Origin of the sequence: Porphyrobacter sp. MBR-155 (assembly GCF_040547625.1) — a bacterium.
Classification (GTDB): Bacteria; Pseudomonadota; Alphaproteobacteria; order Sphingomonadales; family Sphingomonadaceae; genus Erythrobacter.
Genome location: NZ_JBEPQB010000005.1, coordinates 223920 through 280313, shown reverse-complemented (window position 1 = coordinate 280313; position 56394 = coordinate 223920). Strand labels below are relative to the sequence as shown.

At 61.7% G+C, this 56394-nt stretch carries 59 protein-coding genes and 1 tRNA gene (2 of these 60 running past the window's edge); 40 read left to right on the top strand and 20 right to left on the bottom strand.

What is annotated here, in order from left to right:
- The 3 genes from ribB to ABIE62_RS07775 form a co-directional block, all read left to right on the top strand.
- Window positions 1-675, top strand: the 3' portion of a protein-coding gene (gene ribB, locus ABIE62_RS07785) for a 3,4-dihydroxy-2-butanone-4-phosphate synthase (RefSeq protein ID WP_354324960.1). Its footprint begins 573 nt before the window's first position; 675 of the gene's 1248 nt are visible here — the last part of the coding sequence; its start codon lies beyond the left edge, outside the window; it ends in the stop codon at window positions 673-675.
- Window positions 676-681: 6 nt separating this feature from the next.
- Window positions 682-1104 carry a 6,7-dimethyl-8-ribityllumazine synthase gene (gene ribH, locus ABIE62_RS07780; RefSeq protein WP_354324958.1) on the top strand — a complete coding sequence of 141 codons (423 nt, stop codon included), beginning with the start codon at window positions 682-684 and terminating at the stop codon, window positions 1102-1104.
- A 514-nt stretch (window positions 1105-1618) separates the two neighbouring features.
- Window positions 1619-2146, top strand: a complete 528-nt coding sequence (locus tag ABIE62_RS07775; protein WP_354324956.1) for a MarR family winged helix-turn-helix transcriptional regulator — start codon at window positions 1619-1621, stop codon at window positions 2144-2146.
- A gap of 13 nt (window positions 2147-2159) precedes the next feature.
- Here the strand turns inward: ABIE62_RS07775 and eno are convergent, their stop codons facing one another.
- Window positions 2160-3446, bottom strand: coding sequence for a phosphopyruvate hydratase (gene eno / locus ABIE62_RS07770; protein WP_354324954.1), 1287 nt, complete (start codon window positions 3444-3446; stop codon window positions 2160-2162).
- A gap of 156 nt (window positions 3447-3602) precedes the next feature.
- Here eno and ABIE62_RS07765 point away from each other — a divergent pair, with 156 nt between their 5' ends.
- The 5 genes from ABIE62_RS07765 to ABIE62_RS07745 all read left to right on the top strand — a co-directional run bounded on the left by ABIE62_RS07765 (window position 3603) and on the right by ABIE62_RS07745 (window position 5921).
- On the top strand, window positions 3603-4238 hold the full coding sequence (locus ABIE62_RS07765) for a hypothetical protein (RefSeq protein ID WP_354324952.1): 636 nt from the start codon (window positions 3603-3605) through the stop codon (window positions 4236-4238).
- 29 nt (window positions 4239-4267) lie between these two features.
- Window positions 4268-4702, top strand: a complete 435-nt coding sequence (locus ABIE62_RS07760) for a phage holin family protein (protein ID WP_354324950.1) — start codon at window positions 4268-4270, stop codon at window positions 4700-4702.
- The gene (locus tag ABIE62_RS07755; RefSeq protein WP_354324948.1) at window positions 4699-5064 is read left to right on the top strand and encodes a hypothetical protein; all 366 of its coding nucleotides are present in this window, start codon (window positions 4699-4701) and stop codon (window positions 5062-5064) included. Before ABIE62_RS07760 ends, ABIE62_RS07755 begins: the two co-directional genes overlap by 4 nt.
- Window positions 5061-5606, top strand: coding sequence for a hypothetical protein (locus ABIE62_RS07750; protein WP_354324946.1), 546 nt, complete (start codon window positions 5061-5063; stop codon window positions 5604-5606). Before ABIE62_RS07755 ends, ABIE62_RS07750 begins: the two co-directional genes overlap by 4 nt.
- An 84-nt stretch (window positions 5607-5690) precedes the next feature.
- Window positions 5691-5921, top strand: a complete 231-nt coding sequence (locus ABIE62_RS07745) for a DUF4170 domain-containing protein (protein WP_354324944.1) — start codon at window positions 5691-5693, stop codon at window positions 5919-5921.
- Between the two features lie 138 nt (window positions 5922-6059).
- Here ABIE62_RS07745 and greA read toward each other — a convergent pair whose 3' ends face one another.
- From greA to carA, 5 genes are all read right to left on the bottom strand, one after another.
- Complete coding sequence (gene greA / locus ABIE62_RS07740) at window positions 6060-6536, bottom strand: transcription elongation factor GreA (protein ID WP_354324942.1); 477 nt, start codon at window positions 6534-6536, stop codon at window positions 6060-6062.
- Between the two features lie 116 nt (window positions 6537-6652).
- Window positions 6653-9979 (bottom strand): carbamoyl-phosphate synthase large subunit, encoded by a 3327-nt coding sequence (gene carB, locus ABIE62_RS07735; RefSeq protein WP_354324940.1) that lies wholly within the window; start codon window positions 9977-9979, stop codon window positions 6653-6655.
- Window positions 9979-10344: a hypothetical protein gene (locus ABIE62_RS07730; protein ID WP_354324938.1), complete on the bottom strand. Its 366-nt coding sequence runs from the start codon at window positions 10342-10344 to the stop codon at window positions 9979-9981. Before ABIE62_RS07730 ends, carB begins: the two co-directional genes overlap by 1 nt.
- Window positions 10341-10718, bottom strand: a complete 378-nt coding sequence (locus ABIE62_RS07725; RefSeq protein WP_354324937.1) for a hypothetical protein — start codon at window positions 10716-10718, stop codon at window positions 10341-10343. The genes ABIE62_RS07730 and ABIE62_RS07725 overlap by 4 nt, the downstream gene beginning before the upstream one ends.
- A gap of 32 nt (window positions 10719-10750) precedes the next feature.
- Window positions 10751-12034: a glutamine-hydrolyzing carbamoyl-phosphate synthase small subunit gene (carA, locus tag ABIE62_RS07720; RefSeq protein WP_354324936.1), complete on the bottom strand. Its 1284-nt coding sequence runs from the start codon at window positions 12032-12034 to the stop codon at window positions 10751-10753.
- Between the two features lie 143 nt (window positions 12035-12177).
- Here carA and ABIE62_RS07715 point away from each other — a divergent pair, with 143 nt between their 5' ends.
- The 10 genes from ABIE62_RS07715 (at window position 12178) to ABIE62_RS07670 (ending at window position 21488) form a co-directional block, all read left to right on the top strand.
- Window positions 12178-12630 (top strand): GatB/YqeY domain-containing protein, encoded by a 453-nt coding sequence (locus tag ABIE62_RS07715; RefSeq protein ID WP_354324935.1) that lies wholly within the window; start codon window positions 12178-12180, stop codon window positions 12628-12630.
- A gap of 181 nt (window positions 12631-12811) precedes the next feature.
- The gene (gene dnaG, locus ABIE62_RS07710) at window positions 12812-14671 is read left to right on the top strand and encodes a DNA primase (RefSeq protein ID WP_354324933.1); all 1860 of its coding nucleotides are present in this window, start codon (window positions 12812-12814) and stop codon (window positions 14669-14671) included.
- A gap of 79 nt (window positions 14672-14750) precedes the next feature.
- A complete protein-coding gene (rpoD, locus tag ABIE62_RS07705) occupies window positions 14751-16793 on the top strand; it encodes an RNA polymerase sigma factor RpoD (protein WP_354324931.1) in 2043 nt (680 codons plus the stop codon).
- A 115-nt stretch (window positions 16794-16908) separates the two neighbouring features.
- The gene (locus ABIE62_RS07700; protein ID WP_354324930.1) at window positions 16909-17388 is read left to right on the top strand and encodes an RpiB/LacA/LacB family sugar-phosphate isomerase; all 480 of its coding nucleotides are present in this window, start codon (window positions 16909-16911) and stop codon (window positions 17386-17388) included.
- Window positions 17385-18707, top strand: a complete 1323-nt coding sequence (gene glyA / locus ABIE62_RS07695) for a serine hydroxymethyltransferase (protein WP_354324928.1) — start codon at window positions 17385-17387, stop codon at window positions 18705-18707. Before ABIE62_RS07700 ends, glyA begins: the two co-directional genes overlap by 4 nt.
- Window positions 18708-18720: 13 nt before the next feature.
- Complete coding sequence (locus ABIE62_RS07690; RefSeq protein WP_354324927.1) at window positions 18721-18942, top strand: hypothetical protein; 222 nt, start codon at window positions 18721-18723, stop codon at window positions 18940-18942.
- Between the two features lie 8 nt (window positions 18943-18950).
- Complete coding sequence (gene nrdR / locus ABIE62_RS07685; RefSeq protein ID WP_354324925.1) at window positions 18951-19412, top strand: transcriptional regulator NrdR; 462 nt, start codon at window positions 18951-18953, stop codon at window positions 19410-19412.
- A 1-nt stretch (window position 19413) separates the two neighbouring features.
- Complete coding sequence (locus tag ABIE62_RS07680; protein WP_354324923.1) at window positions 19414-20178, top strand: RNA methyltransferase; 765 nt, start codon at window positions 19414-19416, stop codon at window positions 20176-20178.
- Window positions 20179-20352: 174 nt separating this feature from the next.
- Entirely contained in the window at window positions 20353-20967 is a 615-nt protein-coding gene (rpsD, locus tag ABIE62_RS07675) for a 30S ribosomal protein S4 (RefSeq protein ID WP_354324921.1), read from the top strand.
- Window positions 20968-21242: 275 nt separating this feature from the next.
- On the top strand, window positions 21243-21488 hold the full coding sequence (locus ABIE62_RS07670) for a hypothetical protein (protein ID WP_354324920.1): 246 nt from the start codon (window positions 21243-21245) through the stop codon (window positions 21486-21488).
- A 44-nt stretch (window positions 21489-21532) separates the two neighbouring features.
- Here ABIE62_RS07670 and ABIE62_RS07665 read toward each other — a convergent pair whose 3' ends face one another.
- From ABIE62_RS07665 to ABIE62_RS07625, 9 genes are all read right to left on the bottom strand, one after another.
- Window positions 21533-21844 carry a chorismate mutase gene (locus tag ABIE62_RS07665; RefSeq protein ID WP_354324919.1) on the bottom strand — a complete coding sequence of 104 codons (312 nt, stop codon included), beginning with the start codon at window positions 21842-21844 and terminating at the stop codon, window positions 21533-21535.
- 53 nt (window positions 21845-21897) lie between these two features.
- Entirely contained in the window at window positions 21898-23922 is a 2025-nt protein-coding gene (locus ABIE62_RS07660) for an alpha/beta hydrolase family protein (RefSeq protein ID WP_354324918.1), read from the bottom strand.
- Window positions 23923-23972: 50 nt separating this feature from the next.
- Window positions 23973-25109 carry a tRNA guanosine(34) transglycosylase Tgt gene (gene tgt, locus ABIE62_RS07655; RefSeq protein ID WP_354324917.1) on the bottom strand — a complete coding sequence of 379 codons (1137 nt, stop codon included), beginning with the start codon at window positions 25107-25109 and terminating at the stop codon, window positions 23973-23975.
- A gap of 118 nt (window positions 25110-25227) precedes the next feature.
- Window positions 25228-25755, bottom strand: coding sequence for an outer membrane beta-barrel protein (locus tag ABIE62_RS07650; protein WP_354324915.1), 528 nt, complete (start codon window positions 25753-25755; stop codon window positions 25228-25230).
- Between the two features lie 113 nt (window positions 25756-25868).
- A complete protein-coding gene (gene queA / locus ABIE62_RS07645; RefSeq protein WP_354324914.1) occupies window positions 25869-26933 on the bottom strand; it encodes a tRNA preQ1(34) S-adenosylmethionine ribosyltransferase-isomerase QueA in 1065 nt (354 codons plus the stop codon).
- Window positions 26934-27034: 101 nt separating this feature from the next.
- On the bottom strand, window positions 27035-27769 hold the full coding sequence (locus ABIE62_RS07640) for a peptidylprolyl isomerase (protein WP_354324912.1): 735 nt from the start codon (window positions 27767-27769) through the stop codon (window positions 27035-27037).
- Between the two features lie 93 nt (window positions 27770-27862).
- Window positions 27863-28375, bottom strand: coding sequence for a pantetheine-phosphate adenylyltransferase (gene coaD, locus ABIE62_RS07635; protein ID WP_354324911.1), 513 nt, complete (start codon window positions 28373-28375; stop codon window positions 27863-27865).
- A gap of 27 nt (window positions 28376-28402) precedes the next feature.
- Window positions 28403-29314, bottom strand: coding sequence for a polyprenyl synthetase family protein (locus tag ABIE62_RS07630; RefSeq protein ID WP_354324910.1), 912 nt, complete (start codon window positions 29312-29314; stop codon window positions 28403-28405).
- A gap of 4 nt (window positions 29315-29318) precedes the next feature.
- Window positions 29319-29612, bottom strand: a complete 294-nt coding sequence (locus ABIE62_RS07625) for an exodeoxyribonuclease VII small subunit (RefSeq protein ID WP_354324908.1) — start codon at window positions 29610-29612, stop codon at window positions 29319-29321.
- 84 nt (window positions 29613-29696) lie between these two features.
- Here ABIE62_RS07625 and ABIE62_RS07620 point away from each other — a divergent pair, with 84 nt between their 5' ends.
- From ABIE62_RS07620 to purL, 3 genes are read left to right on the top strand one after another with little or no spacing between them, the layout of a single operon-like run.
- Window positions 29697-30104 (top strand): DUF2177 family protein, encoded by a 408-nt coding sequence (locus tag ABIE62_RS07620; RefSeq protein WP_354324906.1) that lies wholly within the window; start codon window positions 29697-29699, stop codon window positions 30102-30104.
- A gap of 1 nt (window position 30105) precedes the next feature.
- A complete protein-coding gene (locus ABIE62_RS07615) occupies window positions 30106-30780 on the top strand; it encodes a hypothetical protein (protein ID WP_354324905.1) in 675 nt (224 codons plus the stop codon).
- Window positions 30781-30808: 28 nt separating this feature from the next.
- On the top strand, window positions 30809-33064 hold the full coding sequence (purL, locus tag ABIE62_RS07610; RefSeq protein ID WP_354324904.1) for a phosphoribosylformylglycinamidine synthase subunit PurL: 2256 nt from the start codon (window positions 30809-30811) through the stop codon (window positions 33062-33064).
- A gap of 42 nt (window positions 33065-33106) precedes the next feature.
- Here purL and ABIE62_RS07605 read toward each other — a convergent pair whose 3' ends face one another.
- A complete protein-coding gene (locus tag ABIE62_RS07605; protein ID WP_354324902.1) occupies window positions 33107-33943 on the bottom strand; it encodes a Coq4 family protein in 837 nt (278 codons plus the stop codon).
- Window positions 33944-34080: 137 nt separating this feature from the next.
- Complete coding sequence (gene serB / locus ABIE62_RS07600) at window positions 34081-34965, bottom strand: phosphoserine phosphatase SerB (RefSeq protein WP_354324900.1); 885 nt, start codon at window positions 34963-34965, stop codon at window positions 34081-34083.
- Between serB and miaA the strand changes: the two genes are divergently transcribed.
- From miaA to ABIE62_RS07540, 12 genes are all read left to right on the top strand, one after another.
- Window positions 34958-35914 (top strand): tRNA (adenosine(37)-N6)-dimethylallyltransferase MiaA, encoded by a 957-nt coding sequence (gene miaA / locus ABIE62_RS07595; protein ID WP_354324898.1) that lies wholly within the window; start codon window positions 34958-34960, stop codon window positions 35912-35914. The genes serB and miaA overlap by 8 nt on opposite strands.
- 133 nt (window positions 35915-36047) lie before the next feature.
- On the top strand, window positions 36048-37847 hold the full coding sequence (gene ilvB, locus ABIE62_RS07590) for a biosynthetic-type acetolactate synthase large subunit (protein WP_354324896.1): 1800 nt from the start codon (window positions 36048-36050) through the stop codon (window positions 37845-37847).
- A gap of 26 nt (window positions 37848-37873) precedes the next feature.
- On the top strand, window positions 37874-38389 hold the full coding sequence (gene ilvN / locus ABIE62_RS07585; protein ID WP_354324895.1) for an acetolactate synthase small subunit: 516 nt from the start codon (window positions 37874-37876) through the stop codon (window positions 38387-38389).
- Window positions 38390-38392: 3 nt separating this feature from the next.
- The gene (locus ABIE62_RS07580; RefSeq protein ID WP_354324894.1) at window positions 38393-38812 is read left to right on the top strand and encodes a hypothetical protein; all 420 of its coding nucleotides are present in this window, start codon (window positions 38393-38395) and stop codon (window positions 38810-38812) included.
- Window positions 38809-39828 (top strand): ketol-acid reductoisomerase, encoded by a 1020-nt coding sequence (ilvC, locus tag ABIE62_RS07575; RefSeq protein WP_354324892.1) that lies wholly within the window; start codon window positions 38809-38811, stop codon window positions 39826-39828. The genes ABIE62_RS07580 and ilvC overlap by 4 nt, the downstream gene beginning before the upstream one ends.
- Window positions 39829-39898: 70 nt before the next feature.
- Window positions 39899-40561 (top strand): YceI family protein, encoded by a 663-nt coding sequence (locus ABIE62_RS07570; RefSeq protein WP_354324891.1) that lies wholly within the window; start codon window positions 39899-39901, stop codon window positions 40559-40561.
- A 45-nt stretch (window positions 40562-40606) separates the two neighbouring features.
- Window positions 40607-41755: an alpha-hydroxy acid oxidase gene (locus ABIE62_RS07565; RefSeq protein ID WP_354324889.1), complete on the top strand. Its 1149-nt coding sequence runs from the start codon at window positions 40607-40609 to the stop codon at window positions 41753-41755.
- Between the two features lie 76 nt (window positions 41756-41831).
- Window positions 41832-42296, top strand: a complete 465-nt coding sequence (locus ABIE62_RS07560) for a hypothetical protein (protein WP_354324887.1) — start codon at window positions 41832-41834, stop codon at window positions 42294-42296.
- 194 nt (window positions 42297-42490) lie between these two features.
- Window positions 42491-44179, top strand: a complete 1689-nt coding sequence (leuA, locus tag ABIE62_RS07555; RefSeq protein ID WP_354324886.1) for a 2-isopropylmalate synthase — start codon at window positions 42491-42493, stop codon at window positions 44177-44179.
- 75 nt (window positions 44180-44254) lie between these two features.
- Entirely contained in the window at window positions 44255-45037 is a 783-nt protein-coding gene (locus tag ABIE62_RS07550; RefSeq protein ID WP_354324884.1) for a DUF2189 domain-containing protein, read from the top strand.
- A gap of 188 nt (window positions 45038-45225) precedes the next feature.
- Window positions 45226-46287, top strand: a complete 1062-nt coding sequence (locus ABIE62_RS07545) for an amidohydrolase family protein (RefSeq protein WP_354324883.1) — start codon at window positions 45226-45228, stop codon at window positions 46285-46287.
- 91 nt (window positions 46288-46378) lie between these two features.
- Window positions 46379-47383 (top strand): NAD(P)H-dependent flavin oxidoreductase, encoded by a 1005-nt coding sequence (locus ABIE62_RS07540; protein ID WP_354324881.1) that lies wholly within the window; start codon window positions 46379-46381, stop codon window positions 47381-47383.
- A gap of 4 nt (window positions 47384-47387) precedes the next feature.
- Here ABIE62_RS07540 and ABIE62_RS07535 read toward each other — a convergent pair whose 3' ends face one another.
- The 3 genes from ABIE62_RS07535 to ABIE62_RS07525 all read right to left on the bottom strand — a co-directional run bounded on the left by ABIE62_RS07535 (window position 47388) and on the right by ABIE62_RS07525 (window position 49300).
- On the bottom strand, window positions 47388-47906 hold the full coding sequence (locus ABIE62_RS07535; protein WP_354324880.1) for an AHH domain-containing protein: 519 nt from the start codon (window positions 47904-47906) through the stop codon (window positions 47388-47390).
- On the bottom strand, window positions 47907-48653 hold the full coding sequence (locus ABIE62_RS07530; RefSeq protein WP_354324878.1) for a hypothetical protein: 747 nt from the start codon (window positions 48651-48653) through the stop codon (window positions 47907-47909).
- A gap of 152 nt (window positions 48654-48805) precedes the next feature.
- A complete protein-coding gene (locus ABIE62_RS07525; RefSeq protein ID WP_354324876.1) occupies window positions 48806-49300 on the bottom strand; it encodes a flavodoxin family protein in 495 nt (164 codons plus the stop codon).
- 82 nt (window positions 49301-49382) lie between these two features.
- On the opposite strand from ABIE62_RS07525, the gene recJ reads away from it, so the two are divergent.
- From recJ to phoU, 7 genes are all read left to right on the top strand, one after another.
- Window positions 49383-51191 carry a single-stranded-DNA-specific exonuclease RecJ gene (recJ, locus tag ABIE62_RS07520; protein ID WP_354324874.1) on the top strand — a complete coding sequence of 603 codons (1809 nt, stop codon included), beginning with the start codon at window positions 49383-49385 and terminating at the stop codon, window positions 51189-51191.
- A 92-nt stretch (window positions 51192-51283) separates the two neighbouring features.
- Window positions 51284-51358: transfer RNA gene (locus ABIE62_RS07515), tRNA-Glu, on the top strand.
- A gap of 121 nt (window positions 51359-51479) precedes the next feature.
- Window positions 51480-52739 carry a sensor histidine kinase gene (locus tag ABIE62_RS07510; protein WP_354324872.1) on the top strand — a complete coding sequence of 420 codons (1260 nt, stop codon included), beginning with the start codon at window positions 51480-51482 and terminating at the stop codon, window positions 52737-52739.
- A 115-nt stretch (window positions 52740-52854) separates the two neighbouring features.
- Complete coding sequence (gene pstC, locus ABIE62_RS07505; protein ID WP_354324871.1) at window positions 52855-54240, top strand: phosphate ABC transporter permease subunit PstC; 1386 nt, start codon at window positions 52855-52857, stop codon at window positions 54238-54240.
- Window positions 54237-55520 carry a phosphate ABC transporter permease PstA gene (gene pstA, locus ABIE62_RS07500; protein ID WP_354324869.1) on the top strand — a complete coding sequence of 428 codons (1284 nt, stop codon included), beginning with the start codon at window positions 54237-54239 and terminating at the stop codon, window positions 55518-55520. Before pstC ends, pstA begins: the two co-directional genes overlap by 4 nt.
- A 17-nt stretch (window positions 55521-55537) precedes the next feature.
- On the top strand, window positions 55538-56305 hold the full coding sequence (gene pstB / locus ABIE62_RS07495; protein WP_354324867.1) for a phosphate ABC transporter ATP-binding protein PstB: 768 nt from the start codon (window positions 55538-55540) through the stop codon (window positions 56303-56305).
- On the top strand, window positions 56305-56394 hold the 5' portion of the coding sequence (phoU, locus tag ABIE62_RS07490; protein ID WP_354324866.1) for a phosphate signaling complex protein PhoU. The gene runs 579 nt beyond the window's last position; 90 of the gene's 669 nt are visible here — the first part of the coding sequence; its start codon is at window positions 56305-56307; its stop codon lies off the right edge, out of view. Before pstB ends, phoU begins: the two co-directional genes overlap by 1 nt.

The window sequence follows — 56394 nt, the reverse complement described above, 5'->3', positions numbered from 1 at the left end:
CTGATGGCACGCGAAGGTGGAACGCTGGTGCGCGCCGGGCATACCGAGGCAGCGGTCGATATTTCACGGCTGGCCGGGCTCAACCCTTCGGGCGTGATCTGCGAGATCATGAACGAGGATGGGACGATGGCCCGGCTCGATGATCTGGTGACATTCGCCCGGCGGCATGATCTCAAGATCGGCACGATCCGCGATCTGATCGCCTACCGGATGCGCAATGATCATCTGGTTGAGCGGTTGAACGAACGCGCTTTCACCTCAGATTACGGCGGCCAGTGGCGCATGATCACCTATCGCGACCGGGTGGCCGGTAATGAGGCCTACGTTCTGCAAAAAGGCCACGTCGTGCCTGGCGAACCCACCCTCGCCCGCGTTCACCCGATTTCGGTGTTTGACGATGTGCTGGGCCAGCCCGGCCCGCGAAAACGCACGCTGCAACGCGCGATGCAAGCGATTGGAGAGCATGGCTCGGGCGTAATCGTGATCCTGACTGGGCGCGTGGGCACTGGCGAATGGCAGCACGACGAGGAACTGCGCAATATCGGTATCGGTTCGCAAATCCTTGTTGATCTGGGCGTCAGCGACATGGTGCTGTTATCGAACAGTCGCCCTGATCTCGTTGCGCTTGAAGGTTATGGCCTTACCATCACCAGTCACCAACCCATTCCGGAGTAAGCTTGCATGGCCCGTATCCTGATCGTCGAAGCACGGTTCTACGCACACCTTAACGATATGCTGATTGCCGGGGCCAAGGCCGCGTTGGCGGGTGCCGGGCATGAGGTCGAGGTGCTGACTGTGCCCGGAGCGCTGGAAATCCCCGGCGCCATCGCAATGGCTGCGGAAAGCGGCGGATATGACGGCTTTGTTGCCATCGGCGTTGTGATCCGGGGTGAAACCTATCACTTCGAAATCGTCGCCGGTGAAAGCGCCCGCGCGATCATGGCCTTGACGATGGACGGGATTGCCATCGGCAACGGCATTCTGACGGTGGAAAACGAGGCACAGGCGCTCGAACGCGCTGACCCTGCGCAAAAGAACAAGGGCGGCGAGGCGGCCAAGGCGGCACTTGCGTTGCTCCAGTTGCAAAAGCGGTTCGGGCATTGAAGCGCTGACCCGTAGGGTTCTGGTTTCACGGACATAAACTGTCCCATTTTGACCGACTACGTAGTTTCCCTCTGTTGATTTCCGTAAGCTATTAACGCGATACCCGACCAGATTAAGCTGTTGCTCGCCGGTCGCACGGGATAGCAGTTACGTGCAGCCAGCTTCAGGATATCACAGTGACAAATGACAAAGCCGCGTTATAGGAGCAACCCGACCTGCATCACATTATCGCCAAACTGGAAAAACAGCTCACCGAGCTAGATCGGATGGGTGCTCTTATTGGTGCCGCGCATCTCGATGCGGCGATCCAGCACCTCAGACTTGGACAAACGCGGCGATCAGTGCTATAGATTTAGTCCCAATAAAATCGGGGTCTTACAGGGCCAGATTTACGGCGGGAAAAGAACGCAATGCGTATTTCCCCTTAAAGCCAAGCACGGCTAGCCACGCTAGCTCTGATCCGTGTTCCAACGTAGTTCTTTTGCTTCAACGGCTCCGGCACGGAGACTGGCATATGGATAACCCCATAGCGCCTGACAGCGTCGATTCTGATGGATCGGTCACCGCCGTTTCGGCTTTCAGATTGCAACCGCTGGCAGATGAGCTGGTGGCAATTGCCGCAAGGTTGCGTGATGTGGCTGACTCCGCCCCGGAGGCAGGCACTACGCCGGCCAGCGCACAGGATCGTGCGCCGCGTTCGGATCGTCGCCATCTCGTGCTGGCCCGGAAAACCTATAGCCTGCGCCGCAAACGCGCCGTGATTTTCGGCAACCCCGAATTATTCGGTGAACCGGCCTGGGATATTCTGCTCGACCTCTTCATCGCGCAGGCAGAGGGCAAGCCGGTTTCGGTTTCGAGCGCGTGCATCGGATCAGCTGCGCCAGCGACCACTGGGCTCCGTTGGCTCGGGGTGCTTGCCGATGAAGGGCTGATCGTGCGTGAGAATGACTCCGGGGACAACCGCCGCGTGCTGGTGCGGCTGAGCAACACCGGCGTTAAGGCGATGGAACGGTTTTTTGACGCGGTTGAGGCGAGCCTGTAAGCCCTCCCCGAAGTCAGCACCGCCCGCCGAAACAGCCCTTGCCCGCAAATGCTGCGCTGTCGCCCAGTTCTTCCTCGATGCGGATCAACTGGTTGTACTTGGCAAGCCGATCCGAGCGCGCCAGCGATCCCGTCTTGATCTGTCCGCAATTGGTTGCCACCGCGAGGTCAGCGATGGTCGCGTCTTCGGTCTCACCCGAACGGTGGCTCATCACGCAGGTGTATCGCGCGCGGTGCGCCATATCGACCGCCGCGAGCGTCTCGGTCAGCGTCCCGATCTGATTGACCTTGACCAGCAGCGAATTGGCGAGACCCTTGGCGATACCATCAGACAGGCGCGCGGGATTGGTGACGAACAGATCATCCCCCACCAGCTGAACCTTGTCGCCAATCTTGGCAGTCAGCGCCGCCCAGCCTGCGAAATCATCCTCGCTCATGCCGTCTTCAATCGAACGAATCGGGTAATCGTCACACAGCTTGGCAAGGTAATCGGCCATTTCTTCACCCGACAGGCTCAGCCCCTCGCCCGAGATTTCATAGCGGCCGTTTTTGAAGAACTCGGTGGCCGCGCAATCCAGCGCCAGCACCATGTCCTCACCCGGGGTAAACCCGGCCTTGGTGATCGATTCCATGATGAAATCAAGCGCCGCACGGGTGCTGGCGAGATCGGGCGCGAACCCGCCTTCGTCGCCAACGCTGGTAGCCAGGCCTTTTTGTGCGAGGCCTTTTTTCAACGTGTGGAACACTTCCGAGCCCCACCGCACGGCTTCGGCGATGCTGTCCGCACCGACCGGCATGATCATGAATTCCTGAATGTCGATCGGGTTGTCGGCGTGTTCGCCGCCATTGATGATGTTCATCATCGGCACCGGCAGCAGGTGAGCAGACACACCGCCAAGGTAGGAATAGAGCGGCAGGCCGCGCGCATTGGCCGCCGCCTTGGCGACTGCCAGACTGGTGCCAAGGATGGCATTGGCACCAAGCCGCGCCTTGTTGTGCGTGCCGTCGAGAGCGATCAGCGCAAGGTCGACATCGCGTTGATCCTCGGCATCGAAATTGTCGATCAGCAGGTCGCGGATTTCACTGTTGACCGCTTCGACCGCCTTCAACACGCCCTTGCCGAGATAACGCGCAGCATCGCCGTCGCGCAGTTCAACCGCTTCGTGCGCCCCGGTCGAGGCACCCGATGGCACCGCAGCGCGCCCAAAACTGCCGTCTTCCAGCAGCACATCAACCTCAACGGTAGGGTTTCCGCGGCTGTCGAGAATCTCGCGTCCGTGCAGGTCGATGATGGCGGTCATGTTTGGCTCCGGCAGGAATGTGTTGTAGAATGATAAGACACTTTGCACGGCATGATTCTGCGATTTGCCGCGCGTATGAAGCCCCTAAGCGCCTGATCGAAAGGGCGCAAGCGGGCGGCGCTGAGCAGCAGGACGAAATGGAGATTGGACAACCTTATGGCTGATACGACCCCTCAGAAACCGACTGACCCGAAATCGACCGCCGCGAAGGCGCGCAAGACCCCGGCTAGCCCGGCCAAAGGCGGCGCTACCAAGGCCAAGGGCCCGACCAAGGCGGCACCGCTCAAAACCGCGGCCACCGCCAAAAGCGCTGCCCCGGCTGCTGAAGCGAAAAGCCGTTTCAACGCCGCGCTCGAAGAAGCAAAGGCTGGCGCTGCTGCCCTGCGTGCCGAGGCCGAAACCCGGCTCAGCACTGTCGGCGAACAGGCCAAGGGCAAAGGCACCGATCTGGCCGCCGAGGCCAAGCACTATAGCGAACAGGCACTGAGCAAGGCGGGCGAATTGGCGGTCGAAGGCAAAAAGACCGCCAGCGATGCTATCGCCTCGATCGGCAAAGTGGTGGGCGATAGCGCGGTGCAGATCGACGAGAAGCTGGGCGAACAATATGGCGATTATGCCCGCAAGGCCTCGCGCACACTGGCTGAAACCTCGGCCAAGCTCGAAGCCAAAAGCGTTGAGGAACTGGGCGAAGATGCCCGTGAAATGGTGCGCAAAAGCCCCGGCGTGGCGGTGGGCATTGCCGCCGTGGTCGGTTTTTTCATCGCCCGGCTGTTTCGCGGAAAGCGGGGCTGATCGCGGGTTGGTGCTGGCGGTAGCAGGTCATGGACAATCCCGAACCCGGCCCGCTGCCTTCGCCACAGGATGATAGCGCTGATCCGGCCACAAGCCCGGACGGCGATCCCGGCGAAGACAGTAACAGTTTCGACAGCCTGCGCGATGACATCACCGCGCTGGTCGATGACGCGCGCACCTATGCCGAAGCGGAAATCGTCTTCCAGAAAACCCGCGCTGGTCTGGCGAGCCGAAAAACGGCCCGGGCGCTGGCGCTGTTGGTGCTGGCATTGGTGCTGCTCCACATCGCCCTGATCGCGCTGGCCGTGGGCGCGGTGATCGCGCTGGCTCCGCTGGTGACGATCTGGGGCGCGATTGCGATTGTCGTCGGGGTGCTGCTGGCAGGCGTTGCTGCGCTGGTATGGGCCGCGCGCGGCAATGGCAAGGCCGTGGCGGCGATGTTCGTATCGGACGGTGGCGCATGACCGACCTACCCGATCGCTACATCGAAGACCGCGCGCTGCGCGATGCCGCCCGCGCTGTGGTGCTTGCGGATATTGAGCGGCTGCGCGCCAGTATTGGTGAAGAAGGGATCGCCAGTCGCGTGTCATCGGGGGTCAGTTCGACCATTTCTGGCCGCATCCGGGCCGGCGCGCGCGATGTGCTGGCACAGGCCACGGCGCAAGCCAGCGATCACAAGGGCGCGCTGGCGCTGCTGCTGGGCGCGATCATCCTGTGGTTTTCGCGCGGGCCGATCCTCGATTGGCTCGACGATTTTAACAGCTCAGACGAAGACAGCGAAGCCGAGCCTGCCCCCGTGGCAGCTTCCGAAGGAGACCCCGAATGACTGATCAGCCCAGCATCCTTGCCGATAGCAAGCGCGATAGTCTGCGCGCCCGGATCGAAGCGGCCGAGCGTCGCAATGCCGAACGTTCGCTGGCTGACAATGCCCGTGCGGCGGCGACGGCTGCGGCGGATTATACCCGCGCCCATCCGCTTGCGGTGATCGGCGGCGCGCTGGCGATTGGCCTTGCGATCGGATTGCTCACCCCCCCCGGTCGCCGAGCGGTCAGCAACGCGGCGGCGAGCGCGACTTCCGGCATCAAGACCATGACGGCGCGGGGAGGATCGCAGATCGGGACATTGCTGGGAAAGGCGGCGGTCGGCTATATCATGGCGCTGATCGATGATGCGGTGCAGACCGCCCGCACCGGGCAGGAACGGGCCGGTGAGTTGGGCGATGCCGCATCGGCGCAGGCCCGCAAATTGAAGTCAGGCGCAGCGCAAGCCGCTGGTGCAGCGGCGGGAAAATCGCGCAGTCTGGCACGCGACACCCGCAGCAAGGCCGGGCGCATGGTGAACGACCTGCGCACCAAGACCAAAGGGTAGAAGCCCCCTCCCCAGCTTGCAGACTTGTCCCTGTCGCTCGAAGCGTTAAAGGGGGCACAACCTTCCTCCCCAAAGGCTGATATCATGGCAGAAACCACCCCCGACCAACGGCTCCACCTCGTGATGGGCGGCCGCGTCAAAGACCCGCGCGGGTTTGAATTCCAGGACCCGGAAAGCCTCCACGTCGTCGGCGTTTTCAGTTCTTATGACGCCGCCGTCGATGCGTGGCGCGCTCAGGCCCATCGCACCGTCGACGATGCCGAAATGAAATATGTGGTGGTGCACATCCACCGCTTGCTGACGCCGGAAGAATAAGGGCGCAGGGTTCCCCCTTGCCAATGTTTCACGTGAAACACGCTGCCCGAACGCCCCAAGAAGGGGTCTAGCATGGGTCTAACCCACCTCAACGCCCCCCAAACCCGCGCACAGGCAGGCCGCTGCGCCGACAAGCCCTCAGATGAACTCGATCTTGTCGACGTGGTAGAACCGCTCACCCGATGGCACGGTGACTTCGATATCGTCACCCACCTGCCTGCCGATCAGCGCACGCGCGAGTGGTGAGCTGTAGGAAATACGCCCCTTTTTCGCATCGGCTTCGGTCTGGCCGACGATCTGGTAACGGATCGGCTTGTCCTCTTCATCGAGCAAGGTCACGGTCGCGCCGAAGATGATCTTGTCACCCGACAGGGTCGCGGGATCGATGATCTGCGCCCGGCTGACCATGCCTTCGATTTCGCCGATCATCGCTTCGACCTGGCCCTGGCGTTCCTTGGCGGCGTGATATTCGGCGTTTTCCGAAAGATCGCCATGGGCGCGCGCCTCTTCGATGGCTTCGACGATTTTCGGGCGTTCCTCACGCAGCACCTTGAGGTCGGCAGTCAGCCGCTCATACCCCTCGGCCAGCATCGGAACCTTTTCCATCGTCGCCATCTTTCTGTTCTTTCTCTTCGTTTCTCGGACACTTGACCTGCGATAGAGAAGAAAAGCCTGTTAGCCGCCCGATCCGCACGGCTGAAGGCTCTTTCAATTTCGGGGAGCAGCGTCAGTTATTGGCTATAATAGTCCTGCATTGATCGGACTTCAAGCTGATCGGGATGGATCGCCGAAATCGCCGCCGCCACCGCCACCGATGCGGCCGCCGTGGTGTAATAGGGCACCTTGCCCGAAAGCGCCGCCATGCGGATCGATTTGCTGTCCATCAGCGATTGCCAACCTTCGGTGGTGTTGAAGATCAGGGCGATATCGCCATCGATGATCTTGTCGACGATATGCGGCTGGCCTTCGGCCACCTTGTTCACCCGTTCAACTGGCAGCCCCTGTTCGGCAAGGTAGCTTTGCGTGCCGCCGGTAGCGATGATGCGGAAGCCCTGATCGATCAATTGCCGCACCGCCGGGACAATCACGGCCTTGTCGGTGTTCTTGACCGAGACGAACACCGTGCCTGAACGCGGCGGCACCATGCCTGCGCCCAATTGCGATTTGAGGAAGGCTGCTTCGAAGCTGGTATCAATCCCCATGACCTCGCCCGTCGATTTCATTTCCGGGCTGAGCGCCGGATCAGCGCCGGGGAAGCGTGCGAACGGGAACACCGCTTCCTTCACCGCCATGTAGGGCAGATCGCGCTTGAACGGCGGGAATGCGGCGAGCTTTTCACCCGCCATTACCCGCGCGGCGATTTTCGCGACCGGCTGACCGATGGCTTTGGCGACAAACGGCACGGTGCGGCTGGCGCGCGGGTTGACCTCGATCAGGTAAACATCACCATCCTTCACTGCGAACTGGATATTCATCAGCCCAACCACGCCCAGCGCGTGCGCCAGCGCTTCGGCCTGGCGCTCCATCTCCGCGATAATTTCCGGCGGCAGCGAATAGGGCGGCAGGGTGCAGGCGGAATCGCCCGAATGGACGCCCGCCTCCTCGATATGCTGCATCACGCCCGCGATCCGCACTTCATCGCCATCGCACAGCGCATCGACATCGCATTCGATCGCGTCGCGCAGATATTGGTCGATCAGCACCGGGCTATCCCCCGACACGTTCACCGCAGTAGCGATGTAGTTATCGAGCTGCGCTTCTGAGTCGACAATCTCCATCGCCCGCCCGCCGAGCACGTAGGATGGGCGCAGCAGCACCGGATAGCCGATGCGGGCGGCCACCGCCGCGGCCTCATCGCGGCTGCGGGCTATACCGTTATCGGGCTGGCGCAGTTTCAGCTTGTTCACCAGCTTGGCGAACCGTTCGCGGTCTTCGGCCAGATCAATCGCATCGGGCGATGTGCCAAGGATCGGGATCCCCGCATCCTCCAACGCCTGCGCCAATTTGAGCGGGGTCTGCCCGCCAAACTGCACGATCACGCCCACCAGCTCGCCATTCTGCTGTTCGACGCGCAGGATTTCGAGCACGTCTTCAGCTGTCAGTGGTTCAAAATACAGCCGGTCTGACGTGTCGTAATCGGTCGATACGGTTTCGGGGTTGCAGTTGATCATGATCGTTTCGAACCCCTGTTCCGCCAGCGCGAAACAGGCGTGAACGCAGCAGTAATCGAACTCGATCCCCTGTCCGATCCGGTTCGGCCCGCCGCCAAGGATCACGACCTTGCGCCGGTCTGACGGGGCCGCTTCGCACTCAGGCTCGCCAAAGCTGGGGGCTTCATAGGTCGAATACATATAGGGCGTGATCGCCTCGAACTCGGCGGCGCAGCTGTCGATCCGTTTGAACACCGGGGTGACGCCCAGCTTGCGGCGCAGCGCGCGCACTTCGTCCTCGCTGGTCGCGCCCGCCATGGCTTGCAGCGCATCGTGGAGCAGGCCAGACCGCTTCGCCTGCGTTTCGCCCATGCCCCCCGCCACGCCGACCGAACGCACGGCGAGTGTGGCAAGCCGCTTGTCGGAAAAGCCCATCGCCTTCAACCGCCGCAGGCCCGCCGCATCGCGCGGCAAGCCATCGGCCTGCACTTGCGCTTCGGCGGCGATGATCGCTTCGATCTGGCGCAGGAACCATGGGTCGTAAAAGGTAACGGCGGCGATGTCTTCAACGCTCATGCCTTCGCGGAACGCTTGGCCGACCTTGAGCAGCCGGTCAGGCGTGCGGCGCGACAATGCGGCGGTGATCACGTCGCGCGGCTGGCCTTCCAATTCGGGCACGCGGTTGAAGCCATCAAGCCCCGTTTCCAGCCCACGCAGCGCCTTCTGCATCGATTCGGCAAAGCTGCGGCCAATCGCCATCACCTCGCCAACCGATTTCATCGCGGTCGCCAGATCGGTCGCCGCGCCCTTGAACTTTTCAAAGGCAAAGCGCGGGATTTTGGTGACGACGTAATCGATGGTGGGTTCAAAGCTGGCAGGCGTTGCCCCGGTGATCTCGTTGGTCAGCTCATCCAGCGTATAGCCAACCGCCAGTTTCGCCGCGACGCGGGCGATGGGGAAGCCGGTGGCCTTGGACGCCAGCGCGGATGAGCGCGACACGCGCGGGTTCATCTCGATCACGATCAACCGCCCGTCCTTGGGATTGACCGCGAATTGCACGTTGGAACCGCCGGTTTCCACCCCGATTTCGCGCAGGCAAGCGATGCTCGCATTGCGCATGATCTGGTATTCCTTGTCGGTCAGCGTCAGCGCCGGGGCGACGGTGATGGAATCGCCGGTGTGCACCCCCATCGGATCGACGTTTTCGATGGCGCAAATGATGATCGCGTTATCCTTGCGGTCGCGCACCACCTCCATTTCAAACTCTTTCCACCCGAGCAGCGATTCTTCGATCAGCACTTCGGTGGTGGGCGAGGCATCGAGTCCTTCGCGCACGATCTGGTCGAATTCAGCCTTGTTATATGCAATCCCGCCGCCGGTGCCGCCAAGGGTGAAGCTGGGCCGGATGATCGATGGCAGGCCGGTGCGTTCAAGGATCACGCGCGCTTCTTCAAGCGTGTTGGCGATGCCGCTGCGTGCGCTTTCCAGCCCGATGGCAGTCATCGCATCGCGGAACCGCTGGCGGTTTTCCGCCTTGTCGATCGCGTCGGCCTTGGCCCCGATCATCTCCACGCCATATTCGGCCAGCACGCCCATTTCATCGAGCTTGAGCGCGCAGTTCAGCGCGGTCTGTCCGCCCATCGTCGGCAGCAGCGCATCGGGCCGTTCCTTGGCGATGATCTTGGCGACGATATCGGGCGTGATCGGCTCGATATAGGTGGCGTCGGCGAATTCCGGATCGGTCATGATCGTCGCCGGGTTGGAATTGACGAGGATGACGCGGTAGCCCTCCTCCTTCAACGCCTTGATCGCCTGCGTGCCGGAGTAATCGAACTCGCACGCCTGCCCGATGATGATGGGCCCGGCGCCGATGACGAGGATCGAGGAGATGTCGGTTCTTTTGGGCATTAGTCGCCTTTAAACAGTGCTACCGCGCTAACAAAAAGCGCAAAAAATGAGATCCAATCACTTCTTGGAATTGCAGATATCTTCTCTCTCCATGTCAAAGAGCGGCTGCTTTCCATAAGGTTGTCTGCCAAAGCGATCCCGTCGTCGGTAATGCGCAAGAGAGTTGCACCGGGACGATCATCGTCTCTGACGATTAATGCGAGTCCGTTAGCGTGTAGGCGACGGGCACTCGAAAGACCTTCAGAAGGTCCAAGGTCGCCAATCGCTTGGTTTAAAAGCTGCCCCACTTCCCCGGGGTTTGCTTTGAAGTGATTGCCTTTCCTAAGTGCGATCAAGAGCGCTTTGTCGTGTATATTCAGGTTCATGTCGCCCTCTCTGCAAAACCACGATACACCCAACGAATAGCCAGCCCGACGATGTACAAGAGAAGAGCAACCATAGAACCCTGCCAGGCTCCCCAGATCAGACCGCGATAAGTGGTGCAGCTAAAACGGGCTTCCCAGCCAGCTGGAGCTGGTTCATCAAACACGAAATTTGGGGGTGGCGGAGGAACTCCAGCTTCAGCTTCGCCATTATAAGCGGCGGCATCTGATAGCGTCTCTTGAACCACCCCTTCTTTTGCACATCCTGCATCGTGTTCAATTTTAGTCCTAGATTCATTTCGGTTGAAGACCGTCTGAAAATCACTCTCGGTCGATGCGAGGCCAACGAAAACAAGAATCACGAGTCCCGTCGCCACGATCCAGCTTCGCGCCCAACCCCCGAGCCGCCTCACCCCAGCCCCCCCACAAACTTCTCGAACAGGTAGAAGCTATCCTGCGGACCCGGCGAAGCTTCAGGGTGATACTGCACGGCAAAGGCCCGCTTGCCCTTGATCGCAATCCCGCAATTCGTCCCATCGAACAGTGACACATGGGTCTGCTCGACATTCTCCGGCAGGGTTGCCGCATCCACCGCAAAACCGTGGTTCATCGAGGTGATCTCGACCAGACCCGAAGTCTCCCCCCAGCCCTCGCCAACCCTCTGCACCGGATGGTTTGCGCCGCGGTGGCCCTGGTGCATCTTGATCGTCTTCGCGCCTGCCGCCAGCGCGAGCAGTTGGTGGCCCAGACAGATGCCGAAGATCGGCATGTCAGCATCCAGCAGCGCCTTGATCACCGGCACCGCATATTCCCCCGTCGCCGCCGGATCGCCGGGGCCGTTGCTGAGGAACACGCCGTCGGGTGCCAGCGCCATTACCTCGTCAAACGAGGTCTTGGCCGGCACCACCGTCACCCGCGCACCGGCCTTCACCAGATTGCGGAAAATATTGTCCTTCGCCCCGTAATCGATGGCGACCACGTGGGGTAAATCTGAACCCGTTCGTGCTGAGCCTGTCGAAGCACCGTTCTTTTCCTCAGAAGAAAAGGACGACCCTTCGACAAGCTCAGGGTGAACGGCGGTAATGGCGGGTTTTGACCAAGGTGCGCGGCCATAGCCCTTGCCCAGTTGCCACGCGCCGCCGCCCCACTGCTCTTCAGCATCGCGGGTCACACGCACCGCCAGATCCATCCCCTCAAGCCCCGGCCATTCGCAGGCGCGCTTTAGCAGCGCTTCGATATCGAACTTTCCGTCCGGCGCATGGGCGATCACCGCGTTGGGCGCGCCCGATTGGCGGATGCGGCGGGTCAGCGCGCGGGTGTCCACGCCTGAAAGGCCGATCTTGCCATTGCGGGCCATCCATTCAGCGAATTTCTCGATAGAGCGGAAACTGGAAGGCTCGGTCACGTCCTCACGCACCACGCAGCCGACTGCGCCTTCAACCTTGCTCTCCACATCTTCGGCATTGGCGCCGACATTGCCGATATGCGGGAAGGTGAAGGTGACGATCTGCGCGGCGTAGCTGGGATCGGTCATCACTTCCTGATAGCCGGTCATCGCGGTGTTGAAGCACACCTCGCCCACCGACGATCCAACCGCGCCAAACCCCCGGCCCCAGATCACCGTGCCATCGGCCAGCACAAGGCAGCCCGTCGCCCCGGAAGGTTGCGCGCGGAAAGATGCGGGGTCGGCCATTGGGGGCGCTCCGTTCCAGTAAAAAGCCAGCGATGTTGCTAAGTTTTGCCCGCTAAGCCCCCCAGCCCTCCGCGTCAACCTAGGCGTGGCAGTTGATTTGCGTTAGAGGCGCGGCGCTTCATTCCATCCACAGGAAACACGCCATGATCCGTGATGACATCAAATCCGCCACCATCGCCGCGATGAAAGCGGGCGAGAAAGACCGCACCGCCGCGCTCCGCCAGATTTCCGCAAAGATCAAGGATCGCGATATCGAGGAACGCACGTCTAACAAGCCGACCCCGGATGATGAACTGGTGGTCAGCGTGCTCCAGAAAATGGCCAAGCAGCGGCGCGAATCGATCGAGATGTATGTCGCCGGCGGGCGTGAGGAACTGGCGGCGGTGGAGCGCGCCGAACTCGCGGTGATCGAGGAATTCCTGCCGCAGATGATGAGCGAGGCCGAAACCATCGCCGCGATTGAGGCTATCAAGGCCGAAACCGGCGCTTCCACCATCAAGGATATGGGCACGGTGATGGGCGAACTCAAAGCCCGCCACGGCGCGGTGCTGGATGGCAAACTGGCGAGCGGGCTGGTGAAAGCGGCGCTTTCCTGATCTCTCATTCCGTTCGCCCTGAGCCTGTCGAAGGGCTGCTTTTCCTTTTTAGACGTCGGTTGGAAAAAGAAGGACAGTGCTTCGACAAGCTCAGCACGAACGGATGTTGTTTCCACACCGGGTGCACATGATCCTGGTGCCTCACCTCGACACGAACGGAAACGGGGATCAATAGTCGCCCATGGCCATCACCCCGCAATGGAAGGACGAACTGCGCGCGCGGATCACGCTGTCCACGCTGGTGATGCGCAGCGTCAAACTGACCCGTGCGGGGCGCGAATGGAAGGGTTGCTGCCCGTTCCACGACGAAAAGACGCCGAGTTTCTACGTCAACGATCAGAAACAGTTTTATCACTGCTTTGGCTGCGGGGCGCATGGCGATGCGATCAGCTGGATGGTCGATCACGCCGGGCTGCAATTCATGGACGCGGTCAAGGAACTGGCGGCGCAGGCCGGGATGGAAGTCCCCGCGCCCGATCCGGTACAAGCCAAACGCGCTGAACAGCGCGCCAGCCTGATCGACGTGACCGATGCCGCGCAGGCGTTCTATGTCGAAACCCTCGCCGGGCCGGGCGGCAAGGCGGCGCGCGACTATCTGGAACGGCGCGGGTTCGCACCTGCGGTATGCCGCGAATTCGGATTTGGCTGGGCACCCGATGACCGGCAGGCATTGCCCAACGCGCTCCCTCAATTCGGCGAGGATATGCTCGAAGCGGCCGGGATGCGCGCCGCCAACGAAGCGGGCGAGCATTACGACCGGTTCCGCGGTCGGGTGATGCTGCCGATCCACGATGCGCGCGGGCGGGTGATCGCGTTCGGCGGGCGGATCCTCGACAAGCGAGAAGGCGTGGCGAAATATTTGAACTCGCCCGACACCGAATTGTTCGACAAGGGCCGCACGCTCTACAACCTCCACCGCGCCGCGCCCGCTGCGCGCCAGAGCGGGCGGGTGGTGGTGGTTGAAGGCTATATGGACGTGATCGCGCTCGCCAATGCGGGGATCGCCGATGTGGTCGCCCCGCTCGGCACGGCGCTTACCGAAATGCAGCTTGAGCTGTTGTGGCGCATGGTCGATGCGCCAGTGCTGTGTTTTGACGGCGATGCGGCGGGCCAGCGCGCGGCGATGCGGGCGGTTGCGCGGGCGCTGCCGATGCTGGCACCGATGCGTTCGCTGAGCATTGTGCGGCTGCCGAGCGGGCTTGATCCCGATGATTTGCTCCGCGCGCAGGGCAAGGGCGCGATGGAACTGCTGCTCGATAACCCCGCAAGCCTGATCGAAACGCTGTGGCAGTTTGAACGCGATGCGCAGCCGCTCGCCACGCCAGAGGCGAAGGCGGGGTTGAAGGCGCGGCTGATGGCGCATGTTGAAACCATCGCTGATCCCGAGGTCAAGGGCCTCTATCGCCGCGAACTTGGCGACCGGTTTTCAGCCTTTGCCTATCCGCCGCGCGCGCCGCGCCAATCGCCCCAACCCGGCCAGCGCGGCCCGTGGCGCGGCGGTCAGCCAGTGCCGCAGCGCCTGTCTGATGATGCGCGCGCGCGGCTTTCCGGCATGATGGCGGGCGGCCAGCGCCAGGGCCTGCTCACCGCTGTCATCGCGGGGCTGACCCGCCATCCGCAAGAGATATCCCGCCATGCCGAGGCCCTGTCGCGGCTCGCCCGGCATGACCGCGAAGCCGCACCTTTGATCGAATCGCTGTTCGAACTTGCAGAAACGCTTGATTCGGACGGCGCACTCGCCATATGCAGCGCGCAAGGTCAACCTGCCCCGCCGGCAGATATCCGCTACGCCTTCCTTGATGAAGGCCATGATCCCGGCGCCGCGTGCGAGGAACTGGCTGAAGCTGTGTCGCTGCTGGTCGAAAAACCAGCCTTGGAGGCTGCGCTTGCGGCCACCATTGCCCGTTTCGACAATGATCCGGAAGGGTCGTTTGTCGAACAGACCCGTTTGCGCGCGCAGCTCAGTGCAATTGAAGAACGCCTCAAGGCCTTCGGACGCCGGAAAGCGGCTCCGCTGGCGACGGGTGAAAACACCGCCTGAACAGCGGGTATGGGATTAACGGGCGGCGCCGCGCGACCACACAGCGCGCAACCGCCGGGCAACGGATTGATATTGAAATATGGCCGAAAAAGAAGACGCCCCGCTGATCGATCTCAACGAGGCTTCGATCAAGAAGTTGATCAGCAAGGCAAAAAAGCGCGGCTATGTCACCTATGACGAGCTGAACGAGGCGCTGCCATCGGGCGAGATGAGCCCCGATCAGATCGAGGATGTCCAGACCGCGCTCAGCGAAATGGGCGTGCAGATCGTCGAAAATGACGAGGATGCCGAAGCTGAATCCGATGGCGAGGAGTCTGAGGTCAAAGGTATCGCCGATGACGATAATGATGACGACGACGACGATGATGACAGCGACAAAAAGGGCCCGAGCAAAGACGCGCGGGCGGGCAACAAAAAGCTCGTAACCGGCGAACGCACCGATGATCCGGTGCGGATGTATCTGCGCGAAATGGGCGCGGTTGAACTGCTCAGCCGCGAGGGCGAAATCGCCATCGCCAAGCGGATCGAGGCCGGGCGCGACATGATGATCATGGGCCTGTGCGAAAGCCCGATCACCTTTCACGCCATCATCCAGTGGTCAGAAGCGCTGAACAATGGCGATATGCAACTGCGCGAAATCCTTGATCTGGACGCGATGCTGTCCAAGGAACCGCCCGCCGACAAATTGGCCGAGGGCGCCGAAGATGATGACGACGACGGCGAAATCTCCGAAGCCACCGCCGGCCCGACCATCCGTGAGGACGACGAGGTAGAGGACGAGCCCGAAGCATCCGACGATGATGACGAGGACGGCGAAGGTAGGCCCAAACGCGAAGAGGAAGAGGAGGAAGACAACACCCTCTCCCTCGCGCAGATGGAAGCCGCGCTGAAGCCCGAAGCGCTTGAAACCTTTGCCCGCATCACCAAGCTGTTCAAGGATTTTGAAAAGCTCCAGCGCGACCGGGTCGAAACTCTGGCGGAGGGCGATGATTTCCCGAAAGCCAAGGAAAAGAAATACGAAACCTTGCGCGAAGACCTCACCGCCGAGGTTGAAAGCGTGCAGTTCCACGCGACCAAGATCGAATTTCTGGTCGACAATCTCTATGCCTTCAACCGCCGCCTGACCACGCTGGGCGGGCAGATGCTGCGTCTGGCCGAACGTCACAAGGTCAAGCGTATCGACTTTCTCAACGCCTATGTCGGCAACGAGATGGACGATGGCTGGATCAAGGAACGCGCCAAGAAGGACAAGAAATGGGCCGCCTTTGCCGAGCGCGAAGACGCCGCGATTGAACGCATCCGCGCCGAAATCTCCGATATCGCCGCACAGACCGGGATGAGCCTCACCGAGTTTCGCCGCATCGTCAACATGGTGCAGAAAGGCGAGCGTGAGGCGCGCATCGCCAAGAAGGAAATGGTCGAGGCAAACCTGCGTCTGGTGATTTCGATCGCCAAGAAATACACCAACCGCGGCCTGCAATTCCTTGATCTTATTCAGGAAGGCAATATTGGACTGATGAAGGCGGTCGACAAGTTCGAATACCGCCGGGGTTACAAGTTCAGCACTTACGCGACGTGGTGGATCCGGCAGGCGATCACCCGCAGCATCGCCGATCAGGCCCGCACCATCCGCATTCCGGTGCACATGATCGAAACGATCAACAAACTGGTGCGCACAAGCCGCCAGTTCCTGCACGAAGAAGGCCGCGAGCCGACGCCTGAGGAAATGGCCGCGCGTCTTTCCATGCCGCTGGAAAAAGTGCGCAAGGTGATGAAGATCGCCAAGGAGCCGATCAGCCTTGAAACGCCGATTGGCGACGAGGAGGATTCGCACCTCGGCGATTTCATCGAGGACAAGAACGCGATCATCCCGGTCGATGCCGCGATTCAGGCGAACCTCAAGGAAACCGTCACCCGCGTGCTGGCGTCCCTCACCCCGCGCGAAGAACGCGTGCTGCGGATGCGGTTCGGGATAGGGATGAACACCGATCACACGCTCGAAGAAGTCGGCCAGCAATTCAGCGTGACCCGCGAACGTATCCGCCAGATTGAGGCGAAAGCGCTGAGGAAGCTCAAACACCCGAGCCGCAGCCGCAAGATGCGGTCGTTCTTGGATCAGTAATAATGAAACGCCCCGCTTCGGCGGGGTTTTTCATGTCTCGCACACATCAGCGATTTCGTCGAAAAGCCGCCCCCTAGGGGTGGAGAATCGCTGTCTCAGCGCCTATGTGCCTTGCATGCGTATCGCCATAGCCTCTGACCACGCCGCCATTGAGCTCAAGACCGAGCTTGTCGAATGGCTCATCGAAGACGGGCACGAGGTCGCTGACCTTGGCCCCGAACCGGGGGTCAGCGTCGATTACCCCGATTACGGCTACCGCCTCGCGGAAGTTATCGCCGAAGGGGCGGCGGAATTCGGCGTTGCCTTATGCGGCAGCGGGATCGGCATTTCGATCAGCGTCAATCGCCATCCGCAGGTGCGCTGCGCTCTGGTATCAGAGCCGCTCTCAGCCGCCCTTGCCCGCGAACATAATGATGCCAATTGCATCGCATTAGGCGCGCGGCTGATCGGGAGCGAGATGGCCAAATCCTGCGTCGCCACCTTCCTCGACACCGAATTTGCCGATGCAGGCGACCCTGCCGGACGCCATCAGCGCCGCGTCGGCAAGCTTGGCAAGCCCCCGTTCCTGCCCGATCATATCGAGACCCATCAATGAGCACTGCCCCTGCTGATTTTGCCGCCCGCACGACGACCCTCATGGACGGGTTCTGGCACAATGATCTTGCCACCGCCGATCCGGAAATCGCCGCTGCGGTTGCCAAGGAGCTCGCCCGGCAGCGCGACAAGATCGAACTGATCGCGTCGGAAAACATCGCAAGCCGCGCGGTGCTTGAGGCAGCGGGCAGCGTGTTCACCAACAAATATGCCGAGGGCTATCCGGGTAAACGCTATTACGGCGGCTGCGACTATGCCGATGTGGTCGAAACGCTGGCAATTGACCGCGCCAAGCAATTATTCGGCTGCAATTTTGCCAATGTGCAACCGAACAGCGGCTCGCAGATGAATCAGGCGGTGTTCCTCGCGCTGCTCAATCCCGGCGATACCTTCATGGGACTGGATCTCAACTCTGGCGGACACCTGACCCACGGTTCGCCGGTCAATATGAGCGGCAAGTGGTTCAACCCGGTTTCTTACGGCGTGCGTCAGGATGACGAGCGGATCGACATGGAAGCGGTTGCCGCCACCGCGCGCGAGCACAAGCCGAAGCTGATTATCTGCGGCGGCACGGCCTATTCGCGCACCTGGGATTTCCCCGCCTTCCGCGCGATTGCGGATGAAGTGGGCGCGGTGCTGCTGTGCGATATGAGCCATATCTCCGGGCTGGTTGCAGGCGGCGCGCATCCATCGCCCTTCCCGCATTGCGACATCGTTACTTCGACGACGCATAAATCCCTGCGCGGCCCGCGTTCGGGGATCATTCTGTGGAATGACGAAAAATACACCAAGCCATTGAACATGGCGGTGTTCCCCGGCCTGCAAGGCGGCCCGTTGATGCACATCGTCGCGGCCAAGGCGGTGGCATTCCGCGAGGCTTTGCAGCCCGAATTCAAAACCTACGCCCACCGCGTGGTCGAAAACGCCCGCGCGCTGGCGGCCAGTCTTGAAGACAACGGGTTGAGGATCGTGTCGGGCGGCACCGATAACCATTCGATGCTGGTCGATCTCACCGCAAAAGACGTGACCGGCAAGGATGCTGAAAAGGGCCTCGACAGGGCGTGGCTCACCTGCAACAAGAACGGCATCCCGTTCGACACCCGATCACCCTTCGTCACCAGCGGCATCCGGCTCGGCACTCCGGCAGGCACCACCCGCGGTTTTGGCCCGGGAGAGTTTCGGACCATTGGCAAGTTAATCGCCGAAGTGGTTGATGGACTCGCCAAAAACGGCCCCGAAGGCGATGCGCAGATCGAACAAAGCGTGCGCCAGCGGGTCAGCACACTGTGCGCCGCCTTCCCCGTCTATCCCGGCCTGTGAGAGGGCACCGACCATGAACGAGTCTGATCCCCGCAAGACCCCCGATTGGGTCGAAGATGCCAAGGCTGAAATCTCTGGCATGGCTAAGGAAGGCGTTCACCATCCTTCGACCAAGCCGGTGCTGACCGGCGCGGCGATCGGCGCTGTCGCCGGGATGATCCTGCCGGTGGTGTCGTGGCCGTTGGGACTTGCTGTTGGCGCAGGCTTTGCCTTCTACCAGCGGATCAAGAAGTAACCATCTGAATGCGCTGCCCCTTTTGTGCCCATGATGATAGTCAGGTCAAGGACAGCCGCCCGACCGAGGATAACGCCTCGATCCGGCGGCGGCGGCAGTGTTCGTCTTGCGGGGCGCGCTTCACCACCTTTGAACGGGTGCAACTGCGCGAGGTGGTGGTGGTCAAATCCGGAGACCGCCGTGAACCGTTTGACCGGTCGAAACTGGAACATTCGGTCGCGCTTGCCTGTCGTAAGCGCGGGATTGAACAGGAACGGCTCGATCAGCTGATTTCAGGCATTCAGCGGCAGGTTGAAACCTCGGGTGAGGCGGAAGTGCCATCGGCGCATATTGGCGAGCTGGTAATGGAAGGCCTGCGCCAGATCGATTCGGTCGCCTATATCCGCTTTGCCAGCGTCTACCGCGATTTCTCCGAAGCGCGCGATTTCGAGGAATTCGCCAGCACGGTGCAGGACGCGGCGAGGGACTGACGTGCCAAAAACTGACAGGACTGGCAGCCTCAACACCCCGGTGATCGTGCTCGTGCGCCCGCAATTGGGCGAAAATATCGGCAAGGCGGCGCGCGCGATGCTCAATTTCGGGCTGACAGAGCTGCGGCTGGTGACTCCGCGCGATGGCTGGCCCAATCCTTCGGCTGGCCCGGCTGCTGCGGGGGCGGACATCGTTCTGGAACAGGCCAGGGTCTATACCACCACTGCCGAGGCCGTCGCCGATTGCGCCCATGTCCACGCCACCACGGTGCGCAAACGCGGCGTGACCAAACCGGTGATCGGCCCCGATGAGGCCGGGCGGCAGGTGCACGCGCTGGCCGGACGCCACGCGATTTTGTTCGGGCCGGAACGGTCGGGGCTGGAAACCGAAGACGTGGCGCTGGCCCGCAATATCATCACGGTGCCGATCAATCCCGAATTTGCCTCCCTCAATCTGGCGCAGGCGGTGATTCTGGTGGCCTATGAATGGTCGCGGATGGGGCGCGAACTGGCGGGCGCGGATGCGGCGCTGGTGCAGCCCACGGTCGAAGATGTGCTGCCCCCCGCCCCGCAGGAAGAACTTGACGGGCTGATCGCGCATTTTGAGGAATTGCTTGAACCGCGCGGTTACTTCCTGCCCCGAGGCCGCGCGGAAACGACCCACCGCACCTTGCGCGGGATGCTGACGAAACCGGGCTGGAACCATCTGGAAGTGCGCACCTTGCGCGGCATCCTCACCACGCTGAGCCGCACCCGGCGGGACTGATTGCACCCGCGACAAGGCTTGACCTTGCGCCCCATCCTGCTATGCGCGCGCCTTCGCAATTGGCCCTGCACCCCGGTGAAGCAGTGGCCGCGTCAGGCATCTCGGTCTGGCGGTGCGATGCCGGGTTGAACGCTCACCAATGGGGTGGGCCAGCAAAATTGAAGGATACGACTTATGTCGAAGCGCAAAAGCGCCAAGTATAAACTTGACCGTCGGATGGGCGAAAACATCTGGGGTCGCCCCAATTCTCCGGTGAACAAGCGTGCCTACGGCCCCGGCCAGCATGGTCAGCGGCGCAAGGGCAAAATGAGCGATTTCGGTCTGCAGCTGCGCGCCAAGCAGAAGCTGAAAGGCTATTACGGCGACGTCACCGAAAAGCAGTTCAAGCGCACCTATTTCGAAGCGTCGCGGATGAAGGGCGATACCAGTCAGAACCTGATTGGCCTGCTCGAACAGCGGCTCGACATGGTGGTGTACCGCGCCAAGTTTGCACCGACGATCTTCTCAGCGCGTCAAGTTGTAAGCCACGGACACATTTATGTGAACGGTGTGAAGTGCAACATCGCCTCGCGCCGCGTATTGGTGGGCGACGTCATCAGCCTCGGCAGCAAGGCCAAGGAAATGGCGCTGGTGATCGAAGCGCAAAGCCTGGCTGAACGCGACGTTCCCGATTACGTCATGCCCGATGGCACGGACAAGGTGACTTTCACCCGCGTGCCCAAGCTCGACGAAGTGCCTTACCCGGTGACGATGGAACCGAACCTGGTGGTCGAATTCTACTCGCGCTGATCCGCAGACTTCACGCCAATCGCTTTGCATGGGGCGGCCCTTTGGGGCCGCCCTTTCGCGTTTGGGGAGCGCTTGATACTGATGTCAACACGGGCCTTGAGCATTTCCAGCGCTTGATGCGTCAGTATCTCAGCGCGCTGGTAAAATGGGCGCTGGTTGCCCGCGCTCTGTTTGCATGTTAGCGGACGCAACAAAGGAGACATTAGTTGCGTAATTTTCACGCCCTATCGGCGACCCTGATTCTGCTTGCGTCCGCAACGGCTTTAACCCCCGGTTTGGCCCAATCCGACGGAAGTCAGGAGAATGATTCGAAATCTTCCAGCGAGCCATCCAAGGTGGAGGCCGAGGCGAAGGACGATGAAATGGTGTGCCGCAAAATCGCGTTAACCGGAACGCGGGTGGGGCAGCGGGTCTGCCGGACCAGAGCGCAGTGGGATGCCGTGGCAAAAGCCGCTCGTGAAAGCGCCAACACGCTGAAGGATGCCGGCGGGGTCAATACCACTCCTTCGCCCGGCAATTAATCCGCGCGCTTCGCGGCATTCTCTGACCCTAGGGTCAGGATCTATTAACCCCTGATCCGGTCCCATTCGGCCAATTCATAGGCGATCGAGCCTTCGACAAGCCGTTCCCAGATGTCCGCGATCACGTCACCGGGCAGCCCGCGTGCTTCACCCTCGGCCACGGCGGCGGCGATGACGCTGGCCTTGCGCGCTTCATCCCTCACCGCATCGCGGCTGTCCTTGATCCGGGCGGCGGCGCGCATGTAGCCAAACCGGGTCGCCAACAACGCCACCAATTCACGGTCAAGCGCATCAACCCCAGCGCGCACTTCGATCATGGTGGTGTAGTCTTCAGGGCTTACGCAGGTTTCGTTCATCGCATAGGCCCTAAGCGGTGCAGACCGGATTTGTCGAGTGCCTTCCGGCACATTCAACCGCCGCGGCCAAGCGCCTCATCAAGAAAGCGGCCAATCGTGGCAAGCATGTCGGTGCGGGCCTTGCTGTCGCCAAGTCCGTGCTGGAGATCCTCGTATTCGTGATAGATGACCGGCCGGCCCGCATCCTTCAGCGCTTTTTCCATCGCCTGTGAGTGCCGCACATCAACATTGAGATCGCGGGTGCCGTGGAACAGCGCCACGGGAGCCGCGAATTTTTCGGCATGGCGGAGCGGGCTGCCCGCAGCGACATGCGGCCCCTCCCCGATAAAATCGCTCACCAGGCGGGAACTGGTATAATGGCGGGCGTCGTTCTGGAGGTAGGCCAGATCAGTCACCGGCGCGATAGCCACCACCGCCTTGAACAGTGAGGGATCGAGCACCTGTGACTGTAGTGCGGCATAGCCACCATACGACCATCCGGCGATGGCCAGTTGATCGGGCGCGGCAATGCCTTCGCTGACCAGCCAGCGCCCGGCGTCATTGACATCGCCGATTGCAACATCCCACGCTTTGAAACCGTTGCGTCCGTACCAGTCCTCGCCATAACCTGACGATCCCCGGTAATTGGGCTGGAGCACGGCATAACCGCGCGCGGTGAAGAACTGTACCAGCCAATCAAACCCCCATTCGTCGCGCGCCGCAGGGCCGCCATGCGGCATGACAATGGCGGGCAGGTTCTTGCCATCAGACCCCGGCGGCAGGGTAAGATAGGCCGGGATCTGCGTTCCGTCCGCCGCCGGATAGGTCACCGGCTGCATCCGGCCCATCTTGCGGTCAGCAAGGTCGCCGCGCACCGACAGGATGGGTTCGAGCGTGCGCTTGCCCTTGTCGAACAGGTAAACCATGCCCGGTTGCGTGTCGCTTGAAGCGATCAGCAGCAATTGCTGTTCGTCGCTGCTCGCGCCAACGATGTTGATGATCGGCTGATCGGGCAATGCCTTGCCAAGGTCGGCTGCCAGCTTGGCGAGTTCCGGGCTGAAATAAGTAATCTGACGCTTTTCGGTGGCGAAGCTCGCCCCCACCACCCGGCGCTGACGTCCGATGCGGATCAGCGCGTCAACATCGACATCATCGCGCGCCATCAGCAGCTTGCCCTGCCCGCTGCCATCGAGCGCAAATTCGGCGATGGCATTATAGCCATTGTTGCCGACGAAGCCGATCGCGACGTTGCGACTGCTGTCGACCGACAGCGGCGAGAACCACGCGACGCCCTTTCCCTCGATCGCAAGATTGTCGAACGCCTGCCAGCCACTGCTGCCCTGCGACCGATAGAAATAGTCATACTTGCCCGTCAGCCGCCCGTTTCCATCGTAGCGCGCGCGCACCTTGACCCGCACCTGACCAGTCTCGTCGGCAATATAGCGCTGCGCGGCGGGGTCGGGTCGTTCGCGCGTGCGGCGCTTGGCCGAGGTAACATCAACCAGATCAACGCCCAGCCCCGAATCGCGATTGGCAGTCCGCGTACCGGTGGAAAATTCCTCAACCGATTGGCGTGACATCAGAATTTGGCCCTGTTCGCCGCCGACATCGAGCGCGAGCACATCTCCGCCCTGCTGCACAAAGGCGAGCGCCGCGCGGGATTGCCGTTTGCTGAGTTCCCTGATTTCACCGCCATCGGCGTTGATTGCGAACAGCCGGTCAAAGGGAACCAGAATGCCGTCGCCACCTTTGGCCATGCCTGAAACCAGGCAGACAAGGCGGGTGTCGCTGGCCCATTCGCACTGTTCGAGATCGCCGATCTTCTCGGAATTGACAACAATCTGCCTGACCTGCGCATCGCCTTCCAGGTCAATGACGTTCAGCAGCTCGATGTGTTCCGGCCCGGCGGCGACAAAGGCAATTTTGGTCCCTGACGGCGAAAGCGAAATATCGAGCACGGTTTCGCGCGCGCCGAACAGGGCGGCAACCGCATCCACATCACTACCCTGTGCCGTTGCCGGGGCTAGAGCACCTGCGATACCGCCAAGAACCAAAGCTACGCTAATCGCCAGTCTGCTGGCCCTGCGTTGTATCCTCATGATGATGCCCCCTTATTCGCGGGGCGAGGCTAACCGATCCTGCGCGTGGTTCAACCCTCTTGGCGCAAGTAATCGCGGAGGAATCTTCTGGAGAAGCTGGCAAATCGCCTTTCGGAAATCGCATCGCGCATGGCCTGCATCAAGGCCTGATAGAAGCTGAGATTATGCTCCGTCACCAACATTGCACCCAGCATTTCGCCAGACTTGACGAGGTGGTGGATATAGGCGCGCGTATAGGTGGCGCAGACCGGACAGGTGCAGGACACGTCCAGCGGCGCGGTATCCTCGGCGAACCGCGCATTGCGCAGGTTCATCGGGCCATTCCAGGTGAACGCCTGCCCGTTGCGGCCTGACCGGGTGGGCAGCACGCAATCGAACATATCGATCCCGCGCTCCACCGCGCCGACCAGATCATCGGGCTTGCCCACCCCCATCAGGTAACGCGGGCGGTCGGCGGGGAGCATATCGGGCGCATAGTCGAGCACGCCGAACATCGCCTCCTGCCCCTCCCCCACGGCCAGCCCGCCGACGGCATAGCCATCGAAGCCAATGTCGGTGAGTGCATCGGCGCTTTCCCGCCGCAAGTCTTGATGCAGCGCGCCCTGCTGTATCCCGAACAGCGCGGCGCGGGCGGCGTGTTCCCCTCCGCTGTCAAACCCGTCACGGCTGCGTTTGGCCCAGCGCATCGACAATTCCATCGACGCAGCTATTTCATCGCGCGAACGATCAGCGCGTGGGCATTCGTCAAACGCCATGACGATATCGGAACCCAGCAACCGCTGGATCTCCATCGAACGTTCGGGGGTGAGCATATGCTTTGACCCGTCAAGGTGGCTGCGAAACTCCACCCCCTGTTCGGTCAGCTTGCGCAATTCTGACAGGCTCATCACCTGATAGCCGCCGCTATCGGTCAGGATCGGGCGCGGCCAGTTCATGAAGCGGTGCAGGCCGCCAAGCCGCGCCACGCGTTCTGCACCGGGGCGCAACATCAGGTGATAGGTATTGCCAAGGATAATGTCGGCACCGGTCGCGCGCACGGCTTCGGGCTTCATCGCCTTGACCGTGGCTGCCGTGCCGACCGGCATGAATGCAGGCGTACGGATTTCGCCGCGCTGCATCGTGATGGTGCCGGTGCGGGCCTTGCCGTCGACGGCGTGCAGGGTGAAGGAAAAACGGGGGGAAGTCATCGCGCTCGCGCGCTAGCGCCGCGACAGCGGATTGTCACGCGTCGGCGCGCGGGCGCACGAAAATGGCAGGAGCAGCGTAGGTGCTGCTCCTGCCATAATTTGCCGAGCAGAAGCTGGCTCAGAAGGCGTAAAGCACGCCAATCGTCGCACGGGTGGAATCGAACGCGATGGTATCAACCCCGGCGCGGAACCGGATCGGGCTTTCCCCCAGACCGAATTCGACACCTGCACCGACGAGGTAATCGCCATCAGTATCATCGAGCCCGACCACTGCCGGAGTCACGAAATTGCTGAGGTCAAAGTCGACTTCCTGATAGCCGCCACGCACGAACAGCTTGGCATTGTCACCAACGCGCACACCTGCGCGAACGGCGGCACCATATTCGCTATCAATCGCACCATCGCCAATGTGGAAGTTACCTTCCGCGCCAACAAAGAACGTGTTGCCGACCGGGAAATCGACCCCGGCAATAACGCCGTAAATGCCGCCATCATCATCGGGCAGGCCGATACCAAGATCGTGAATACCCGCCGATGCGCCGATATAGACCTCGGGCTTGGCTTCGGAGTTGGACTGCGCGTGGGCAGCGGCCGGAAGGGTGATCGCGGTCAGCGCTACGAGCGCTGAGAATGCTATTTTAGTCATGTTTTTTCCTTTCATTGACCTGCCGAATGGGGGGAGCAGCAGGTGCCGCAACCCCTAGGAAAAACAGACTTTCTATCGGATGAACCGATAGGCAGGGCGCCGTTCAGTTTCGGCTATTGGCAACTTTCGCCAGCCCTGCCATCAGGCAGCAACAACGAGGAATCGCCGTAGGAATAAAAGCGATAATCACTGGCGATCGCGTAGGCATAGGCTGCCATCATCCGGTCACGCCCCATCAACGCACTCACCAGCATCATCAGGGTCGATTTGGGCAGGTGAAAATTGGTCATCAGCCCATCGACCGCGCGGAACCTGTAACCCGGCGTGATGAAAATGGCGGTGTCCCCCGCGAATGGCAGGATGGTGCCATCCTCCGCCGCCGCGCTTTCGAGCAACCGCAGTGAAGTTGTGCCGACGGCGATGATCCGGCCTCCGGCAGCGCGCGCTGCGTTCAATTGCTGCGCGGTAGCGGCGCTGATACGTCCGAATTCGGCGTGCATCTGGTGGTCTGCGGTATCATCGACTTTTACCGGCAGGAAAGTCCCGGCGCCGACGTGGAGGGTCAGCATTGCCCGGCCAATCCCGCGCGCATCCAGTGCATCGACCAGCCTTTGGGTGAAATGCAGCGATGCGGTGGGCGCGGCGACCGCGCCTTTTTCCGCCGCGAACATCGTCTGGTAATCGTCCCGATCCTGCTCATCGACCCCGCGCCGCGCCGCGATATAGGGCGGTAGCGGCATCGTGCCTGCGCGGTCGAGCAGCACTTCGACAGGCTCATCGCCTTCGAACAATAGCGTGATTGAGCCATCTGGGTGGCGCGCCTCCGCCCGCGCGGTAACACCGCCGCCGAACACCAATTGATCGCCCAGCTTCACCCGCTTGGCATTGCGGATGAACGCCTGCCAGCACCGCAGATCGATCCGCTTGTGCAAGGTCGCGCCGATCCTTGCCTCACCATCAGCGCGGCGGCCTTCGAGCTGCGCGGGGATCACGCGGGTGTCGTTGAACACCAGCACATCGCCGGGGTTCAGCAGATCGGGCAGATCGCTTACCCCGCGGTCTTCGAACGGGGCATCGTGTCCGCGCACCACCAACATCCGCGCGGCATCACGCGGACGCGCCGGGCGCAGGGCAATGCGATCCGTCGGCAGATCGAAATCGAACAGGTCAACTTTCATGGCACGCGCGCCTAGCGCATTCCCGCGCAGTCGGGAACCTTCGGCAGATCAGTGGTAAAACCGCATGAGGCCCCCGCCTTCGCGGGGGATCACGCATATCATCACCCGATTGGCGCACTCAGCATGTCAGCGGAAATCGGAGCCTCTTCCACCGGCGCGGGCGGCGGTGGCGGCGGGATGTTATCGCTTGCAATCGAAGCCTGCAAAATCCGCGTCGGATCAGCCGGTGGCTCGCCCCGATTGATCGCGTCAACCGCATCGATGTTCTCAATCACCCGGCCGAAATTGGTGTAGCGCTTATCAAGGCTGAAACGCGGGTAGAACACGATGAAAAACTGGCTATTGGCGCTGTCTTCATCAGCCGCACGGGCCATCGCCAATGATCCGCGCACATGCGGCATCGGGTTGAATTCGGCCTTAAGGTCAGGAAGCTCGCTGCCGCCCTGCCCCGTGCCCGTAGGGTCGCCGCCCTGTGCCATGAAGCCATCGATCACGCGGTGGAAGACGACTCCATCATAAAATCCGCGCCGCGTCAGTGTCTTGATCCGTTCGACATGGGCAGGTGCCCAGTCGGGCATCAGGCGGATTTTGACACGCTCACCATTCGACAGGTCGAGCACCCAGATGTTTTCCGGATCAACCGATGCGTCATAGTTGATCGGTTGATAGACGCGCGGGGCGGCAACAACTTCCTCACCGTCTTCATCGGTCTCTTTTACATCGTCATCCGGCGCGGCCGCGGAGTCCCCTTCAGGTTGCTCCTGCGCAAACGCCATATGCGGCGCGGCGAACAAAAGCAGGGCGGCAAATGCAGGTTTGAGCGTGGCTGTGATCATTGTTCCATCCGAATTAGGCCCGCCGTGTAGCCACGCCCGGCTGACGTTGCAATGAATGAAGGAATGAAGCGTGACTTTGGAGGCAGGCTGTCCTCAGTAATCGCCTTTCAACCCCAATTCGCGCACTCGTGCAGCAACTTCATCGCGCACCGGCGGACTGACAAACTTGCCAATATTGCCGCCATAATTCGCGATTTCCTTGACCAGTCTGCTGGCGATGGGTTGCAGGCTGACGTCTGCCATGAGGAAGATCGTCTCGATCCGATCATTAAGCTGCCGATTCATGCCCGTCAGCTGGTACTCGTATTCGAAGTCGGTCACCCCGCGAATACCGCGGATCACGACCGAGGCCCCCTGCGCCTCAGCGAAGTCCATCAACAGGGCGTTGAAGCCGACCACCGCGACATTGCCGATCCCGAGCGCGGCAACCTCGCGCTCGACCATCGCCATACGCTCGGCATCGGAGAACATCGGCGTCTTGGCGATGTTGGTCGTGACCCCGATAATCAGGTGATCAACCAGTTTCGCCCCGCGCCGGATGATATCGGCGTGGCCCAGCGTGATCGGATCGAAGGTTCCGGGGTAAATGCCAATGCGGCGTGTCATGGTGTGGTCCTCTCTTGTGCGCTGGGCCTAGCTCTCGCGCTCAACGATGTAGCGAGCGAGCGAGCGCAGAATATCAGCCTCGGCCCCGTGTCCGGCAAGACGAACAACCGCCTGATCAACTAACGCGCGCGCCTGTTCGCGGGCTTTATCGACCCCCATCAGCGTCACGAAGGTCTGCTTGCCCTGCGCTGCATCCTTGCGCAGCGCCTTGCCCGCCTTGTCCGCATCACCTTCGACATCGAGCAGATCGTCGGCAATCTGGAACGCCAGACCAATGTCGCGGGCATAGGCGCGCAAATGGGTTCGGCCCTCTGGATGCACGCGTCCCAGAATCGCGCCCATTTCCACACTGGCGCTCAACAGCGCGCCGGTTTTCAACTGTTGCAGCCGGGTGATGCTGTGCAGATCATAGGTCACGCCCTCTTCATCGGCGGCCATGTCCATCATTTGTCCACCCGCCATGCCGTGCATACCCGACGCTTGCCCAAGCGTTGCGATCAGCTCGCTGCGGATGAACGGGTCTTCGCTGGTATCACTGCCAGCCAAAATCTCGAATGCAAGCGCGTGGAGCGCGTCTCCGGCGAGCACGGCGGTCGCTTCGTCAAAGGCTTTGTGCACCGTTGGCTTGCCACGCCGTAGATCGTCATTATCCATACACGGCAGATCATCGTGGATCAGCGAATAGACATGGATCGCCTCGATCGCCGCGCCTGCCCGCAGCGCCGCATCGCGCGATACGCCGAACAGGCTGGCGGTGCTGACAACCAGCAGCGGGCGCACCCGCTTGCCCCCGCCGATGGCAGCATAGCGCATCGCTTCAACCAGACGCGCACTGGTATCAGCGGGCACGGGCAGCAAGGCATCAAACAGCGAATCAATATCGGATTGAATGTTTGAGATCGCGTCGCTCAGCCGATCCCCGATGGCCCCCACCTGCATTACTTCAGCTTTCCGTGTCGAACGCTTGGGTGCCCGATGTGCGGCCATCAGCGGCAGTGACGATCTTCTCGATCCGCGCCTGCGCCGCATCAAGCCGCCGCTGGCACGCCGCGCGCAAAGCCTCCCCGCGTTCATACAGGCTGATCGACTGATCGAGCGGCACGTCCCCACGCTCAAGCTGCTGCACGATCCCTTCGAGCGCGGCGAGCGCCTGTTCGAAAGTCATCTGCGAGATATCCGGCCCGGCGGCTAGTGATGCGGCCAGTGATGCGTCTGGTGATGTTGTGCCCTCGTCCATACCCGCGAGCATTGACGGGACGTGCGAGCGCGGTCAAGGCTACCGATCAAGCGCGGCAAAATCGAAACAGGAAATTGCACCAATATGCTGAAGTGGATCATCGCCTATGGGACTGCGGCGGTTGCCTTTGGCGTGCTGGATGCGATCTGGCTGCGCTGGGCGTCGGGCAATCTCTATCGTCCGGTGATTGGCGATATCATGGCCAAGGATTTCAACATCGTCGCGGCAGGCGTATTTTACTTCATCTACCTTGCGGGGATGACATGGTTCGCGATCAAACCCGGCATTGAAAGCGGCACAGTGCAAGCTGCGTTGCTCAACGGCATCCTGCTCGGCGCATTGTGCTACGCCACCTTCGATCTGACATCGCAGGCTGTGTTCAAGGTCTGGGCAACGCATATCAGCGTGCTCGACATCCTCTGGGGCGCTTTTGCGACCGGCGTGGCGAGCGCGGTTGCAACATGGGTCGTCCTGCGTTTCGCGCCCGCCTGATATGTTCATCGGTCACTTCGCCCCGGCGTTTATCGCCGCCGCTGTCAGCCCGCAAAGCCCGCGGCTGGGAACGCTATTTGTTGCCGCGCAACTGGTTGACTGGGGTTTTTTCGCGCTAGCGTTGATCGGTGTGGAAAAGTTGCGGGTCGATCCCGAGGCGAGCGTGATGGTGCCGCTCGATCTTTACCATATGCCCTATACCCATAGCCTGATTGGGGCCGGGATCTGGGCGCTGGCGTGCCTTGCTGTGGTGGCGATCCTGCACCGCAATGTGTTTGCCGGACTGATGGCGGGGCTGGTGGTGGTATCGCACTGGCTGCTTGATTGGGTGGTGCACGTGCCCGATCTGACGCTGAACGGGCAACCACCCAAATTCGGGCTGGGGTTGTGGGATTATCCGTGGGTGGCGATCCCGCTCGAACTCGCGCTGACTTTGGGCGCATTCGCATTCTATCTGCGCCGCACGCGCGGGCCTGCGGGGCCGCCAGCGGTGTTGCTGGGCGTGTTGCTGCTGCTTCAGGCGGTCAACTGGTTTGGCCCCCACCCCGAAGCGGCAGGCCCGTTCCTGTTTGTGCAAGCGTTGATTGCGTTCGCCATTCTGACCGCGTTGGCGGCCTGGGTGGGGGAGAATCGCTGGCTCAAGAAACGCGGCGACTTGGCCTTCGCGCTCCAGTAATCTAGGGCGCTGCGCAAGGAGCCCCAGCATGACCGCAATCACCCCCGAAATCGTCGAACAGCACGGCCTTTCGCCGGAGGAATATGCACGAGTGCTCAGCGCGCTGGGGCGAGAGCCGAACCTTGTCGAACTCGGCATTTTTTCGGTGATGTGGTCTGAACATTGCAGCTACAAATCGTCGCGCCTGCATCTGAAGAAACTCCCCACCGAAGCGCCTTGGGTGATCTGCGGGCCGGGCGAAAACGCGGGCGTGATCGACATCGGGGACGGGCCTGATGGACAAAAGCTGGCGGCGATCTTCAAGATGGAGAGCCACAACCACCCCAGCTACATTGAACCCTATCAGGGCGCGGCGACCGGGGTGGGCGGCATTCTGCGCGATGTCTTCACCATGGGCGCGCGCCCGATCGCCAATGCCAATGCACTGCGGTTCGGGCGGCCCGAACATCCCAAGATGAAACATCTGGTGCAGGGCGTGGTCGCGGGAATCGGCGGCTACGGCAACTGCGTCGGCGTGCCGACAGTGGCGGGGGAAACCAATTTCCACCCCGCCTATGATGGCAATATCCTGGTCAACGCGATGACCGTCGGCGTCGCCAATGCTGACAAGATTTTCTATTCCGCCGCCACCGGGGTCGGCAATCCGATTGTCTATGTCGGTTCCAAGACCGGGCGTGACGGGATCCACGGCGCAACCATGGCCAGCGCCGACTTTGGCGACGATACCGAGGCCAAGCGCCCCACGGTGCAGGTTGGCGATCCCTTCACCGAAAAGCTGCTGATCGAAGCCTGCCTCGAACTGATGGCGACCGATGCGATTGTCGCGATTCAGGATATGGGCGCAGCGGGCCTCACCTCCTCTTCGGTCGAAATGGCCACCAACGGCAAGGCTGGCATCCGGCTCGACATGAACATGGTGCCCTGCCGCGAAGCAGGCATGACGCCGTATGAAATGATGCTGAGCGAAAGCCAGGAGCGGATGCTCATGGTGCTCAAACCCGGCAAGGAACCAATGGCCGAGGCGATCTTCCGCAAGTGGGAACTTGATTTCGCGGTGATCGGCGAAGTTACCGATACCGGACACATGGTGCTTGAATTCAATGGCGAAGTCGTGTGCGACATCCCGCTCGGCCCGCTTGCCGCTGATGCGCCGCTGTATGACCGGCCTTATCTCTCCAAAGAAGAATACAAAGTCTGGGCCGGGGTCAAACCGCTCGCCGAAGTGCCCGCCAGCGATGATATCGCGGCTGACCTGCTGGCGATGATGGGCTCGCCCGATCTCGCCTCGCGCCGCTGGATTGCCGAGCAATACGATTCGCAGGTGGGCGGCGATACGCTCCAGACCGGCGGCGATGCGGGCGTGGTGCGGGTGCATGGGACGGGTAAGGCGCTCGCCATCACCACCGATTGCACCCCGCGTTACGTGTTTGCCGATCCCTACGAAGGCGGCAAGCAAGCCATTGCCGAGGCCTACCGCAATCTGTGCGCAGTTGGCGCGCGGCCGTTGGCGGTGACCAATTGCCTCAACTTCGCCAATCCGCAGCGCCCCGAAATCATGGCGCAGATCGTCCACGCCCTCGAAGGCATGGGCGATGCCTGCCGCGCGTTGGATTTCCCGATCGTGAGCGGCAACGTCAGCCTCTACAACGAATCGAAGGCGACCGGCGGCGGCTCTGCGATCCTGCCCACCCCGGCGATTGGCGGGGTCGGCATCATCAATGATCTGTCAAAGATGATGACGATGCATTTCAAACAGGCAGGCGATGCGATCTATCTGGTCGGGCCGGAGTTCTGGGCCAAGCCCGATCCGACCCGCTCGCATCTGGGGCAGTCGCTATGGCTGCGCTTGATCAAAGGCCGCGAGGAAGGCCGCACCCCGCCGACTGACCTGACCATCGAGCGCAATGCCGGCGCGATCATCCACGAATTGATCGCCGATGGGCTGGTCAATGCGGTGCATGATCTCAGCGATGGCGGGCTGGCAGTGGCGCTGGCCGAAATGGCGCTGGCGGGCGGGATTGGTGCGGACGCCGATCTGGCGGGCAACCCCGATTACACCCCCGCGCAGTGGTGGTTTGGCGAGGATCAGGGCCGCTATCTCGTGACGGTGCCCGATGTCGAAGCGTTGAACGCGGCGCTCGCCAAGGGCACACGCGACGAAGACACCGCGCAGATTGGCTTCCAGCGCATCGGCACGGTTGGCGGCGATCATGTGCTGGGCGTGCCGCTCAACGAATTGCGCGCGGCGAACCAGCGGTTTTTTGCAGAATGGATGGAGGGGTAAGAACTGTATCCTCGACCGCTTGCGGAGCGACCGGAGCGCCGCTTATGCAGCGACCAATTCGCCCTCGTCCCGCTTGGTGGCGAGCAGATCATAGGGGTCAATCCCCTCGGCCTGCCAGATGCGGTGACATTCGCGATATTTGGTCGGCTGCGGGATGCGCAAGCTTGCGCGGACATCCTCGAGCGGGCGGGTCAGCAATTCGCGGATCGGCTGCGCCATCAACGACGGCGCGCCCTTGCCAGTGCGATGCGCCTGACGCACGGCCCCAAACACCGGGGCATCGCTGCCCTTCACCATCTTCTTGATATTGGCCGCGCCCGCATAGCCAATCAGCAGGTGCCCCTGACTGGGTGATTGGCCGTGCGTGAACAGCAGCACACATTGTTCGCCCAAGGCATCGCGGCCATAGCCGGTCAGCACGTGGAACAGATCATGCGTGTCGCGCGAACGGTTGATGAACCATTCGACCAGATCGGGATATCTGGGCCGCCCGAGCCGATCGGATTCGGCCACCAGACCCGCTGCAGACAGGCCTTCGGACTCCATGAAATCGCAATAGGCGTGGGCCAGACTGCCCTTGGCAGTGCGCCTCAACGTCGCGTGATCGTCAAGGATTTCAGGCAGGTTCGGTTCGGTGCTGCGCAGGTGTTCGCCGTGTGGCGACATGGTGAAATCACGCACGCGTTCCATAAACCCGCGCGATGGCAGCGATTCGAAAATCTTGAAGACAAGGCTGGTGTCTTCCTTGTCCTTCAGCAGCGCCTGAAAACTGCGCACCGCGCGCAGCGGGCGATATTGCGCCTGCGGGCGATCAGGGTGCCGCAAAACGGTGCCATCAGCAGCGAAGATATTGCTGTATTTGTCTGAAGATGCGGTCATTTGCGGTCTGTTCCTGCGGGTCAGTTATTGCGAGCTATCGATACAGACTGCCAGAGCCTGCTTACATTTGTGTAAATAACAGATTCGCGTCTTGTATCAAAACCCTTTTTGCACCCCATGCCGACGCGCCCCCGAAATCAGACCGCCCGCCAGTCAGAGCGGGGAATGCCGAGCAGGCTCAGCACCGCAGTCAAATCACCGCGATCGACCCGGCCATTGGCAGCACTGCGCGCCTTGGGTTTGGCGCGGTAGGCAAAGCCGTAGGTCGCGGCCGCGATCAGCGGGATATCATTGGCGCCGTCACCGGTGGCCAGACTATGCGCGCCCTCACCCATCGCCGCCAGTTCGTCGCGCAAGACAGCTGCCTTGACCGCGCTATCGGTGATCGGGCCGATCAGCCCGCCGGTGAGCCTGCCGCCTTCAACCGCCAATCGATTGCCCACCACCCGTTCAAACCCCAGCATTTCCGCGACCGGGTCAGCGAAATGGTGAAATCCGCCCGTCACCAGCACCGTTCGCGTGCCCAGCGCCGCCAGCGTTGCGACCAGCGTGGCCGCACCCGGCGTTGGCGTGATCCGCTCGGCAAGGCACTTGCGAATCGCGCTTTCATCGAGCCCTTCGAGCAAGGCGACCCGTTCGCGCAGCGCCGCCTCGAAATCGATCTCGCCCTGCATCGCGCGTTCGGTAATCGCGGCGATCTGCGGTTTGATCCCGGCGTAATCGGCCAGTTCATCGATGCATTCCTGCCCGATCATGGTCGAATCCATGTCGGAAACGAACAGGCGTGGCACCATAATCGGGGCATCGCTGACCAGCATATCGGCAGGCGCAAACACTTGATCAATCGCGCCCAGCACCGCCGCCGCGTCGCCGCCATCAAACTGCAATTCCAGCACATTTCCGCCGTCGGCTGGCAATGCCGCGGCGGTGAGCGGCATCCCGGCCTCTGCCAATTGCACAGCCAGCGTATCGAGACGCGTTTCACATTCGTCCGTCTCTGCTATCAGCCGCGCAATGAGCATTCTGTCTTCTCCATCAGCACCGGTCGCGCTCATCGCAGGGCCGACCGCCAGCGGCAAGAGCGCGATTGCAGTCGCCCTCGCCCATCGTCTCGCACAGGCCGGGCGGCGCGGCGTGGTGATCAACGCCGACAGCGCGCAGGTCTATGCCGATCTGCGCGTCCTGTCCGCCCGCCCCTCCGATGCTGAGATGGAGGGCGTCGAACACCGCCTGTTCGGCGCGTGGGACGGGGCAGAGGCGTGTTCGGCAGCGGCGTGGGCCGCGCGCGCCAAGGCCGAAATCGAAGATTGCCATGCGGCGGGCGCGGTGCCCATTCTGGTCGGCGGAACCGGGCTGTATCTCAGGGTGCTGCTCGAAGGGATTGCCCCGATCCCGCCGATTGATCCCGATGTGCGTGCGATGGTGCGCGCCCTGCCCGATGATGGCGCTTACAAGCTGCTCCAGATCGAAGACCCGTTGCGCGCCACCGAACTTGCACCGGCTGATCGTCAGCGCATCGCCCGCGCGCTGGAGGTCAAGCGTTCGACCGGGGTGACGTTGGCCGATTGGCAAATGGCCAAGGCGGGCGGGATTGGCGATGATATCGACCTGCACCCGCTGGTGCTGATGCCCGACCGAACGTGGCTATATGAAAGGTGCGACCTGCGGTTCGCGGCGATGTTGCAGGCGGGCGCGGTGGCCGAGGTTGAGGCGCTGCTGGCGCGCGGGCTTGACCCCGATCTGCCGGTGATGCGTGCCATCGGGGTGCCGGAAATCGCCGCATTTCTGGCCGATCAGTTGACCCGCGAAGCGATGATTGCCGCCGGGCAGCAGGCCACCCGCAATTATGCGAAGCGGCAATTTACCTGGTTCCGGCGGCAAGTGCCCGAAGATTGGGCGCGGGCGAATATCGGCCATGAATCCGAAACTGTCGATATTGAGCCTTATTTTGCATCATTATTGCGTAATTAATGGTTGACTTATCAGATTGTAACCGATAGCGCCACCTGAAATCGGTCCGGTGCGGTCCCCTGCATCGGGCCGGTTTCTTTGTTAAGGCCGCGCCCCTCGCCGCTAAATCACGCGCATCGCAATGGAGTTTCCCGTGTCTGCCTCGCCAAATTCTGCATCATCGCCGCCCGCCCCCCTCAGCGGCGCGGCCATTCTGGTGCAGAGCCTGGTCGAACAGGGGGTCGAATTCGTGTTCGGCTATCCGGGCGGCGCGGTGCTGCCGATCTATGATGAGCTGTTCGGCGATGCCCATGGGCCGGGGCATATCCGTCACATCCTTGTCCGCCACGAAGCGGGCGCAGTCCACGCGGCAGAAGGTTACGCCCGCGCCACGGGCAAGCCCGGCGTTGTGCTGGTCACATCCGGCCCCGGCGCGACCAATGCGATCACCGGAATCGCAGATGCGTGGATGGATTCGATCCCGCTGGTGGTGATCACCGGCCAAGTGCCAACCGCGCTGATCGGCACCGACGCATTTCAGGAAGCTGACACGGTCGGCATCACCCGCCACTGCACCAAGCATAATTATCTGGTCAAAGACCCGGCTGATCTGGCCGCGACGATCAAGGAAGCGTTCCTGATCGCCACCACTGGCAGGCCCGGCCCGGTGGTGATCGATATTCCCAAGGATGTGCAGATCGCGGTGCCATCGCAGCGTCGCGCGCTGGCGCGGGCGGGCGCGCATCGTTACGCCCCGCAGACCGTCGCCCCGCCCGAACAGATTGTCGAAGCGGTCGAGATGATCGCCAAGGCAGAGCGCCCGATTTTCTATACCGGCGGCGGGGTGATCAATTCCGGGCCTGAGGCGAGCCATCTGCTGCGCCAATTGCAGGATATCACCGGCGCGCCCGTCACCTCTACGCTGATGGGGCTTGGCGCGTTTCCCTCAAAGCATCCCGATTGGCTGGGGATGCTGGGGATGCACGGCACGTTTGAAGCCAATATGGCGATGAACAAGTGCGACGTGATGGTGTGCATCGGCGCGCGGTTTGATGATCGTGTGACCGGCAGGCTCGACGCGTTCTCGCCCAACTCCAAGAAAATCCACATCGATATCGACCGTTCTTCGATCAACAAGACGGTGCCGGTCGACATGGGCATTGTCGGTGATTGCGGCACGGTGCTGGCGCAGATGATCGAGGCTTGGGGCAAACGTCAGGCGCAGGATCTGGGCGAATGGAAGGCGCGGATTGCAGGCTGGCGGGCACGCGAATGTCTTGCTTACCCCGAACGTTCGGCCAAGCATCCTGGCATGATCATGCCGCAAAAGGCGGTTGAGCGGCTCTATGCCCTCACCCACGAACGCGCGCCGATCATCACCACCGAAGTTGGCCAGCATCAGATGTGGGCGGCGCAGTATTTCGGATTTGAAGACCCCAACAAATGGCTCACCTCTGGCGGGCTCGGCACGATGGGTTACGGCCTGCCCGCCGCCATCGGCGCGCAATTGGGCCACCCCGATGCGCTGGTGATCGACATTGCGGGCGAAGCCAGCATTCAGATGAACATCCAGGAACTCGGCACCGCGTCGCAATACCGCCTGCCGGTCAAGGTGTTCATCCTCAATAACGAATACATGGGCATGGTTCGCCAGTGGCAGGAACTGACCTATGAAAGCCGCTATTCGAACTCCTATTCTGACAGCCTCCCCGATTTCGTCCGCCTAGCCGAAGCCTACGGGTGGAAAGGCATCCGCATCCACGATGAAAGCGATCTGGACGAAGGCATCGCCGCCATGCTGGCCCATGATGGCCCGGTGATGGTCGATTGTCTGGTCGCGCAGGATGCCAACTGCCTGCCGATGATCCCATCGGGCGCAGCGCATACCGAGATGATGCTGTATGGCGACGCGGTTGGCGGCACCATGGATGACGAAGCCAAGGCGCTGGTCTAGGCACCGCTTCAGGGAAAGTTTGTAGCATGAAAATCACCGAAGCAGCCTCGGAACGCCACGTGCTCGCCGTGATGGTCGATAATGAGCCGGGGATCCTTGCCAAGATCACCGGGCTGTTCACCGCGCGCGGGTATAATATCGACAGCCTGACCGTGGCCGATATTACCGAAGATCACGCGGTCAGCCGCATCACCATCGTCACCAACGGCCCGCCGCAGGTGATTGACCAGATTGAAGCGCAGCTGGAACGGCTGGTGCCGGTCCACAAAGTCACCGATCTCACCACCGCCGGGCCTCACGTTGAGCGCGAACTCGCCCTCATCAAGGTCACCGGCACAGGCGAAAAGCGCGTCGAGGCGCTCCGCCTCGCCGACATTTTCCGCGCGCGCCCCGTGGACACCACCACTGAAAGCTTCATCTTCGAAATCACCGGCCCGCCCGACAAGGTCGACAGCTTCATCGCGCTGATGCGCGAACTGGGGCTGGTCGAGGTCGGCCGCACCGGGATTGTGGGCATGATGCGCGGGGCGCAGGGGGCCTGAACAGTGCGTAAAGTTATCTGCGTTGTAGGGTTTTTATTGGTCGCTTGCGGACAGACTTCTCAAGAAGAAATCTTCAAAAAAGAGGTTGAGACTGCAATTTTACTCGATCTGAAGGATCCAGATTCGGCTCAGTTTCGCTACGGCCCGTATGACATTTTTCCCGAACTGAAACTCGCGTGCGGGGAGGTGAACTCCAAAAACTCGTTCGGCGGCTATACTGGATTTCAGCGATTTGTTTTCGACAACGGATCGATAGCCTTTCAGGAAGGCGACACTGACGTATTTGTGTCACAGCTGAATAAATGCACCGACGCCGTAAAGAGGCAAACAGAACAGACGCTCAACAACCTTGATAAAACCGATCCAGAGGCCGCAGCTAAATTGCGGACTGAAAACGAACAGACCGGAGAAACTAAGAAATGAAAGTCTACTACGACGCCGACGCCGATCTCAATCTGATCAAGCCCAAGAAGGTCGCGATCGTCGGCTATGGCTCGCAGGGCCACGCCCACGCCCAGAACCTGCGCGACAGCGGCGTGGCCGAAGTCGCCATCGCCCTGCGTGAAGGCTCGGCCACCGCGAAGAAGGTCGAGGCTGCAGGCTTCACGGTGCTGTCCAACACGGAAGCGGCCAAGTGGGCCGACCTCATCATGATCCTCGCGCCCGATGAACATCAGGCCGCGATCTGGGAGAACGACATCAAGGGCCACATGAAGCCGGGCAGCGCGCTCGCTTTCGCGCACGGCCTCAACGTCCATTTCGGCCTGATCGAACCGCCCGCCGATATCGACGTCATCATGATCGCGCCCAAGGGCCCGGGCCACACGGTCCGCAGTGAATATGTGAAGGGCGGCGGGGTGCCCTGCCTGATCGCGATCCATCAGGACGCGAGCGGTGCGGCGCATGATGTGGCGCTGGCCTATGCCTCTGCCGTTGGCGGCGGGCGTTCGGGTATCATCGAAACCAACTTCCGCGAGGAATGCGAAACCGATCTGTTCGGCGAACAGGCGGTGCTGTGTGGCGGGATCACCCACCTGATCCAGGCCGGGTTCGAAACGCTGGTCGAAGCCGGTTACGCCCCCGAAATGGCCTATTTCGAATGCCTGCACGAAACCAAGCTGATCGTCGATCTGCTGTATGAAGGCGGCATCGCCAATATGCGCTATTCGATCAGCAATACTGCCGAATATGGCGACATCACCACCGGCCCGCGCATCATCACGGCTGAAACCAAGGCTGAAATGAAGCGCGTGCTTGACGATATTCAGTCGGGCCGGTTCGTGAAGAACTTCGTGCTCGATAACCGCGCCGGACAGCCGGAACTGAAAGCCGCTCGCAAGCGTGCCGAGGCCCACCCGATCGAACAGACCGGGGCAAAGCTGCGCGCGATGATGCCGTGGATCAGCGCCAACAAGCTGGTCGACAAGGCGAAAAACTGAAAGGCCCAGCGCGGCATATTTGTGTTACATCGGGAATTGGGATTGAGAATCAACAGGAGGCCGATTCCCGATGAAACGCTTTACATTTGCCGCTACAGCCGCCGCCATCCTCGCCGTTGCAACCGGCGGCGTTGTGGCTGCGCCCGCGATCTTTGCGCAGGGCGCATCGCAAATGCCCGGCGTGCAGGACACCGCGCGCGTCACCGCAGGCACCTATGCGGTTGACCCTGCGCACACGCTGGTCGGCTGGAATGTCAGCCATTTCGGCTTCAACGATTATTTCGGCCTGTTCGGCAATATCACCGGATCAATGGTGATTGACCCGGCCAATATCGAAGCCGCGACATTTGATATTGCGATTCCGATTGCCGAAGTGACCCTCGCCAGTGAAGGCCTCAAGAACCACCTGCTGCGCCCGGGCAAGGATGGGGCTGAACCCGATTTCTTCGGCGCAGAACCGGGCATGGCCAAATTCACCTCAACCAAGGTGGTGAAGACCGGCGACACGTCGGCCAATGTGGTGGGCGACCTGACGATCAACGGCAAAACCGCGCCGGTCATGCTGGCGGTTGAGTTTGTCGGCGCAGGGGCCAACCCATTCAACAAGAAAGAAACAGTCGGCTTTCATGCCCGCGCGGTGATGGATCGCACCCAGTGGGACATCAATTACGGCGCTCCGTTTGTGGGCACGGACGTGGAACTGACCATCAGTGCCGCGTTCGAAAAGCAGTAAGCCCCCCTCGACAGCATCCCGGCAATCGGGCAGTCCATCGCGACGATGCGCCTGTCCGATTGCCACAATATCGATGATTTCCGCAGGCTGGCACAGGCGCGCCTGCCCTTCCCCGTTTTCGATTATATTGACGGCGCGGCGGATGATGAATTGACCAAGGCGCGCAACACGGCGGCGTTTGATACGGTCGATCTGGTGCCTGATGTGCTGGCGGGTGTTGGTGAAATCGACACCTCCTGCACCATCCTTGGCCGCCGTTCGGCGCTACCTCTGATGCTCTCCCCCACCGCCGTGCAGCGCGCGTTTCACTGGCAGGGTGAAACCGCCGTTGCCAAGGCAGCAGAGAAGTTCGGCCTGTGGTTCGGCATTTCCAGCCTCGCCACCCGCAGCATCGAGGAAATCGCGGCGCTGACCAGCGGGCCGAAGCTGTTCCAGCTCTATGTCCACAAGGACAAAGGGCTGAATACCCACATGATCGAACGCTGTCAGGCCGCGAAGTTCGATGCGCTGGCATTGACGGTCGACACCATCGTTTCGGGCAAGCGCGAACGGTGCCTGCGCAGCGGCTTCACCACCCCGCCGCGCTTTACCCCGGCCAGCATCATCAGTTACGCCGCCCGCCCGCGCTGGACACTGGATTATCTGCTGCGCGAAAAGTTCCGCCTGCCCAACCTCGATACTCACGTGCGCGAGGGCAGCAGCGAAGCGCTGAGCATCGCGGATTATTTCAACACCATGCTCGACACCGCAATGGATTGGGACACAGCCGCCGCGATCCGCGAACAATGGGGCGGCACCTTTGTGCTCAAGGGCGTGATGAGCGCAGGGGATGCGCGCCGCGCGGTTGAAATCGGCGCGGATGCGATCATGGTATCGAACCACGGCGGAAGGCAATTGGATGGCAGCCGTGCGCCCTTCGACCAACTTCCCGAAATTGTTGACGCCGTGGGCGGCCAGATCGAGATAATCTGCGATGGCGGCATTCGGCGCGGCACCCATGTGATGAAGGCATTGTGCAGCGGCGCGGGCGCGGCATCGGGGGGCAGGCTCTACCTCTACGCGCTGGCAGCGGCGGGTCAGGAAGGGGTCGAGCGCGCTCTAGGCATCCTCAAGGACGAGATCGAGCGCGGGATGCGGTTGATGGGCGTGACGCGGGTGGATCAGCTCACCCATGATCGACTGCGCCAGCGATAGTGCATGGTTGAATGTCATAAATGGGTAACGCAAGACGCGCTTTGACGCTGACGCCGTTTCAACAGGGAACCACCCCATGACCAGTCTTGCCGATATTCTGCGCGCCGCACCCCTCGCCCTCGCCGTCATCACGCTCGGCGCGTGCGGAAGCAATGCCGATCAGCCCGCCAATGATGCCGATAGCTTTGCCGCGCGGATTGGCAGCGGAGAGGCTGGCCCTGCCCCAGCCCCCAACCCTGCCGCGACCGTCGCGCCAACCATCGCTACGCCTCTGCCCGGAGCGGCCCCCGGCCCATTTGCTCCTGGCACGCTGACCGATCCTGCCTCGGCCAATTGCGGCGCAAATCTGATGGGGCCGTTCATTGGCAAGCTCGCCGATCAACCGACGCGGGTGGAAATCATCACCGCGCTGGGCCGCAACGACAATCTGCGCTTTGTCCCCTTTGGCAGCATTGGCACCGTCAACCCCGATCCCACCAACCCGCGCCTTTCGATCATGCTCGATGCGCAGAACATCATCCGCGATGCGCGCTGCGGGTAATTTGCACAGGGACAATCCCGGCTTGCACAGGCAGGGATTATCGGCAAAGAATGAAATCATGACGCGGAACGCATCGCTGCTGCTTCGACTTATGCGCCCTTGGGCGTAGGTTGCCGCGCGCACGGATGGCGCGGCGCCCTTCCCAAGGGTAACTGCCGCAGCTTTCCTATCTCTCCCGCGAAAAGCCTTTTTTCATGACCATGCTCAAAAATCCTGCCGTCAAATACTGCCCGTTCGGCCAGATCAACCTGCCCGACCGCCAATGGCCTTCGCGCCTGATTGATAAAGCCCCGCGCTGGCTTTCGACCGATCTGCGCGATGGCAACCAATCGATCATCGACCCGATGGATGCGGTGAAGAAACGCCGGTTCTTCGATCTGCTGGTCGAAATCGGGGTAAAGGAAATCGAAGTCGGCTTCCCCAGCGCTGGTGCGACCGAGTTCGATTTCATATCCGGCCTCGTCCAATCGGACGCGATCCCCGAAGATGTGATCGTTCAGGTGCTGACCCAGAGCCGCGAAGACCTGATCCGCACCAGCTTTGCCAGCCTTGCAGGCGCGCGCACCGCCATCGTCCATCTGTATAACGCAGTCAGCCCGGCATGGCGCGACATCGTGTTCCGGATGAGTAAGGACGAGGTGAAAGCCATCGCCGTAGCCGGTGCCAAGGTGATGCGCGACGAAGCCGCCCGGCGCCCGGATACAGACTGGCATTTCCAGTATTCACCCGAAACATTCTCCACCGCAGAGCTCGATTTTTCGATCGAGGTTTGTGCCGCGGTGATGGAGGTTCTGGCCCCCACGCCCGAACGCCCGATCATCCTCAACCTGCCCGCCACGGTTGAGGCGGCGACGCCCAACATCTACGCCGATCAGATCGAATATTTCGCCCGCCACCTGCCGAACAGGGAAAGCGCGGTGCTTTCCTTGCATACCCACAATGATCGCGGCACCGGGGTCGCGGCGGCGGAATTGGGGCTGATGGCGGGGGCCGACCGCGTGGAAGGCTGCCTGTTCGGCAATGGCGAGCGCACCGGCAATTGCTGCCTCGTGACAATGGCGCTTAACCTTTACACCCAAGGGGTCGACCCCGGCCTCGATTTCTCCGACATCGACCGGGTGATCGAAACGGTGACCTATTGCAACGACCTGCCCGTTCACCAACGCCACCCCTATGGCGGCGAACTGGTTTACACCGCCTTTTCCGGTAGCCATCAAGACGCGATCAAGAAGGGTTTCGAAGCGCGCGAAACCCAGAATGACGAAGGCTGGCGCGTGCCCTATCTGCCGATTGATCCGGCTGATCTGGGCCGCAATTACGAAGCGGTGATCCGCGTCAATTCCCAATCCGGCAAAGGCGGGTTCGCCTGGGTGCTGGAGAAGGATCAGGGCCTCAAGCTGCCCAAGAAAATGCAGGCCGATTTCTCGCGCCACGTGCAGCAGGTTGCGGATGAGCTGGGGCGCGAATTGAACGCCGCCGATATCTGGGATGCGTTCCGCCGTGCCTATCATGTGCAAACCCACCCCAAGCACTTCCAGCTTGTGCGCTACGAGGAAAGCCGCGCATCCGATGGCACGCGGATATTCGCCGGAACAATCGCGGTGAGCGGTCAGGAACAGAGCGTTTCGGGGCGCGGCAACGGGTTGATTTCCAGCGTGATGGGCACCCTGCGTGAAGCCTTCGGGGTGGATATCGAAGTGGTCGATTACACCGAACACGCGCTGGGAACAGGGACTGACGCGCGCGCGGCGGCTTACCTTGAATGCCGCGCGGTAGATGGCCGCACCATCTGGGGCTGCGGAATCGATGAAGACATCGCCACCGCCAGCGTGCGCGCGGTGCTTTCCGCGGCCAATGCGGCGGTTGTCACGCCCACCTCCTGATCGTCCGGCCGCTTGCGCCGCGACGATTTTGCGCGCAACTATTGCCGGGTTGACCACTGGGAGGAGAGGCCCGCGATGGAGACGCTGGAACAGGACGAGGCTGCGCCCGCCCCCGCACCGCCGCAGGTTGCAGATGATCTGGCCTGGGGCGATCTTGCCCATGCGCTTGCCGCCGGTTGGCGTGATTTTCTGGCCATGCCGCAGTTCGGCCTGTTTTTCGGCGGGGTCTATGTGCTGGCCGGCCTTGCGATTGGCTGGACAGCCTTATCGGCAAGCGAACCTGGCTGGCTGATCCCGGCGATAGCGGGCTTTCCGCTGATAGCGCCGTTCATCGCGGTCGGCTTTTACGAGGCAAGCCGCAGGCGGGAACTGGCAGAGCCGCTGTCGTGGCGCGCAGTGTTCGGCGCGCTCAGGGGCCACGGTGATGAACAGATTCTGTCGATGGGGGTGATCGTATTCGTCGCCTTTTCGTTCTGGATGATCGTGGCGCACGGCATCTTTGCGGTGTTTATGGCGGAAAGCGGAATGGGCGGCGAATCGATAGCGGCGCTCGTCACCCCGGCGGGGCTGATGATGCTGGCGGTGGGCAGCGCGGTCGGCGCGGTGATGGCCTTTGCCTTTTACGCGATGACGGTGATCAGCCTGCCGATGCTGGTGGAACGCCAGGTCGATTTCCTCACCGCGATCATTGCCAGTTTCAAGGTGGTGCGCAGCAATTTTGCCGTGATGATCGGCTGGGCGGCGATTATCGCCGCGCTGTTGTTTGCGGCGATGGTGCCGGTATTCCTCGGCCTGCTGGTGGCGTTACCCGTGCTAGGCCATGCCACTTGGCATATTTATCGCCGCGCCGTGATCTGATTTCCTACCACAGCCCGCGCCGTTATAGAATGGGGCATGACGCAGCGCCTTTTTCACCTTAGGGATGACCAAAATCACTGGCGCGGGCGCGCTTGGGCGGGGCATATGGCAGGGCCGCTTTTTACGGCCAGGACTGTGTCACATGTGTCTCCAACACACTGCGTGTGCGCCGGGCAAGGGAGAGAGCAATGACACCTGCGAATCGCAACGCCGAGGATATCCTCGAACCCGATTTGGCGATCATCGACCCGCACCACCACCTGTGGGATCTGCGGCCGATGATCCCGATGTTTCCCGAGCCGCACCATCCCTTTATCGCCACACTGGTCGATAATGCGCACTACACCTTCGATCAGCTCAACGCCCACCTCGCCAGCGGGCACAACATCATCGGCACGGTCTTCATGGAATGCGGCGCGTTTTACAACGCGGCCTATGGCGATGCGTTGAAGACGGTGGGTGAGGTGGAATTCGTCAATGGTGTCGCGGCGCAATCGGCGAGCGGGCTGTATGGGCCGGGCCGGGCCTGCGCGGGGATTATCGGCCATGCTGATCTGACGCTGGGAAGCGGCGCGGGCGAAGTGCTCGACGCGCTCACCACGGTCGCCCCGCACCGGTTCCGGGGCATCCGCCATCAAGGCGCGTGGGATGCTGACCCGCAGGTGCTCGGCCCGCCATTCCATGCACCGCAAGGGCTGTACCGGGACGCGACCTTTCGCGCAGGGTTTGCCGAACTGGGCAAGCGCGGGCTGACGTTTGATGCCTGGGTGCTCGAACCGCAGCTACCTGACGTGATCGATCTGGCGCGCGCCTTTCCCGATCAGCCGATCTGCCTTGACCATTGCGGAACGCCGTTGGGGGTGGCGGCTTACAAGGGCAGGCTGCACGAAAGGTTCGACATCTGGCGTCGCCATATCCACGAGCTTGCACAATGCGAAAACGTGGTGGTCAAGCTTGGCGGGCTGGCGATGGCGTTCTGCGCCCTGCCCGAAGATGGCCCGGCAGCAGGCCACGGGTCGGAACACCTCGCCGCCTTGTGGCGTCCCTATATCGAAACCTGCATCGAAGTCTTCGGGCCGCACCGCGCGATGTTCGAAAGCAACTACCCGGTCGATTACTGGGGCGCGGACTATGCGGTGCTGTGGAACGCCTTCAAACGCCTCACCCGGTCAGCCAGCGCGGACGAAAAGGCTGCGCTGTTTGCGGGGACAGCGGCGCGGTTTTACGGGATCGAAGACCTGCTCGCCTGACGCGCAAGCTCTTTTCCAAATTGCTACTTGGCAGCCCCGCAACCGGCGTTAGAGACGGGGCCTGCAAGAATTACGTTTTCAGGAGAAACCGATGCCGCTTCCCGCCCCGTTTGATTGCCTGCGTCTTCCGCTGATCGGATCGCCGCTGTTCATCGTTTCCGGGCCGGAACTGGTTATCGCGCAATGCAAGGCCGGGATTATCGGCAGTTTCCCCGCGTTGAACGCCCGCCCGCAGACGTTGCTGGATGAATGGCTGCACCAGATCACCGAGGAACTGGCCAAGCATAACCGGATGCACCCGGATCGCCCGGCTGCGCCATTTGCGGTCAACCAGATCATCCACAGAACCAATGACCGGGTCGAAGCCGACATGGCCACCTGCGAAAAATGGCAGGTGCCGCTGGTTATCACCTCACTCGGCGCGCGTGAGGAGATTTTCCAGGCGGTGCGCAACTGGGGCGGGATCACGATGCACGACGTGATCAACAACCGCTTCGCCATGAAGGCGATCGAAAAAGGTGCCGACGGGTTGATCCCGGTCGCCGCCGGGGCTGGCGGTCACGCGGGCGCGTTGTCACCCTTCGCCTTGATGCAGGAAATCCGCGAATGGTTTGATGGGCTGGTGGCCTTATCGGGCGCGATTGGGCACGGGGCGAGCATTCTTGCGGCGCAGGCCCTGCGCGCTGACTTTGCCTATGCCGGAAGCGCCTTCATCGCCACCAAGGAAGCCAACGCCACCGAAGATTACAAGCAGGGCATCGTCGAAGGTTCGTCAGAAGGCATCATCTACTCCAACCTGTTTACAGGCGTGCACGGCAATTACCTGCGCTCATCGATCGAAAAAGCGGGGCTTGATCCTGACAACCTGCCCGAAAGCGATCCCAGCAAGATGAACTTTGGCAGCGGCGGCAACACCAAGGCCAAGGCGTGGAAAGACATCTGGGGTTCGGGCCAAGGCATCGGCCCGATCAAGCAGGTCGGCAGCGTTGAAGACCTCGTCGCCCGGTTTGAACGCGAATACCACGCCGCCAAAGCGCGGATGCTGGCCAATTCGGATTATACCGCGTGGGCCGCGCTCATCGAAGCTGCGGAATAGGCGGCTATTTCGCCAGCCACAGCGCCTCGGCCATTGTGTCGAGTTCGCTGAAGTCAAATCCGGTGCCGAGCGGGTCGTTGCGACTGAGCATCACCCGTCGGCGTTCGGCCAGCAATTGCCGTCGCAGCGCGCCTTGCAGCACGCGCAGACGCAGCAATGCTTCGGTCAGCGCCAAATCGGCATCCTGATGGCGCAGGTGTGACCAGCGCTCCTCAATCCGCCCGACCCGCGCCATCACCACTTCATTGTAACGCCGGTGCGGCCCGCGATGCAGCGGCATCCCGGTGCGGATCGCCGCCCGTTCTGTTGCTGGCAGCAACAGTCCATTGGCGCGGAAATCTTCAAACCCGACGCGGCTTCGCCCGACGGCTTCGAACAGCCCTCCGAAACACCGACGCGACAATAACTGCCGCGGCAGCAGGTGATGGCGTTGCAGGCCGGGGTCATATCCCGCCGTACCGGGACAATTGACCGAGCGAAAAGCAATCACGGCAGTGGAAGCGGTGCGACCCAAAGCCTTCATCTATTCGCGCCGCACTATGATCAGCGCGGGATCGCGCGAAGGGCGTAGCACTAACCGGGTTCCGTCGGGCGCGATGATCCGTTCATCGTTGTCCAGTCTGCCTGCGAGCACAAACTGGTTCACGAGCCGGATCCCGAGCCGCGTTGCTGCCACCCGGTCGGCGCTCAAAGGCGGTTCAATCCGCAGTTCCTGTCCGATCCAGAAATCGAGCCCTACGCTGTGCAGCGCACCATCCGCGCTTTGGGCAAAGGCAGTGAGGCCGAGCGCGGGAAACGGCCCGCCATCAAGCCATGCGGAAATGACCGATTCGAAAAACCGCCGCCCGATTGCGCTGCGCGACGGGGCCCAGCACACCGCCGCAAGATCATCGAAACACAAGGCCAGATCACGCGCCAGCGCCAGCATCGCCCGCACCACCGGTAAGCTGCGCCCACCAGCCGCAATATGCGGCCCCGGTATAACCGAAAGCGCATCGTAGCTGGCAGCGGTTGGCATTTCAGCCAGATCAAAACGATGTTCGATGACCGGGAAAGCGCCTGGCTGACCGGGGGCAAGTCCGCTGAGATCAAAGGTCAGGCCGTCACACAATAATTCAGCCCAAACCATCTGATCGGGCCAAGCCGCCGCATCCAGCAGATCATCATCACTGATAGGGTCATGGCTGAGGTCAACCGCTTGCTGGCGCGCGGCAAACGCCCTGATCGCATCGCAACTGGGCCGTTTGCCCTTGGCAAACAGCAGGTGCAATTGTGTGATATCGGCACGCTGCGACTGTGAAATTGTCCAGCCCCCTATTCTAACGCGCCCGAAAGAGCCAAAATACTTTCATCAACTTAGGCGAGTTTACAGCCCATCGTCGAGTCCTCAATCAGCAGACATATCCCGTTTTGGATCAATCGCTAAAACACGCCAAGACGCAAGCCCTCAGCCAAGGCCTCCCCCATTTCATGACACTGTTGCAGAACCTCGTCCGGCACCTGTTTCGGCGCGGCGATGGCCTCGGGCGTTTGCGCGTCAAGGTTCACGATCAATGGCTCAGCTACCCGGCGCAGACGCCATCCGGTCGCGATCCGGTCAATCTGGCGCTGCGCCCCCTCCCCATCCGAACCAGCGGCGATCAGCGTGGCATAGGGCCGCCCTTCGATCCGACCGAGCACCGGGTAATAGGCGCGATCAAACATTTCTTTCATCAGCCCGCTCATGCTCGCGAGGTTTTCTGGGCAACAGAAAATGTAACCATCGGCCGACAGCAACATTTCGGGCAATGCGTCAGCGGCAGTCACCAGCAACCCGGTCGCGCCCGCGCCCTCAGCCACCGCGCGCGCCATCGCCGCACTTGCGCCGGTGCGGCTGTGCCAGATGATCAGCAGGCTGGGCGCGGTGTTTGATGACATGGCGCAAGACTTCCCCGCACGCCTGTCGATTGTCAATCGCATCCGCCTGTCGGTTGTGCGGGGATTGGGCTAGGAAGCAGGCATGGCCACTATTTCCCAACCATCCCCCGCGCTCGCCCCCGTGCTTGGCGTCACGTCATCGCTTTCGGGCAAGGCGTGGCGGTGGCGCGGCGGCAATATGGAGCTGGATGACGGGCAGGCAGCAAGCGCGCACGGGCTGGATCGCACGATCCTCGATCAATTGCTGCTGACCCGCGGTGTGGCCGACGATGATCTGGAACGCCACGCCCGCCCGACCATGCGCGCGTTTCTGCCCGATCCGTCGGTCTTCCGCGACATGGACACCGCCGCCGAACGCCTCGCGCAGTGCGTCATCACCGGCGAGCAGGTGACGATCTACGGCGATTATGATGTCGATGGCGCCACCAGCGCGGCGTTGCTGGTCGAACTGCTGGGGCAATTGGGGCACACGGCGGGCTATTACATCCCCGACCGCCTGCTTGAAGGTTACGGCCCCAGCGGCGAAGCGCTGGTCAAACTAGCCGAAAGCGGTTCGCGGCTGATCGTCACGGTCGATTGCGGCGCTATGGCGCATGAAGCGCTGGGCATGGCGCGGGATGCGGGGGTGGATGTGATTGTGGTCGATCACCACAAATGCTCGGCCGACCTCCCGCCCGCCGCCGCGCTGGTCAATCCCAACCGGCTTGATGAAAGCGACGTGGGCGCGGCGCACGGCCATCTGGCGGCGGTGGGCGTGGCCTTTCTGCTTGGCATTGCGCTGGTGCGGAATTTGCGCGCCAAGGGCTGGTTTGCTGATCGGGCTGAGCCTGATCTGATGGGGCTGCTCGATCTGGTGGCGCTGGGAACCGTGGCCGATGTCGCCGCGCTCCACGGCCTCAACCGCGCATTTGTGGCGCAGGGACTGAAAGTGCTCGCCCGGCGCGACCGGATCGGGATGGCGGCGCTGATGGATGCAAGTCGCCTTACCCGCGCACCGCAGGCCAGCGATCTCGGCTTTTCACTCGGCCCGCGGATCAACGCGGGCGGGCGGATTGGCGAATCGACTTTGGGTGTGCGGCTGCTGACCACCACTGATCCAGACGAAGCCCGCGCCATCGCCGCGCAGCTCTCTCAGCTGAACGAAGAACGGCGCGCAATCGAAGCCGAGGTGCAGGAAGCCGCCGAAGCGCAGCTTGCCGGGCAGCACAATATGGCGGTGCAGGTATTGTCAGGCCACGGCTGGCATCCCGGCGTGATCGGGATTGTCGCGGGGCGGATCAAGGAAAAGACCGGCAAACCGGCGGTGGTCATCGCGCTCGATGATGCGCAGGGCAAAGGCTCGGGCCGGTCGATCAGCGGCGTTGATCTGGGCGCGGCGATCATTGCGGCGCGTGAGGCGGGATTGCTGGTCGCGGGCGGTGGTCACGCGATGGCGGCGGGGTTGACGATTGATCCTGCCCGGCTCCCCGATTTTGCCGAATTCCTCGACACGCGGTTGGCGCGCGATGTCGATCATGCTCGCGCCGGTCAGGCGATGCTGCTCGATCTGGCGCTGACCCCCGGCGGGCTGACCCCTGAACTGGTTGAAACGCTGGAGGCTGCCGGGCCATACGGGGTCGGCTGGCCCGCCCCACGCATTGCGGTTGGGCCGGTGCGGATCATCAAGGCGGACATCGTCGGCAAGGATCACCTGCGGTTGATCGCGTGCGGCATGGACGGGCGCAGTTTCAAGGCGATTGCCTTTCGTGCGGGCGAAACTGAAATGGCGCAAACCCTGCTTCACCGCAGCAATGGGCGGCGTTTTCACCTTGCGGGCCGCGTGAAGCTTGATGACTGGGGCAACCGTCCGGCGGCTGAACTGCATCTTGAAGACGCCGCTTTCGCCGATTGATCGCAGCGGTGGGTGTTTTTCCGCGCGGGCAACCAAACGGGACTTGACCGACCCCATCCACCCCCCTAAGTGCGCGCTCTCGCAACCGAGATGGCCCCTTCGTCTAGCGGTTAGGACGCGGCCCTTTCACGGCTGAAACACGGGTTCGATTCCCGTAGGGGTCACCACTTCCGTTGCGGATGAACAGGGCGGCAGGCTTAGGCTTGGCCGCCCTTTTTCATGTCCGCGCCTAATCTGTAGCGCGCCTGCTTCCCACCACCCGCGCAAGGTTGTAAGGGGGCTCTCATCATGGGCAGCGGCCAGAACATCCCGATCGCCGGCATCCTGCTCGCGGCTGCTACCTTTGTGGCTATGCTGTTGACCGGGGTCGATCCGGTGATTGCCTTGGCAGTGGTGGCAGTCTGGGTTGGCTCGCTGCTGGTGGCCGGGGGACGACCGCCCGAACCACCCAAGGTCAAGGTGAAGCCAAGCGTCACGGTCGATTCGATTCGCGACCTGATCGAAAATTCTTCCACCCCGCTGCTGATTACCGAACGCAGCACCATCGCCATCGCCAACCGTGCCGCGCGCAAGCTTTTGGGCCCGCATGTTATCGGCCAGGACGCCCGCGTTGCGCTGCGCCAGCCCGAAGCGGCATCGCTGCTCAACGAAAACCGGGAAGGCGAGGCGATTGTTCGCGGGCTCGTGCGGCGCGGCGATATCTGGCAGATCAACCGGCAGGCAATCGATGATCGGCTGGCGATGCTGGAATTCATAAGCCAGACGGCCGAGGCCGATATCAGCCGCGCGCACACCGATTTCGTCGCCAATGCCAGCCACGAATTGCGCACGCCGTTGGCCGCGATTCTGGGCTATGTCGAAACCCTGCGCGAAGGCGATGGCGGCATTGAAACCACCACCGCGCAAAAATTTCTCGGCATCATCGAACGCGAAGCGCAACGTATGCAGGCGCTGGTCAGCGATCTGATGAGCCTGTCACGGGTCGAGGCGGAAAAGCATGATCTGCCGACCGAGCGGATCGACCTGCTTCCGCTGGTTGAACGCGCCGCTCGCGACGCTGCCGGATCGAACCGCAGCGATCGATTGCAGATGGAATTGCACGCTGACGTTTGCGTTTTGGGCGATCGCCAGCAGCTAGAGCAGGTGGTGCGAAATCTCGTCGACAATGCGCTTAAATACGGTGCTCCTGACAAGCCGGTCACTGTGGCGCTCGATCTGGGGCAGGCTGGCCACGCGCGGATTACGGTGGCCGATCAGGGCGAAGGTATTGCGCCTGAACAGATCCCGCACCTGACCCGCCGGTTTTACCGCACAGATCCGGGGCGCAGCCGCGCGTCAGGTGGCACCGGGCTAGGCCTCGCCATCGTCAAGCATATCGTGGAACGCCACCGTGGACGGCTCGACATCACCAGCGAACTTGGCGTAGGCACAAGCGTGGTGTTGCGGATTCCTGTGGCCGAACCAGAACCGGAACCGGACGCCGAAAATTACGCCATTCATGACAATGATGTAACCCCGCACGAAGCTGAAACCCAACAACTGTCATAGTAGTGTCTTATTTCTTCAACATGCGCTGGGCATGACATAATCGCTGGGGCTTCGCGGCTGTGCCAGCTCGTTTCAATAAATTGCGCACCCCGTGCAGGAACCACAGGTCTGATTGATGTCGCCGATCACGTTGATCCTGATTGCTATGGGGCTAGGCCTTGCAGGTTGGCTTTCCGGCCGGGCCAAGGCGTGGAGCTTCCAATCGAGTGACCCGGCGCTGCGCTCAGCCTCGCGTCCGGTCTATCATGCCTGGTATGTCGCATTGTGGGTGGTGATCCCGGTTCTGGCATTCATCACCATATGGTCGGTGCTGGCGCCGCAACTGGTGATGCAATCAGTGCTGGCGTCGCCCGCCGCGGCCCAGCTTCCCGCCTTCGGGTTTGAACGCGACGCGTTTATCGGCGAAGCGCGCGCGGTGGCGCAGGGCACTGCGCCGGCAGTTTTCAATGTCGAGGCCGAAGCACTGGTCGCCCCGTTCAGGGAGGCGATCAGCCGCTACAAGATCATCGGCATAATCGTGACTGTGCTGATTGCTCTGGCTTGCGGCGGGCTTGCCTTCCTGCGGCTGCGCCCCGATTTCCGCGCCCGCACCCGGGTTGAACGCACGGTGATGATGATCCTGCTGCTGGCCTCGCTGGTGGCGATCCTTACCACGCTGGGCATTTTCGGCAGCCTGGTGTTTGAAACCTTCCGGTTTTTCACCTTCGTTTCACCGGTGGATTTCCTGTTCGGCACTTTCTGGGGGCCGGATACGATGGTCAGCCCCGAAGCGACCGACCCTTCGCGTTATGGCGCGGTGCCATTGTTCTGGGGGACGATTTTCATTGGCGCGATCATTGCGATGATCGTGGCGATCCCGCTTGGCTTGATGAGCGCGATCTACCTTACCCAATATGCCCACCCGCGCGTGCGCAGCTGGGTCAAGCCGTTGCTGGAGATTCTCGCCGGGGTGCCGACGGTAGTTTATGGCTATTTTGCCGCGCTGACGCTGGCTCCGATGATCCGCGATGCCGCCGTCGCAATCGGCATCACCAGCGCCTCGACCGAAAGCGCGCTGGCGGCCGGTATTGTCATGGGGGTGATGATCATTCCCTTCGTATCATCGATGGCAGATGATTCGATGGCGGCCGTTCCCGGTGCGATGCGCGATGGCAGCCTGGCGATGGGGGCGACCAAGTCCGAAACCATCCGCAGGGTGCTGTTCCCAGCTGCCCTGCCCGGCATTGTTGCCGGGATCATGCTGGCGGTCAGCCGCGCGATTGGTGAAACCATGATCGTGGTGATGGCAGCATCGCCTGCCGCCAATCTCACCGCCAATCCGCTTGAACCAATGTCGACCGTGACGGTGCAGATCGTCAAGCTGCTGACCGGCGAACAAAGCACCGATCACCCCGCCACGCTCAGCGCCTTTGCCTTGGGATTTGTGCTGTTCATGGTGACACTAGCGCTGAACTTCATCGCCCTGCGCGTCGTCAAGCGTTTCCGCGAGGCCTACGAATGAGCAGCATTGTCCTCCCCACGTCAGACGTGAATGCCGATTCCTCGCGGCCAACGCGCACACCCACGTTCGAAAAACGGCTCGCCAAGCGGTACCGTGATGAACGCAACTTCCGTCTGCTCGGCCTTGCTGCTGTCGGGTTTTCGGTGGCGGTTCTGGTGTTCCTGCTCGGCAATATGCTGGTGAACGGAATCGGCGGGTTCCAGCGCGCCGAACTCGCTGTCACCATCGACTTTCCCGAAAGCGGAATAAGCGGCGATGCAGTATCGCTGACGGCGCCCAGCGCGACGCAGACGCTCGAAATGCAGGGCCTGCCCGATGTGGTGGCGTTCTATGCCGAACAGCAACTTGGGCCGGATGCAGCCGCTGAGCTGTCATCGGAAGGCTGGCGTGATCTGGCCGCCGCGCTGGCCGCCGATCCCACGCTGATTGAACGCAGCGCGACGTTTCAACTGGCGTCTTCCTCGGCGCTGGCGGCCGGAATGCGGGGTGAAGGCCCACTGGAAATGCAGGCATTGGCTGCACGGTTGGTGAACGAAGGTAAGCTTGCGCGGAATTGGGACTGGGGCTTCCTCGCCCGTTCGGATGCGACCAGTCCGCAGGCGGTGGGCATATGGGGGGCGCTCAAGGGCACCATGCTGACGATGTTGGTCACGCTGGTGCTGGCCTTCCCGATCGGGGTGCTGTCAGCGCTTTACTTGGAAGAATACGCGCCCAGAAACCGCTGGACCGACCTGATCGAAGTGTCGATCAGCAATCTGGCTGCTGTGCCATCGATCATCTTCGGCTTGCTTGGCCTCGCGATCTTCCTTTCGCTGTTTCCCAACCTGCGTTCCGCCCCGCTGATCGGCGGGATGACGCTGGCACTGATGACAATGCCGGTGATCGTGATTTCGGGGCGCAACGCGATCAAGGCGGTGCCACCGTCGATCCGCGACGGCGCGCTGGCGATTGGCGCTTCGCCGGTGCAGGTGGTGTTCCATCATGTGCTGCCGCTGGCGATGCCGGGGATGCTGACAGGAACGATCATCGGCATGGCCCGCGCGCTGGGTGAAACCGCGCCGCTGCTGCTGATCGGAATGCGCGCCTTTGTCGCCACCCCGCCCGATGGCTTCACTTCGCCCGCCACAGTGCTGCCGATGCAGATTTTCCTGTGGTCTGATGAAATTGATCGCGGCTTTGTGGAACGCACCAGTGCAGCTATTATCGTGCTGCTGGTGTTCCTGCTCGCCATGAACGGCCTCGCTATTTACCTCCGCAACAAATTCGAGAAACGCTGGTGACTGTGATCCATCCCAATATGACCGACGAAAGCGCCAAAATCCGCGCGCGCGACGTTTCGGTCTTTTACGGCGACATCAAGGCGATTGACGAAGTGTCGATCGACATCTCGCCCAATTACGTCACCGCCTTTATCGGCCCGTCGGGCTGCGGCAAATCGACGTTTCTGCGATGCTTCAACCGCATGAACGACACGATCAGCACGGCCAAGGTGAGCGGGTTGATCGAGCTTGATGGTGAGGACATCCACGCCGACCGGATGGACGTGGTGCAACTGCGCGCGCGGGTCGGGATGGTGTTCCAAAAGCCCAACCCTTTCCCCAAATCGATTTATGAAAACATCGCCTATGGGCCGAAAATCCACGGCTTTGCCGAAAAGAAGGCCGATCTTGATGTGGTGGTCGAACGTTCGCTTACCCGCGCGGGGCTGTGGGACGAGGTCAAGGACAGGCTCGACGATTCGGGCACCGCGTTGTCGGGGGGGCAGCAGCAGCGCCTGTGCATCGCGCGCGCCATCGCGGTTGACCCGGAGGTGATCCTCATGGATGAACCGGCAAGCGCGCTCGATCCGATCGCGACCGCCAAGATTGAGGAACTGATCGATGAACTTTCTGGCCGATACGCCATCGTGATCGTCACCCACTCGATGCAACAGGCCGCCCGCGTCAGTCAGCGCACGGCATTTTTCCACCTCGGCAAGATGGTGGAATATGGCCCAACCTCGGATATTTTCACCAATCCGATCGAAGAACGCACCAAGGACTATATCACCGGAAGGTACGGCTGATGGCTGAACATACCGTCAAGGCCTTCGACGAAGACATCACCCGGCTGCGCGGCCTGATCGCGGAAATGGGCGGGTTGGCTGAAGTCGCC

Bases quoted from the DNA above. Each gene is read 5' to 3' on its own strand.
- ABIE62_RS07650 (WP_354324915.1), bottom strand. From the start codon at position 25,755: ATGACTAAAATAGCATTCTCAGCGCTCGTAGCGCTGACCGCGATCACC.
- ABIE62_RS07690 (WP_354324927.1), top strand. From the start codon at position 18,721: ATGAACGAGTCTGATCCCCGCAAGACCCCCGATTGGGTCGAAGATGCC.
- pstC (WP_354324871.1), top strand. From the start codon at position 52,855: ATGTCGCCGATCACGTTGATCCTGATTGCTATGGGGCTAGGCCTTGCA.
- tgt (WP_354324917.1), bottom strand. From the start codon at position 25,109: ATGACTTCCCCCCGTTTTTCCTTCACCCTGCACGCCGTCGACGGCAAG.
- carB (WP_354324940.1), bottom strand. From the start codon at position 9,979: ATGCCCAAAAGAACCGACATCTCCTCGATCCTCGTCATCGGCGCCGGG.
- ABIE62_RS07560 (WP_354324887.1), top strand. From the start codon at position 41,832: ATGACCAGTCTTGCCGATATTCTGCGCGCCGCACCCCTCGCCCTCGCC.
- ABIE62_RS07745 (WP_354324944.1), top strand. From the start codon at position 5,691: ATGGCAGAAACCACCCCCGACCAACGGCTCCACCTCGTGATGGGCGGC.
- ABIE62_RS07750 (WP_354324946.1), top strand. From the start codon at position 5,061: ATGACTGATCAGCCCAGCATCCTTGCCGATAGCAAGCGCGATAGTCTG.
- ABIE62_RS07565 (WP_354324889.1), top strand. From the start codon at position 40,607: ATGCGCCTGTCCGATTGCCACAATATCGATGATTTCCGCAGGCTGGCA.
- ABIE62_RS07545 (WP_354324883.1), top strand. From the start codon at position 45,226: ATGACACCTGCGAATCGCAACGCCGAGGATATCCTCGAACCCGATTTG.
- ABIE62_RS07540 (WP_354324881.1), top strand. From the start codon at position 46,379: ATGCCGCTTCCCGCCCCGTTTGATTGCCTGCGTCTTCCGCTGATCGGA.
- rpoD (WP_354324931.1), top strand. From the start codon at position 14,751: ATGGCCGAAAAAGAAGACGCCCCGCTGATCGATCTCAACGAGGCTTCG.
- ABIE62_RS07665 (WP_354324919.1), bottom strand. From the start codon at position 21,844: ATGAACGAAACCTGCGTAAGCCCTGAAGACTACACCACCATGATCGAA.
- recJ (WP_354324874.1), top strand. From the start codon at position 49,383: ATGGCCACTATTTCCCAACCATCCCCCGCGCTCGCCCCCGTGCTTGGC.
- ribH (WP_354324958.1), top strand. From the start codon at position 682: ATGGCCCGTATCCTGATCGTCGAAGCACGGTTCTACGCACACCTTAAC.
- ABIE62_RS07630 (WP_354324910.1), bottom strand. From the start codon at position 29,314: ATGCAGGTGGGGGCCATCGGGGATCGGCTGAGCGACGCGATCTCAAAC.
- queA (WP_354324914.1), bottom strand. From the start codon at position 26,933: ATGAAAGTTGACCTGTTCGATTTCGATCTGCCGACGGATCGCATTGCC.
- pstA (WP_354324869.1), top strand. From the start codon at position 54,237: ATGAGCAGCATTGTCCTCCCCACGTCAGACGTGAATGCCGATTCCTCG.
- ABIE62_RS07715 (WP_354324935.1), top strand. From the start codon at position 12,178: ATGATCCGTGATGACATCAAATCCGCCACCATCGCCGCGATGAAAGCG.
- ilvC (WP_354324892.1), top strand. From the start codon at position 38,809: ATGAAAGTCTACTACGACGCCGACGCCGATCTCAATCTGATCAAGCCC.
- ABIE62_RS07700 (WP_354324930.1), top strand. From the start codon at position 16,909: ATGCGTATCGCCATAGCCTCTGACCACGCCGCCATTGAGCTCAAGACC.
- carA (WP_354324936.1), bottom strand. From the start codon at position 12,034: ATGGCCGACCCCGCATCTTTCCGCGCGCAACCTTCCGGGGCGACGGGC.
- nrdR (WP_354324925.1), top strand. From the start codon at position 18,951: ATGCGCTGCCCCTTTTGTGCCCATGATGATAGTCAGGTCAAGGACAGC.
- ABIE62_RS07640 (WP_354324912.1), bottom strand. From the start codon at position 27,769: ATGATCACAGCCACGCTCAAACCTGCATTTGCCGCCCTGCTTTTGTTC.
- ABIE62_RS07625 (WP_354324908.1), bottom strand. From the start codon at position 29,612: ATGGACGAGGGCACAACATCACCAGACGCATCACTGGCCGCATCACTA.
- ABIE62_RS07775 (WP_354324956.1), top strand. From the start codon at position 1,619: ATGGATAACCCCATAGCGCCTGACAGCGTCGATTCTGATGGATCGGTC.
- miaA (WP_354324898.1), top strand. From the start codon at position 34,958: ATGAGCATTCTGTCTTCTCCATCAGCACCGGTCGCGCTCATCGCAGGG.
- ABIE62_RS07605 (WP_354324902.1), bottom strand. From the start codon at position 33,943: ATGACCGCATCTTCAGACAAATACAGCAATATCTTCGCTGCTGATGGC.
- ABIE62_RS07535 (WP_354324880.1), bottom strand. From the start codon at position 47,906: ATGAAGGCTTTGGGTCGCACCGCTTCCACTGCCGTGATTGCTTTTCGC.
- ABIE62_RS07510 (WP_354324872.1), top strand. From the start codon at position 51,480: ATGGGCAGCGGCCAGAACATCCCGATCGCCGGCATCCTGCTCGCGGCT.
- ABIE62_RS07615 (WP_354324905.1), top strand. From the start codon at position 30,106: ATGTTCATCGGTCACTTCGCCCCGGCGTTTATCGCCGCCGCTGTCAGC.
- ABIE62_RS07570 (WP_354324891.1), top strand. From the start codon at position 39,899: ATGAAACGCTTTACATTTGCCGCTACAGCCGCCGCCATCCTCGCCGTT.
- ilvN (WP_354324895.1), top strand. From the start codon at position 37,874: ATGAAAATCACCGAAGCAGCCTCGGAACGCCACGTGCTCGCCGTGATG.
- leuA (WP_354324886.1), top strand. From the start codon at position 42,491: ATGACCATGCTCAAAAATCCTGCCGTCAAATACTGCCCGTTCGGCCAG.
- serB (WP_354324900.1), bottom strand. From the start codon at position 34,965: ATGCTCATTGCGCGGCTGATAGCAGAGACGGACGAATGTGAAACGCGT.
- pstB (WP_354324867.1), top strand. From the start codon at position 55,538: ATGACCGACGAAAGCGCCAAAATCCGCGCGCGCGACGTTTCGGTCTTT.
- greA (WP_354324942.1), bottom strand. From the start codon at position 6,536: ATGGCGACGATGGAAAAGGTTCCGATGCTGGCCGAGGGGTATGAGCGG.
- ABIE62_RS07765 (WP_354324952.1), top strand. From the start codon at position 3,603: ATGGCTGATACGACCCCTCAGAAACCGACTGACCCGAAATCGACCGCC.
- ABIE62_RS07525 (WP_354324876.1), bottom strand. From the start codon at position 49,300: ATGTCATCAAACACCGCGCCCAGCCTGCTGATCATCTGGCACAGCCGC.
- rpsD (WP_354324921.1), top strand. From the start codon at position 20,353: ATGTCGAAGCGCAAAAGCGCCAAGTATAAACTTGACCGTCGGATGGGC.
- purL (WP_354324904.1), top strand. From the start codon at position 30,809: ATGACCGCAATCACCCCCGAAATCGTCGAACAGCACGGCCTTTCGCCG.
- ABIE62_RS07755 (WP_354324948.1), top strand. From the start codon at position 4,699: ATGACCGACCTACCCGATCGCTACATCGAAGACCGCGCGCTGCGCGAT.
- eno (WP_354324954.1), bottom strand. From the start codon at position 3,446: ATGACCGCCATCATCGACCTGCACGGACGCGAGATTCTCGACAGCCGC.
- glyA (WP_354324928.1), top strand. From the start codon at position 17,385: ATGAGCACTGCCCCTGCTGATTTTGCCGCCCGCACGACGACCCTCATG.
- ABIE62_RS07620 (WP_354324906.1), top strand. From the start codon at position 29,697: ATGCTGAAGTGGATCATCGCCTATGGGACTGCGGCGGTTGCCTTTGGC.
- ABIE62_RS07550 (WP_354324884.1), top strand. From the start codon at position 44,255: ATGGAGACGCTGGAACAGGACGAGGCTGCGCCCGCCCCCGCACCGCCG.
- coaD (WP_354324911.1), bottom strand. From the start codon at position 28,375: ATGACACGCCGCATTGGCATTTACCCCGGAACCTTCGATCCGATCACG.
- dnaG (WP_354324933.1), top strand. From the start codon at position 12,812: ATGGCCATCACCCCGCAATGGAAGGACGAACTGCGCGCGCGGATCACG.
- ABIE62_RS07760 (WP_354324950.1), top strand. From the start codon at position 4,268: ATGGACAATCCCGAACCCGGCCCGCTGCCTTCGCCACAGGATGATAGC.
- ABIE62_RS07730 (WP_354324938.1), bottom strand. From the start codon at position 10,344: ATGAACCTGAATATACACGACAAAGCGCTCTTGATCGCACTTAGGAAA.
- ABIE62_RS07660 (WP_354324918.1), bottom strand. From the start codon at position 23,922: ATGAGGATACAACGCAGGGCCAGCAGACTGGCGATTAGCGTAGCTTTG.